This is a genomic window from Candidatus Tisiphia endosymbiont of Nemotelus nigrinus, from assembly GCF_964026475.1.
Lineage (GTDB): Bacteria > Pseudomonadota > Alphaproteobacteria > Rickettsiales > Rickettsiaceae > Tisiphia.
In genome coordinates, this window is the sequence record NZ_OZ032151.1 from 1,382,632 (window position 1) to 1,440,302 (window position 57,671).

Annotated in this window: 51 protein-coding genes and 1 pseudogene (2 of these 52 only partly in view); 33 read left to right on the plus strand and 19 right to left on the minus strand. The window is 32.8% G+C overall.

Going from position 1 to position 57,671, the window contains the following annotated elements:
* Positions 1–190, minus strand: the start of a protein-coding gene (locus tag AAGD39_RS06570; protein WP_341756550.1) for a tyrosine recombinase XerC. Its footprint begins 755 nt before the window's first position; 190 of the gene's 945 nt are visible here — the first part of the coding sequence; it begins with the start codon at positions 188–190; its stop codon lies off the left edge, out of view.
* A 3-nt stretch (positions 191–193) separates the two neighbouring features.
* The gene (gene mnmE / locus AAGD39_RS06575) at positions 194–1,582 is read right to left on the minus strand and encodes a tRNA uridine-5-carboxymethylaminomethyl(34) synthesis GTPase MnmE (protein ID WP_341756551.1); all 1,389 of its coding nucleotides are present in this window, start codon (positions 1,580–1,582) and stop codon (positions 194–196) included.
* Positions 1,583–1,832: 250 nt separating this feature from the next.
* Between mnmE and AAGD39_RS06580 the strand changes: the two genes are divergently transcribed.
* From AAGD39_RS06580 to AAGD39_RS06600, 5 genes are all read left to right on the plus strand, one after another.
* Positions 1,833–6,677, plus strand: coding sequence for an NAD-glutamate dehydrogenase (locus tag AAGD39_RS06580; RefSeq protein WP_341756552.1), 4,845 nt, complete (start codon positions 1,833–1,835; stop codon positions 6,675–6,677).
* 6 nt (positions 6,678–6,683) lie between these two features.
* Positions 6,684–7,037 (plus strand): helix-turn-helix domain-containing protein, encoded by a 354-nt coding sequence (locus tag AAGD39_RS06585; RefSeq protein ID WP_341756553.1) that lies wholly within the window; start codon positions 6,684–6,686, stop codon positions 7,035–7,037.
* Positions 7,034–7,243 (plus strand): hypothetical protein, encoded by a 210-nt coding sequence (locus tag AAGD39_RS06590; RefSeq protein ID WP_341756554.1) that lies wholly within the window; start codon positions 7,034–7,036, stop codon positions 7,241–7,243. Before AAGD39_RS06585 ends, AAGD39_RS06590 begins: the two co-directional genes overlap by 4 nt.
* A 5-nt stretch (positions 7,244–7,248) precedes the next feature.
* On the plus strand, positions 7,249–7,566 hold the full coding sequence (locus AAGD39_RS06595; protein WP_341756555.1) for a cell division protein ZapA: 318 nt from the start codon (positions 7,249–7,251) through the stop codon (positions 7,564–7,566).
* Between the two features lie 236 nt (positions 7,567–7,802).
* The gene (locus tag AAGD39_RS06600) at positions 7,803–10,028 is read left to right on the plus strand and encodes a DNA translocase FtsK (protein ID WP_341756556.1); all 2,226 of its coding nucleotides are present in this window, start codon (positions 7,803–7,805) and stop codon (positions 10,026–10,028) included.
* Here AAGD39_RS06600 and AAGD39_RS07065 read toward each other — a convergent pair.
* Entirely contained in the window at positions 10,011–10,178 is a 168-nt protein-coding gene (locus AAGD39_RS07065; protein ID WP_375359844.1) for a transposase domain-containing protein, read from the minus strand. The genes AAGD39_RS06600 and AAGD39_RS07065 overlap by 18 nt on opposite strands.
* Here AAGD39_RS07065 and AAGD39_RS06605 point away from each other — a divergent pair.
* Together AAGD39_RS06605 and AAGD39_RS06610 are read left to right on the plus strand one after the other, a co-directional pair.
* The gene (locus tag AAGD39_RS06605; protein WP_341756557.1) at positions 10,152–10,496 is read left to right on the plus strand and encodes a hypothetical protein; all 345 of its coding nucleotides are present in this window, start codon (positions 10,152–10,154) and stop codon (positions 10,494–10,496) included. The genes AAGD39_RS07065 and AAGD39_RS06605 overlap by 27 nt on opposite strands.
* Before the next feature lie 327 nt (positions 10,497–10,823).
* On the plus strand, positions 10,824–11,042 hold the full coding sequence (locus AAGD39_RS06610; protein ID WP_341756558.1) for a hypothetical protein: 219 nt from the start codon (positions 10,824–10,826) through the stop codon (positions 11,040–11,042).
* Between the two features lie 302 nt (positions 11,043–11,344).
* On the opposite strand, the gene pnp is transcribed toward AAGD39_RS06610, so the two are convergent.
* The 3 genes from pnp to truB form a co-directional block, all read right to left on the minus strand.
* Entirely contained in the window at positions 11,345–13,588 is a 2,244-nt protein-coding gene (gene pnp, locus AAGD39_RS06615; protein WP_341756559.1) for a polyribonucleotide nucleotidyltransferase, read from the minus strand.
* 65 nt (positions 13,589–13,653) lie between these two features.
* Positions 13,654–13,923 (minus strand): 30S ribosomal protein S15, encoded by a 270-nt coding sequence (gene rpsO, locus AAGD39_RS06620; RefSeq protein WP_250311643.1) that lies wholly within the window; start codon positions 13,921–13,923, stop codon positions 13,654–13,656.
* Positions 13,924–13,943: 20 nt separating this feature from the next.
* Complete coding sequence (truB, locus tag AAGD39_RS06625; RefSeq protein ID WP_341757259.1) at positions 13,944–14,858, minus strand: tRNA pseudouridine(55) synthase TruB; 915 nt, start codon at positions 14,856–14,858, stop codon at positions 13,944–13,946.
* Between the two features lie 383 nt (positions 14,859–15,241).
* Here truB and AAGD39_RS06630 point away from each other — a divergent pair, with 383 nt between their 5' ends.
* The 12 genes from AAGD39_RS06630 to tsf all read left to right on the plus strand — a co-directional run bounded on the left by AAGD39_RS06630 (position 15,242) and on the right by tsf (position 27,263).
* A complete protein-coding gene (locus AAGD39_RS06630) occupies positions 15,242–16,660 on the plus strand; it encodes a sigma-54-dependent transcriptional regulator (RefSeq protein WP_341756560.1) in 1,419 nt (472 codons plus the stop codon).
* Positions 16,644–17,222, plus strand: a complete 579-nt coding sequence (locus AAGD39_RS06635) for a biotin transporter BioY (protein WP_341756561.1) — start codon at positions 16,644–16,646, stop codon at positions 17,220–17,222. The genes AAGD39_RS06630 and AAGD39_RS06635 overlap by 17 nt, the downstream gene beginning before the upstream one ends.
* Positions 17,212–19,005, plus strand: coding sequence for a pentapeptide repeat-containing protein (locus tag AAGD39_RS06640; protein WP_341756562.1), 1,794 nt, complete (start codon positions 17,212–17,214; stop codon positions 19,003–19,005). Before AAGD39_RS06635 ends, AAGD39_RS06640 begins: the two co-directional genes overlap by 11 nt.
* A 124-nt stretch (positions 19,006–19,129) precedes the next feature.
* Positions 19,130–19,777: a heme exporter protein CcmB gene (locus tag AAGD39_RS06645; protein ID WP_341756563.1), complete on the plus strand. Its 648-nt coding sequence runs from the start codon at positions 19,130–19,132 to the stop codon at positions 19,775–19,777.
* A gap of 112 nt (positions 19,778–19,889) precedes the next feature.
* The gene (locus tag AAGD39_RS06650) at positions 19,890–20,336 is read left to right on the plus strand and encodes a DUF2670 domain-containing protein (protein WP_341756564.1); all 447 of its coding nucleotides are present in this window, start codon (positions 19,890–19,892) and stop codon (positions 20,334–20,336) included.
* A 103-nt stretch (positions 20,337–20,439) separates the two neighbouring features.
* Entirely contained in the window at positions 20,440–20,967 is a 528-nt protein-coding gene (gene petA / locus AAGD39_RS06655; RefSeq protein ID WP_341756565.1) for a ubiquinol-cytochrome c reductase iron-sulfur subunit, read from the plus strand.
* Between the two features lie 6 nt (positions 20,968–20,973).
* Positions 20,974–22,185 (plus strand): cytochrome b, encoded by a 1,212-nt coding sequence (locus AAGD39_RS06660; protein ID WP_341756566.1) that lies wholly within the window; start codon positions 20,974–20,976, stop codon positions 22,183–22,185.
* 116 nt (positions 22,186–22,301) lie between these two features.
* Entirely contained in the window at positions 22,302–23,096 is a 795-nt protein-coding gene (locus AAGD39_RS06665; protein WP_341757260.1) for a cytochrome c1, read from the plus strand.
* 179 nt (positions 23,097–23,275) lie between these two features.
* Positions 23,276–23,527 (plus strand): hypothetical protein, encoded by a 252-nt coding sequence (locus tag AAGD39_RS06670; RefSeq protein ID WP_341756567.1) that lies wholly within the window; start codon positions 23,276–23,278, stop codon positions 23,525–23,527.
* Between the two features lie 398 nt (positions 23,528–23,925).
* Positions 23,926–24,603 (plus strand): TIM44-like domain-containing protein, encoded by a 678-nt coding sequence (locus AAGD39_RS06675; RefSeq protein WP_341756568.1) that lies wholly within the window; start codon positions 23,926–23,928, stop codon positions 24,601–24,603.
* A gap of 639 nt (positions 24,604–25,242) precedes the next feature.
* Positions 25,243–26,130: a 30S ribosomal protein S2 gene (gene rpsB, locus AAGD39_RS06680; protein ID WP_341756569.1), complete on the plus strand. Its 888-nt coding sequence runs from the start codon at positions 25,243–25,245 to the stop codon at positions 26,128–26,130.
* Positions 26,131–26,345: 215 nt separating this feature from the next.
* A complete protein-coding gene (tsf, locus tag AAGD39_RS06685; RefSeq protein WP_341756570.1) occupies positions 26,346–27,263 on the plus strand; it encodes a translation elongation factor Ts in 918 nt (305 codons plus the stop codon).
* A 321-nt stretch (positions 27,264–27,584) separates the two neighbouring features.
* On the opposite strand, the gene AAGD39_RS06690 is transcribed toward tsf, so the two are convergent.
* Positions 27,585–28,868: a glycosyltransferase family 4 protein gene (locus AAGD39_RS06690; RefSeq protein WP_341756571.1), complete on the minus strand. Its 1,284-nt coding sequence runs from the start codon at positions 28,866–28,868 to the stop codon at positions 27,585–27,587.
* Between the two features lie 88 nt (positions 28,869–28,956).
* Here AAGD39_RS06690 and AAGD39_RS06695 point away from each other — a divergent pair, with 88 nt between their 5' ends.
* From AAGD39_RS06695 to fdxA, 13 genes are all read left to right on the plus strand, one after another.
* A complete protein-coding gene (locus AAGD39_RS06695) occupies positions 28,957–29,871 on the plus strand; it encodes an NAD-dependent epimerase/dehydratase family protein (RefSeq protein ID WP_341756572.1) in 915 nt (304 codons plus the stop codon).
* Positions 29,868–32,159 carry a glycosyltransferase gene (locus AAGD39_RS06700; RefSeq protein ID WP_341756573.1) on the plus strand — a complete coding sequence of 764 codons (2,292 nt, stop codon included), beginning with the start codon at positions 29,868–29,870 and terminating at the stop codon, positions 32,157–32,159. Before AAGD39_RS06695 ends, AAGD39_RS06700 begins: the two co-directional genes overlap by 4 nt.
* A gap of 592 nt (positions 32,160–32,751) precedes the next feature.
* Positions 32,752–33,633: a glycine--tRNA ligase subunit alpha gene (locus AAGD39_RS06705; RefSeq protein ID WP_341756574.1), complete on the plus strand. Its 882-nt coding sequence runs from the start codon at positions 32,752–32,754 to the stop codon at positions 33,631–33,633.
* A complete protein-coding gene (glyS, locus tag AAGD39_RS06710) occupies positions 33,630–35,669 on the plus strand; it encodes a glycine--tRNA ligase subunit beta (protein WP_341756575.1) in 2,040 nt (679 codons plus the stop codon). The genes AAGD39_RS06705 and glyS overlap by 4 nt, the downstream gene beginning before the upstream one ends.
* The gene (locus AAGD39_RS06715; RefSeq protein ID WP_341756576.1) at positions 35,666–36,616 is read left to right on the plus strand and encodes an L-threonylcarbamoyladenylate synthase; all 951 of its coding nucleotides are present in this window, start codon (positions 35,666–35,668) and stop codon (positions 36,614–36,616) included. Before glyS ends, AAGD39_RS06715 begins: the two co-directional genes overlap by 4 nt.
* Complete coding sequence (ftsY, locus tag AAGD39_RS06720; RefSeq protein ID WP_341756577.1) at positions 36,613–37,524, plus strand: signal recognition particle-docking protein FtsY; 912 nt, start codon at positions 36,613–36,615, stop codon at positions 37,522–37,524. Before AAGD39_RS06715 ends, ftsY begins: the two co-directional genes overlap by 4 nt.
* 64 nt (positions 37,525–37,588) lie before the next feature.
* Positions 37,589–38,581, plus strand: a complete 993-nt coding sequence (locus AAGD39_RS06725; RefSeq protein WP_341756578.1) for a Fic family protein — start codon at positions 37,589–37,591, stop codon at positions 38,579–38,581.
* 18 nt (positions 38,582–38,599) lie between these two features.
* A complete protein-coding gene (locus tag AAGD39_RS06730) occupies positions 38,600–39,811 on the plus strand; it encodes a CCA tRNA nucleotidyltransferase (protein WP_341756579.1) in 1,212 nt (403 codons plus the stop codon).
* 44 nt (positions 39,812–39,855) lie between these two features.
* On the plus strand, positions 39,856–40,119 hold the full coding sequence (locus AAGD39_RS06735) for a hypothetical protein (RefSeq protein WP_341756580.1): 264 nt from the start codon (positions 39,856–39,858) through the stop codon (positions 40,117–40,119).
* Positions 40,120–40,132: 13 nt separating this feature from the next.
* On the plus strand, positions 40,133–40,411 hold the full coding sequence (locus AAGD39_RS06740; protein WP_341756581.1) for a hypothetical protein: 279 nt from the start codon (positions 40,133–40,135) through the stop codon (positions 40,409–40,411).
* A gap of 72 nt (positions 40,412–40,483) precedes the next feature.
* Positions 40,484–41,332, plus strand: a complete 849-nt coding sequence (locus AAGD39_RS06745; protein ID WP_341756582.1) for a metal ABC transporter substrate-binding protein — start codon at positions 40,484–40,486, stop codon at positions 41,330–41,332.
* Positions 41,317–42,018 (plus strand): heme ABC transporter permease, encoded by a 702-nt coding sequence (locus AAGD39_RS06750; protein ID WP_341756583.1) that lies wholly within the window; start codon positions 41,317–41,319, stop codon positions 42,016–42,018. The genes AAGD39_RS06745 and AAGD39_RS06750 overlap by 16 nt, the downstream gene beginning before the upstream one ends.
* Positions 42,015–42,335: a ferredoxin FdxA gene (gene fdxA, locus AAGD39_RS06755; RefSeq protein ID WP_341756584.1), complete on the plus strand. Its 321-nt coding sequence runs from the start codon at positions 42,015–42,017 to the stop codon at positions 42,333–42,335. The genes AAGD39_RS06750 and fdxA overlap by 4 nt, the downstream gene beginning before the upstream one ends.
* A gap of 129 nt (positions 42,336–42,464) precedes the next feature.
* On the opposite strand, the gene nuoK is transcribed toward fdxA, so the two are convergent.
* Genes nuoK through nuoI form a run of 3 tightly spaced genes read right to left on the minus strand, consistent with a single transcriptional unit; the run spans position 42,465 to position 43,868 of the window.
* On the minus strand, positions 42,465–42,779 hold the full coding sequence (nuoK, locus tag AAGD39_RS06760) for an NADH-quinone oxidoreductase subunit NuoK (protein WP_341756585.1): 315 nt from the start codon (positions 42,777–42,779) through the stop codon (positions 42,465–42,467).
* Positions 42,772–43,386: an NADH-quinone oxidoreductase subunit J gene (locus AAGD39_RS06765; RefSeq protein ID WP_341756586.1), complete on the minus strand. Its 615-nt coding sequence runs from the start codon at positions 43,384–43,386 to the stop codon at positions 42,772–42,774. The genes nuoK and AAGD39_RS06765 overlap by 8 nt, the downstream gene beginning before the upstream one ends.
* A 2-nt stretch (positions 43,387–43,388) precedes the next feature.
* On the minus strand, positions 43,389–43,868 hold the full coding sequence (gene nuoI, locus AAGD39_RS06770; protein ID WP_341757261.1) for an NADH-quinone oxidoreductase subunit NuoI: 480 nt from the start codon (positions 43,866–43,868) through the stop codon (positions 43,389–43,391).
* A gap of 836 nt (positions 43,869–44,704) precedes the next feature.
* Between nuoI and parC the strand changes: the two genes are divergently transcribed.
* On the plus strand, positions 44,705–46,915 hold the full coding sequence (gene parC / locus AAGD39_RS06775) for a DNA topoisomerase IV subunit A (RefSeq protein WP_341757262.1): 2,211 nt from the start codon (positions 44,705–44,707) through the stop codon (positions 46,913–46,915).
* A gap of 106 nt (positions 46,916–47,021) precedes the next feature.
* Here the strand turns inward: parC and hemW are convergent, their stop codons facing one another.
* From hemW to AAGD39_RS06820, 9 genes and pseudogenes are all read right to left on the minus strand, one after another.
* Positions 47,022–48,203, minus strand: coding sequence for a radical SAM family heme chaperone HemW (gene hemW / locus AAGD39_RS06780; protein ID WP_341756587.1), 1,182 nt, complete (start codon positions 48,201–48,203; stop codon positions 47,022–47,024).
* Between the two features lie 227 nt (positions 48,204–48,430).
* On the minus strand, positions 48,431–49,414 hold the full coding sequence (locus AAGD39_RS06785; RefSeq protein ID WP_341756588.1) for a polyprenyl synthetase family protein: 984 nt from the start codon (positions 49,412–49,414) through the stop codon (positions 48,431–48,433).
* 344 nt (positions 49,415–49,758) lie between these two features.
* The gene (locus AAGD39_RS06790; RefSeq protein ID WP_341756589.1) at positions 49,759–51,426 is read right to left on the minus strand and encodes a hypothetical protein; all 1,668 of its coding nucleotides are present in this window, start codon (positions 51,424–51,426) and stop codon (positions 49,759–49,761) included.
* A 1-nt stretch (position 51,427) separates the two neighbouring features.
* On the minus strand, positions 51,428–52,930 hold the full coding sequence (locus AAGD39_RS06795; RefSeq protein ID WP_341756590.1) for an Npt1/Npt2 family nucleotide transporter: 1,503 nt from the start codon (positions 52,928–52,930) through the stop codon (positions 51,428–51,430).
* A 111-nt stretch (positions 52,931–53,041) separates the two neighbouring features.
* Positions 53,042–54,598: pseudogene (locus tag AAGD39_RS06800) on the minus strand (methyltransferase regulatory domain-containing protein); the annotation flags it as partial.
* 101 nt (positions 54,599–54,699) lie between these two features.
* Positions 54,700–55,428, minus strand: a complete 729-nt coding sequence (locus tag AAGD39_RS06805; protein WP_341756591.1) for an outer membrane protein — start codon at positions 55,426–55,428, stop codon at positions 54,700–54,702.
* Between the two features lie 237 nt (positions 55,429–55,665).
* Entirely contained in the window at positions 55,666–56,925 is a 1,260-nt protein-coding gene (fabF, locus tag AAGD39_RS06810; protein WP_341756592.1) for a beta-ketoacyl-ACP synthase II, read from the minus strand.
* A gap of 15 nt (positions 56,926–56,940) precedes the next feature.
* Positions 56,941–57,186, minus strand: a complete 246-nt coding sequence (gene acpP, locus AAGD39_RS06815) for an acyl carrier protein (RefSeq protein ID WP_341757263.1) — start codon at positions 57,184–57,186, stop codon at positions 56,941–56,943.
* A 347-nt stretch (positions 57,187–57,533) separates the two neighbouring features.
* Positions 57,534–57,671: the end of a TerC/Alx family metal homeostasis membrane protein gene (locus AAGD39_RS06820; RefSeq protein WP_341756593.1), read on the minus strand. Its footprint extends 765 nt past the window's final position; 138 of the gene's 903 nt are visible here — the last part of the coding sequence; its start codon lies beyond the right edge, outside the window; it ends in the stop codon at positions 57,534–57,536.

Sequence of the window (57,671 nt, forward strand, 5' to 3'; positions counted from 1 at the left end):
TTATATCGACTTGCTTTAGAGAATTAATGGTTATTACTTCTGAATTATAGTGATTTAGAAAATTCAGAAAATTTTCTAAATCATTCTTATAAGAAATTATCGTATGTTCCGAATAATTTCTTTGTAATTTCAGATATTTCTGCCATTTATCTAGTAGCTCTAATACTTCTTGTTGTTTTTTTTGAATCATCGATTATTTACCTATACAAAAATTACTAAATATTTCCCCTAACACTTCTTCAACGCTAATTTTACCAGTAACATTACTCAAACTTCTAATAGCCATTCTAACATCTTCTGTGGCTAGCACTAAGTCATTTTCACTATTAAAATTATCATTAGTGAATTTTTCTAAATATTCCAATGCTTTTTCGATAAATGCTCGTTGACGTTGCCTAGTAATATGCGGTGTTTCGGTTAAACCAGCTATATTATGGGCAATATTTTCGATTTCCTTTAACAGACTATCCATTCCAATATTATCTTTTATAGAAATCTTTAAATAAATTTTATTTAAAGGAAGCAATTTATTGATACATACATCTATTTGGTACATTTCATTTAAAAGATCAATTTTATTGATCAATATTATAGTATTGTCATCTATCAAATCGATAATACTAGTCATTTCCTCAAAATATGAGGGTGAGTTATTTAACTTTACAGCATCAAGCATAATTATTTTGATGTCAGCCATTTTTGCTGATTCAATTGCTCGTTTGATGCCTTCTAATTCTATTAAATCATCACTTGCCCTTATACCAGCTGTGTCTTGTAATATAATTGGATAGCCTCCAATATCTAGATGCCCCTCAATTATATCACGAGTTGTACCCTCAATATTTGATACAATGGCGACGTCTCTTTGCATCAAGAAATTAAGTAAGCTAGATTTACCAACATTAGGAGTTCCTAAAATAGTCAATTTAATGCCACTTCGAAGCAGTTCCCCCCGTCTATTATCGTTAAGGTGTTTTATTATAGCATATTTAAGTTCACCACTAAGAGTCATAACCCTATTTAATATTTCTTGTGGAATATCTTCATCGGGAAAATCAATATAAGCTTCCAGCAAACCGATAATGGTCAGTAAAGTTTGTCTCCACCCATTATAAAGCTCTTCGAGTCCTCCACCAACTTGTTTAACCGCCTGCCTATGTTGCCAAACAGTTTCTGCTTCAATTAAATCAGCAATACCTTCTGCTGCAGTTAAATCAAATTTGCCATTTAAAAACGCCCTACGAGTAAACTCCCCAGGTTCTGCCATTCTTAAACTATCGATGGTTAACAATATTTCAGTTAGCATGGCAGCAATTGCTATACTGCCATGGGTATATATTTCTACTACCTCTTCTCCAGTAAAGCTAGCTGGAGCTTGGAAGTATACTACCACTGCTTCATCAATTAATTCTTGATTTTTAGGATTTATAAGTTTTTTACAGTACATGACTCTAGGAATAAACGGGGCATTATCATTTTTAAGCAGGTGTTTTAATGCAATCAAGCTTTTAGGTCCAGAAATACGGAAGACTGCAACGCCTGCTTTTCCTGGTTTGGAGCTTTGAGCAAAAATAGTTTCCATGATGATAGAGCCTCTTGCTTAAGTAATTTATTTAATATAATATATAATAGCTTAACCTGAATAAGTTCTTGAAACTCTAGGCGTCATTGCGAGAAGCCACTTTGTGGCGACGAAGCAATCCAAGAAAATGATTAGATTTGGATTGCTTCGTCGTATTTACACACTCCTCGCTAATAGACGGAGTATACTAAAATCGGGTTAGCTATATAATTCTTAATCTTTGAAATAATTATAAAGTTTGGTAACAAATATGACAATAGAAAAGGTTACAATAAACAGTGTTACAGAGAGGGCATCTTTATCTTTAAGTAGGCTTACTTGTCAAGTACCTAATTATAAATCAGAAATTTTATCATTGAGTAAGGTAAAAAGTGGAGACCCGCTTTTTAGTAAATTTGTACAAAAATTTCTAGTTTATATTCCTGTAGATTATAGGTTTAAAGATAGACAAGAATTATTTGGTGAGTTTGCTCACAGTGCTTTTCAGTTCTTTAAAGAAAAACAGCATAAACGAAAATTGCAGATCGTTAGCACGATAATTGAAAATAATCCCGCAATTAATATTTTGCTATTAAATGATAATAAATCATTCATCGTTGATTCGATTATTTGTTTATTAACATCTCTCAACTTGAAAGCTAAATTTTTACTCCATCCTGTTATAGCTTGCGTAAGAAATAATGATGGTCACTTACAAGAAATACTGGATATAAAGAAAGATAATGACGAATCTTTGGTACATATAACCATTCTAGGAAATTTTGATCAGAAAGATATTAACTCTTTAGAAAATTCCTTAAATGAAATTTTAGATCAAGTAGACACTACCCATAATGTATGGTCTAAACTATTAAACAGAGTGACGATGATTTCAGACGAGATCAAAAATAATCATCAATTATATAATGACAACCATTTGGATTATAATGAGTCTACACATTTCTTAAACTGGCTAAAAAATGATAATTTTACTTTTCTAGGTATGATTAACTTTGATCTAATTTCCAAAGATTTTTTATCAGAAGAGGGTGTCAAAAAAATATGGCAAGGGCAAGATACTAGAAACGAAATTATTGATATTATCGAACGTTCAGCAAGTCCATTACATAACAATAAATTAGTCATTTTAGGTAAGATTAATACCATATCAAGTGTACATAGAAATAACTTAGTAGATTACATTTTAGTTAAGAGAATTGATCAGGATAAAAAATATCTTTCAGGTAGCATAATTTTTGGTTTATATAGTTCTGCAATATATTACCAACCAGTTACTGATATTCCTATATTGAAACAAAAACTACAATTCGTTTTAGATAAAGCCGCCTTTTCAACTGATGGATATAATACCAAAAAGCTTAAAAGTATAGTCCAAACCTTACCTAGAGAAGCCTTGATACAGATTGATGAAGGTGAGCTATATTGTATGTGCTTACATGTACTTTCAGGTATGATGAGTAGAAAACTCAAATTATTTATTCAACAAGATTGGTCTGGTTGTTTTATTAATATTATAATATTCTTATCAAGAGATCGTTTAACACCAGAAGTACATAGTGCAATAAATTGTTATTTATCGGAGACACTTAATGGTATAATATTATCAGATTATATGGCAGAAGTAGCGGAAAATTTTTCATATTTATTTGTCACGTTAGAAGTACAGAATAAAAATAGTTTTGATTTTGAAGTTGAAACAATAGAGCAAGAGTTAGATAAAATTTCCACTCGTTGGAGTGAGGATTTCTATCATAATTTATGTAAAAATTTTGGTGAATATCAGGGAGGAGTAAATTTTAAACTTTTTGACCCAATTTTTCCTATTAATTATAGAGAGAAATTTAATGGACAAACAACTTTAACAGATATTAAGTATCTAAAAGAAGCTAGTATCTATCACAAGCCTATATTTAATTTAATTGCCATAAACAATATGGCATTTCAGCTAAAAATTTACAGCCCTGCACCCAAATTAGCTCTTTCAGACCTACTACCATCTATAGAAAATTTGGGATTCAAAGCCATAGATGAACAAAGCTTTGCTATAAAAGAAGCAGGAGATATAAAAGAAAGTTGGATATATGAATTCACTCTCGAACCATTGATCACTATTGAAGGCAATATTGATCTACTCAAAGCAAATGTAGAAGAGGCTTTAGATAAAATATCTCTAGGACTTCTAGCTAATGATTCTTTAAGCAAATTGATAGTGTTATCAGGATTTAATTGGTGGCAAGTTAAATTAGTTAAAGCATTAACTAGATATTTACATCAAACGGGCTTTATCTATGGTAAGGGCTATGTTCAATTGATTTTAATAAAACATTTTTTATATACTAAAATGTTAGTTGATTTGTTTGATGCTAAATTTAATCCGGCAAATTCTTCAGATGAGTACACAAGAACTATAAAAAATAGTATACTTAGCTATCTTAATAAAATCACCAGTAGTAGTGAGGATAAAGTTCTAAGGTATATGTTTGGTATTATTGAAGCTATTGTTAGAACTAATTGTTATCAGCCTATCTCTAATGACTTAGAAAATGCAGCTAACAAACATAATATAGCCTGTAAAAATTATTTTTCTTTTAAATTTGATTCAAAAAAAGTTCCTAATTTACCTTTGCCAGTACCATTTGCCGAAATATTTGTTTATGCTAATGATTTTGAAGCTATTCATTTACGAGGTGGTAAAGTATCTCGTGGTGGTATTAGATGGTCTGATAGAGGAGAAGATTATAGAACAGAAGTATTAGGGCTAATGAAAGCACAAAGCACCAAAAATTCGGTCATTGTTCCTTTCGACGGCTCAAAAGGTGGTTTTTTCCTTAATTTCACTGATGATAATATGACTCGTCAAGAATATATGGCAAAAGCTATAGAATGTTATAAGAATTTTCTCCGTGGTTTACTTGACATCACTGATAATATAGTTAATGGCAAAATTATCCAACCGCAAAATACTATTATCTACGACCAAGAAGACCCATATCTAGTAGTTGCGGCAGATAAAGGCACGTCAACTTTTTCGGATTATGCAAATAGTGTATCTGCAGAATATAATTTTTGGTTAGGTGATGCTTTTGCTTCAGGCGGCTCTGCCGGTTATGACCATAAAAAAATGGCTATTACTTCAAAAGGAGCGTGGATTTCTGTAGCAAGTCATTTCTACGCTATGGGTATTGATGTACAAAAATATCCTATTACTGTTGTTGGCATTGGAGATATGTCTGGAGATGTTTTTGGTAACGGCATGCTTAGGTCTAATGCAATAAAACTTGTTGCCGCATTTAATCATAAACATATATTTATTGACCCACAACCTGATCCAATTATTAGTTTTAATGAACGTATGAGATTGTTCGGGTTACCTACATCAAATTGGTCTGACTATAATCAGCAGTTAATTTCAAAAGGTGGGGGGGTTTTTGAGCGAAGTAGTAAGTCTATCTTGTTATCTACAGAAGCCAAATTATTGCTAAAGATAGATGTTGACCAATTAACGCCAGAACAGCTGATTAGGGCTATTTTACAAGCAGAAGTTGATTTGCTGTGGAACGGTGGTATAGGAACCTATATAAAGGCTTCGACAGAAAGTCACCTAGAGATAGGCGATAAGGCAAATGATAATCTGAGAGTCAATGGTAGGGATATTAGAGCTAAAGTAATAGGGGAAGGGGGAAATATTGGTGTATCGCAACAAGGTAGAATAGAATATAGCAAGCTCGGTGGACAGATAAATACTGATTTCATTGATAATTCAGCTGGTGTTGATTGCTCCGATCATGAGGTAAATATAAAAATTGCTCTTAATCAAGCTATGTCTTCTAAGAAAATCAGTTTAGAAGAACGTAATAAGCTATTGTCAACTATGACCAAACAAGTTGAAGAATTGGTGTTAGTTGATAATTATAAGCAGAATCAAGCAATTAATATCATGCAATTATCTCGTATTTCGACTATCGAGATATTTAGCCAGTTTATTGATACTTTAGAAGAAGAAAAATTAATTGATCGAACTGTTGAGTTTCTACCAACTCGGGAGGAGTTAATTCGAAGGACACTTAATAAGGAAAATATAACCCGTCCTGAGCTTTGTGTATTACTTTCTTATAGTAAACGCTCAGTCTATCATGATTTAATAACAGCAACATTCTCAAAAGATAAATATTTTGAGTCTTATCTGATTAATTATTTCCCAGCACTAATGCAAGAAAAATTTCGTGATGAGATTTTATCTCATCCACTTAAGCATGAAATTATTCGAACCGTTGTAACAAATAAAATTATTAATCAGTTAGGCGGTCCATCACTTAATCTTATAAAACGTGACACTGGTGCTGCTCTTTGTGATATGGTTCGTTCATATACCATTATCTGTGAAATTTTTGATTTGGATAATTTATGGACTATAGTGGAATCTCTACCAAGTACTATAGAATATAAAGTTAAAATTGACATGTTCACTGAACTTGCTAAAATTATGCGTAGAGGTATCTCTTGGTTTTTAAAGCATATAAAACATCCTATCAATATCAGCGATACTATCGATGAATTTTATGAACCATCTAGGATGCTTAGCAAAGTGGTGAGTAAGTTTCTTTTAGGGGAAGCAAAGAATAAATTTGATGATAAAGTTAAGCAATATACTTTATTGGGAGTAACAAATGAGATAGCTCAGAGGGTTGCAACCCTTGATAGCTTAGTATCGGTTTTTGACATAATATATATTGCAAAAAAGACCAAAGCTACAAATAATGATGTTGCTAGTTTATATTTTGCTACTGGTAATAAATTTAGTATTGATTGGCTTCGTAAATCTTGTGATAAACAGCTAAATGATTCTTATTGGAATAGATTATCAACGCAATCCTTAAAAGATGATTTGTATGATAAACAAAGACAATTATTAATTAAAATAATTAACAAATCTAAAGTAAGTATTGATTTAGATTTATGGATTGATAATAATATAGACTCTGCATCTATTTTCCTAGATTTTGTCAAGGGAATTAGATTGCAGGAAAATATTGACTTAAATATTTTAATTTTAGCAAATAAGAAGTTTGAAAGCTTTTTGCGTAAACTTGAGTAGAATGTTATGTCGTCATCCCTAAAACAAGCGAGAATAGAGTCTGGTAAAACTCTTGAAGAGATATCTGCTTATTTGAAAATTAGAAAGCAATATTTAGCAGCTCTTGAAGAAGGAGACATAGATTCAATGCCAGCGGAAGTTTATGTAAAGGGTTATCTTAAGTTATATTCAAATTATTTAGGGATAGTTTTAAATTCTAGTGAGGAAGATGAACAAGGAGTCCCTAAAGATATTGACCTCAAAAATAGGCCTGATCCAATGGCATCTGATTATAAATGGAAAAAACAGCTAATTATAATCTCTATTTTAATGTTAATAATAATTCCAATAATTTTCCACTTAATATTACCATATGAATGACAATAACTAACGATTTGTTACTTAAATTAATGCAAGAAGTGGATCAAGGGGTTGAAGGTCTTTTGTCGGATATTGCGGAGCAACATGAAGAAATTAATAAACTGAAAGACGAAAATAAACATCTCAAGGATAATTATGCAAAAATACTTGAGCAAATAGCTGTATATATTGCTGAACTGGAAGAAATGAAACATAAAAACACATAATATAGATGTCTATAGTAAAAATAATACTGGGTAGCAAAACTTTTCAATTGGCATGTAGCGACGGATCGGAAGAAGAATTGTGTAATATTGCAACCAAGTTAAATGAAAATATTACACAAATAAAAAAGGTTAGTCCATCAGCATCATTTGAACTATTATTAGTTATGTCTGCCTTAAGTTTACAGGAACAAGTACAAAGTTTGACTAATAAAATCGCTAAAATCGATGGTGATAAAATACCTTGCGAAGAAGAGAAATTTGCAGAAACGTTAAGTACTATAGCAGGATATTTAGAAGACCTTGCAAGAAAGATTGGAAAGTGATATTATAAAATACTCGGTATATCGATTTAAAATAAATCTCTTGAAGAAAGAGTGAGAAGATATGAGCTGCTTGGTTCGTGAGCTTAATGTATATTGCCCCGGGACTATAATTTTTATTGTTAGGAAGCATCCCTGTCTGAGTCTACTATGCAGATATATGGATTCCATTTATACATACTAGGTTCTTTGAGGATCTTAGGCAACGACCAAAGTGGTTCATTTTTTAGGCAAATTTTGTGCTATATTACATAAACAGGATTCTTACTAATAATAGAGTGCAGTCTGCTTTGTTAATGTTGGTGGGCTGCATTACTATTTTATTACTAGTAACTTATAATCCAAACGATCCTTCTTTTAATTCTGTAACAGGCAAATATCCAAGCAATTTATTAGGTTATTTTGGTTGTTATTTGGCGGATATTTTTTACCAGTTTTTTGGTATAGCATCGTTTATTTTACCAATTTGTTGTTTTTTTTGGTCTTTGAGCGTGTGGCGTTTAGAGAAAAAATGGGTTAGCATCAGGATAATGGTGCTGCTGCTTTCAATTATATCATTATCGGTAGTCTGCACTAATATAAAAATTGATTATTTACCATCAGGTGCCGGCGGAACAGTTGGTACTATTATTTATCCATTAGTCAAACAATTAGATGCTAGAGCCGATTACGCTTTAATTATTATTACATTTATTTTATTATTTTTATTAGCAGAAATAAAATTTTCAGCTTTTTGGAATGCTATAATCAAATTATTTCAACTAATACCTTATAGAAAATTTATCCCCTTACCTAAAATATCAACAAATAGCAACTCAACTAAACCAGTTCTGACAAAAAAAACTCCTTTTATTAATCAAGAAGAAGCTTCATATGCTGATAGACTAGATGGATTCCCAGGAAAAAATAATGACACGCAATCTCATTTTTTAAGGAAACAATCTTCATTGAAAAAAGAAAATGACCAATTACTAGACCTGCCTCCTATCGAATTATTAAAACAAGCTGACAGTCAAAATATAAAAGTAGAAACTTCATCCGAACTACAAAATAATGCCCAAACACTGTTAACTGTTCTGAATGATTTTGGTGTTAAAGGTCAGGTCATTAATATTAGCCAAGGTCCAGTTGTCACCTTATATGAATTTGAGCCAGCTGCCGGTACTAAATCTTCTAGGATTATAGGTCTATCAGACGATATTGCCAGATCATTATCTGCAATATCAACTAGAATAGCTGTAATAGCAGGTAGAAACGTTTTAGGTATTGAATTACCCAATAAGCAACGAGCTTTCTTTTGTCTAAGAGAACTAATTGAAACACCGGAATATCAAGATAGTAGTATTATGCTACCATTGATTTTAGGTAAGGATCTAGCTGGCAAGCCTTGTGTTGCAGATTTAGCAAAAATGCCCCATTTGTTAGTTGCAGGTACGACTGGTTCCGGTAAATCAGTAGCAATTAACGCTATGATAATTTCCATACTTTACCGCTATACCCCAGAAGAATGCCGGTTAATAATGATCGATCCCAAAATGCTTGAACTGTCAACCTATGATGGCATACCACATCTTCTAACCCCAGTGGTTACCGAACCAAGTAAAGCCGTGGTAGCTCTGAAATGGGCAGTAAAAGAGATGGAAAATCGTTATAGAGCAATGTCAAATATTGGGGTTAGAAATATAGCAGGTTATAATGCTAAAATTATGGAAGCTGCGTCAAACGGTAAAATATTGGAACGTTCTGTCCAAACAGGATTTGATCCGGAAACCGGTAAACCTATTTATGAAACAATTGAAATGAATATGGAGAAATTACCATTCATTGTAGTAATTGTTGATGAAATGGCTGACTTAATGCTGGTAGCTGGCAAGGATATCGAATTATCGATACAACGTCTGGCTCAAATGGCAAGAGCGGCAGGTATTCATATTATCATGGCAACTCAGAGACCTTCCGTTGATGTTATTACTGGGGTGATTAAAGCTAATTTTCCGAGCCGTATCAGTTTTAAAGTGACTTCTAAGATTGACAGTAGAACTATTCTTGGTGAACAAGGTTCTGAGCAGTTACTTGGTATGGGAGATATGCTTTATATGGGTAATTCGTCAAAAATTACTAGAGTTCATGGTCCATTTGTTGATGATAAAGAGGTGGAAAAAATAACTCAATATTTAAGATCAACAGGAGTGCCTGAATATATTTCAGCAGTGACTCAGCAATTAGATGATGATGAATTAAATGCCGAAGGTCTAGGAGATGACTCAACAAATGATGAGGCTTTATATAAAAGAGCTGTGCAAATAGTACAGTTAGAACGAAAAGTATCAATTAGCTATATACAAAGATGTTTACGAATTGGTTATAATCGAGCTGCTACTCTTGTTGAAAAAATGGAACAAAATGGGGTAATATCTCCTCCTAACCATACTGGTAAAAGAGAAATATTATTGCCAGAAAATTAGCCATAGAATTTTGCTTGTGTAGAATGTGAAGGAAAATTGTATGGTATCAAGCACTTTTTGTAAATATTTCCAAGGATTGATGTTATTCCATTTTGCAGTTTCAATTAGTACTACAGTTGTAGATTGAGTAAATTCTCTGTAACCAGTAATGGTAAAAGATACATTTTAAGAAAAAATGGTTCTATAGCCCGAAAACTTGAGTTTGACAGGAATAACCGAGTTAAAAAACTGGTGGCAAAGGTGGAAGAACGTAATATATATGTATCAACCCATAAGAAAGCAAAGCCAAAAACTGGTTTAAATAATATCCAAAAGATTGCTGAAGAATGGCGGATAGATAAATTTATCAACCTAAAATTAGATGGCAACCAAATAGTGGTTGAAATTGATCAAGATAAGAAAAAAGAATTGTTTGCTCTCGATGGTTGTTATGCGATTGAAACACAGATTGAGATTAGACACTGTTAACAAAGCTTATTTGATTGATGAATTAATGGATTTTTTAACAAAAATTAATAAGATTTTTGCCGGAATAGTATACCTATTTCAAAAAAATCTTATAATTTGCAGCAAAAAAGACTTTATTCACCAATTAAATAAGCTTTGTTAACAGTGTCTAAACTGATGAGTAAAGAATTGGTTGATAAAGCCTACCATAATCTACATGAAGTAGAATCGAATTTTAGCAGTATGAAGACGGGATTGCTGGAAGTAAGGCCGATTTTTTTAAGGAAAAGCAATAGAACAAAGGGACATGTATTTGTCTGTATGTTGGCATTAAAAATATGACACTATATGAAAAATAAGTTGAAATATGGTTGTGGAGTAACTAAGGATGGTAAATATAATGTGACCATTGAGGAAGCATTAAGAGAGTTGGATAAAATATGTTTTTTGTATTATACTATCAAAGGTTGTAAAGTAGCAAGATTATCAAAATTAAGCGAGTTTCAACAAAATTTGTTGAATTTATTTGATTTAACTATGCCCCAAATGATAAAATCTGTAAAATGATAATGTATAGCCAGTAACTAAAATGTAAACTTTTGTCCTACACACCGCATAGCAACCCTACTTTAAAGCATAATTCTTGCTCATATTTATCTCGAAGACAAGTCGCGATGACGGTTGTTTGTTCTTATAACCTAGCACTACAGTTGTAGACTGAATAAATTATAGAAAATTTGAGGGTTTTCTTTACAATATGGTTTCTAGTTTTTGAAATCTACAGCTGTAGTGTTAGGTTTCTTCGCAATGACATCTTGTACTTTTCTGCATGGCAATTTAAAATTGCCATGGGTTATGCATAAGATGAATTAATTAAAGTACTTACGTTCTTTAGTTACTGTTTCATCTTCACTAGATGGTTTATTATTTTGCCATTTTTTAGCAGATTCACGTTTATTACCATTATTATCAGTGTTATCTTTATAAGGTTCAGATTTATGATTATTTGTAACGTTTGGAATAGTGGTAGCGTCAATGTTTTTTATGGTTAATTTAGCTTTGCCTTTATTGTCAAAACCAATAAGTTTAACTTTTACTATATCCCCATGTTTTAAAACACTAGATACAGATTCAATACGTTCTTTTGATATCTCACTAATATGGATGAATCCATCACGATTACCTAAATAATTTATAAATGCTCCAGAGTCTAATATTTTTACAACTGTTCCATTGAATATGCCACCAATTTCAGGCTCAATGGCAATTAACTTAATCTTGGCAATTGCCATATCTAGCTTCTCTTTACCTACTGCCGAAACAGTTACATTACCATCATCACTTATGTCAATTTTAGCTGATGTTGTATCACAAATTTCACGTATTACTTTACCGCCAGGTCCTATAACATCTCTAATTTTGTCTTTATCAATTTTAAAGCTATGAATACAAGGGGCGTGTTGGCTGATATTGTTATTGGTTTTATTAATAGCCTTATCCATTTCTTGTAAAATATGAACACGACCAAGCTTTGCTTGAACTAAAGCATGTTTCATTATTTCAAATGTTACGCCAGATATTTTAATATCCATTTGTAGGGCGGTTATACCTTCTGTGCTACCAGCTACTTTAAAGTCCATATCTCCAAGATGATCTTCATCCCCAATAATATCAGATAAAACTATAAATTTATCATCTTCTTTTATCAAACCCATAGCAATACCTGCTATAGAAGTTTTGATCGGTACTCCAGCATCCATAAGAGCCATTGAACTACCACAAACAGTGGCCATGGATGATGAGCCATTACAGGAGGTAATTTCTGATACCACCCTAATGGAATAAGGAAACTGTTCTTTAGTTGGCAACATGCGGTTAATGGCTCTCCATGCTAGTTTGCCATGCCCTATCTCTCTGCGACCAGGAGCTCTTACCGGGGTTGCCTCTCCTACTGAGTAAGGGGGGAAGATATAGTTGAGCATAAAACGCTCTTTATATTCTCCGTCTAAACTATCAACAATTTGTTCATCTTGACCAGTTCCTAGGGTGGTGACTACTAAACTTTGTGTTTCTCCTCTAGTAAATAAGCTTGAACCATGTGTTTTTGGCAGTATTGCAACTTCACAAGCTATGTTTCTTATATCTGTTGGTTTTCTACCATCTATACGAATATTTTTCTTTAATATGTCATGACGTAGTACATCTGATTCTACTTCTTTGAGAGCGAATTCAATCTGAGCATTAGTGAGATTATTATTAGCAATATCTTCTGCAAAGTGCCGCTTAATTGTATCATGTATTTGCTTTACCGCTAATAGTCTTTCTTGTTTTAATTTAATAGCGAAAGCATTTTTAATATCTTCTTGCACTATGCTACTAATTTGTTCTTTTAAGCTGGTAGGGAATAACTCGGTAGGCTGTATCTTAGCTTTCCCAGCAATTTTTGCTAAGTCATTAATCAATCCAATTACAGGCTGCAATGCCTTGTGACCAAATTCAATAGCTTCTAACATTTGCTCTTCGGATAATAGATCAGCTTCAGACTCAACCATCATAACTGATGTGTCGGTTCCCGCCACTACTAAGTCCAATTTACTGGTTTTCAACTGGTTAAAAGAAGGGTTTAGGATGAATTTACCATCTATCAAACCGACTCTGCTGGCTGCTACTATATGTTGGTATGGTGCTGCAGATAAAGCTAATGCAGCGGATGCACCGATAATTGCTAATATATCACTATTACACTCAGGATCGTATGAAAGAACAGTACAAATTACTTGGGTTTCGTTAAGAAAAGCTGGGTGGAATAATGGTCTAATTGGTCGGTCGATCAAGCGTGAGACTAATACTTCTTTCTCTGACCCTTTACCTTCTCTTTTAAAAAAACCGCCCGGTATTTTACCAGCAGCAAATGCCATTTCTTTATAATGGACAGTAAGTGGAAAGAATCCTATCCCTTCTTTTGCTTCTTTGGCACTTACAGCAGTACACAACAAGACAGTTTCTCCCATTTTTATCATAACTGCTCCATCAGCTTGGCGAGCAATTTTACCAGTTGTTAATTCAAGTGTTTTTCCACCGAATTCTATCGTTTTAGTTATTTCTTCAAACATTCTTTTTCCTATTTAATTAACAAAAAAACCCGGCTAATTTTTTGATTTTTTATCCGGGTTTTATTTTATTTTCTTATTCCTAGTTTATTAATCAACGACAAATATCTGCTTAAACTTTGTTTCTTGATGTAATCTAATAATCGACGCCTACGACCAACTAACATTAATAATCCTCTCCTTGAGGAAAAATCTTTGTGATTAGTTTTAAAATGCTCTGTTAAGTTGCTAATTCTTTCAGTTAGAATTGCACATTGCACTTCACTAGAACCAGTATCATTTTCTTTAGTAGCATATTCTGTAATTAATTGTTGCTTACGCTGTGCTGTAACCGACATCAGTAATCTCCATGTTTATTTTATAGGTTAAATACTCGTAAAGAATTAAAGCAATTTTCACTCAAGCTACCAATTGCTAAAAGGGAGTTTTGGTATCGAATCCAAACTAATTCAATCTTTTCAAGGCAATCAAAATAGCATTTCTGACCATAAATAATTTTTTTAGCTTGGTCAGTAGTAGCATCAAGTACCAGGATGTCGTCCAGTACTGCTTCAATCTTTATGCTTTTTTCTTCAAGGAATTTCTTTGTTCCTTGGTTTTGTACATCAAGTTCTGATAATTTAATAGCATTGCTTGCTGTAAATATTCCAACCTTAGTACGCTGTAATTCTAACACAAATGCTAAACTTTGCAAGGATAAAGCAATATCTTCTGCTAGGGTTCTTACATACGTACCTTTAGAGCATTCTACCTTATAGGTAGCTTGGTTATTTTGATGGTTAAAATTGACACATTCTAGATTATATATTTCAATATTCCTAGGGGTTAATTCGACAGTCAAATTTTCTCGTGCTAATTTATAGGATCTAATACCGTTAACTTTTATAGCAGAAAAGGCAGGAGGACGTTGTGTAATTGTACCTATGAATTTTTTACAGATATTATGGCAATCGTTTTCGTTAGGAATATAATCAGTAACGCCTATCACTTTACCCGAGGCATCTGCTGTATCAGTTTGTTTGCCAAACTGTAAGGTAAAAATATAGGTTTTCTTTGCATCTACCAGAATTCGTACTAACTTTGTTGCCTCACCAATTGCTAAAGGTAGTACACCTTCCGCTTCAACATCTAAGGTTCCACAATGACCAACTTTAGCTCCTGCAAGGTTTCTCTTAACTATAGAAACAAGCTTTGCTGAGCTGATGCCTTTAGGTTTATAGATATTAAGCCAATAAGCGATTTTTACAGGAAGTCTATTATTATGATAAAACATCATTAGCATTCCTTTAGGTACAGTTTGTATTGATCTGAAATAGAAAGTTTATAATATATACTCGATGAAAATCAAGAATTGCGTTGTCGTTATTCAAGTTCTGCGGTACTCACGTACTAAATGTACTTTCCGCTCCTCGACTTGAATACTCCTAGCACTTCTTGATTTTGTTCTTTGTCTACCAACTTTTCAATTCATTTGAGTATACTTAACTTTCCGATTCCTTCAACAACATAGTAATTGTAACATTGTATTAGTTAGGAGTATGATATAACTCAGCTTAGCTATATAGTTGATTATGTGGCAAAAATGTTATAAAAATTAGTTGATTTCTTTTATATTAGCTATTAACCTATAATTTCAATAATTAGTTTTAGGAAAATTTGATGTCCATAGATGTTCTTGTCGTTGATGATGAAGCAGATATTAGAGATTTAGTCTCAGATATTTTAAAGGAAGAGGGTTTTACTACCAAGGCTGCTGCTAATAGTGTTCAAGCTTTTAAAATACTCCAAGAGAGAACTCCAGCAGCGATTATTTTAGATATTTGGCTGCAGGGTAGTGAACTTGATGGACTTGGGATTTTGGAAATAGTAAAAAAACGTTACCCTCTAATGCCTGTGATAATTATTAGTGGACATGGTACTATTGAAACGGCAGTAAATGCTATCAAAATGGGTGCCTATGACTATCTAGAAAAACCGTTTAGTCATGATAAGTTAGTGATTTTGTTAAAAAGAGCCTGTGAGGCAACTAAATTAAAACGTGAAAATCTTGATCTAAAATCAAAGGTTATTGATAAAACTGAGCTTATAGGCAACTCCCACATTACCACCAAACTTAAATCTGACATTGAAAAAGCTGCTTTATCTACTAGTAGAATACTTATTCAAGGCAAAATTGGTAGTGGTAAAGAACTAGCTGCTCGGTTAATTCATAAAAAATCAAAAAGGGCTAATGCACCTTTTGTAATTTTTAGTCCAGTATGTATGGATCCTGAGCGTATTCATCAAGAGTTATTTGAAGGAATAAATAACCATGGTGTTAAACGTCCTTCGATATTAGAAGTAGCAAATAACGCCACTTTGTACATAGATGAGATTAGTGGTTTACCAGTTTCAGTACAAGTAAAATTACTTAAATTTTTGCAAGAACAAATGTTTCATAAGCCAGGAAGTAAACCAATAAGACTAGATATAAGGATTATTGCTGCAACTTCTAATATTATACAAGAAGAGATAAGTAAAGGTGAACTGCTGGAGGATTTATATCATCGATTAAATGTTATTTCTCTAAAAGTTCCGTCTTTATATGATAGAAAAGATGATATGTCTGCATTAGTAAAGTATTTTGTTAGACAACTTTCTAAGTTTTCTGGTTTAAAAGCCCGTGAATTTTCTGATGAGACCATTGCAGCTTTTCAAGTTTATAGTTGGCCAGGTAATATAAGGCAATTACGTAATGTAATAGAGTGGACTTTAATTATGAATCCATTATCTTCAAATAGTAATCAAATGATCAAGCCAACTATGATACCGCCAGAAATTCTAGTTAATGGTTCTGGGCCTACAAAGCAGGAAGATAATGTTGATATAATGATCATGCCGTTAAGAGAAGCAAGGGAGATTTTTGAAAGACAATATTTATCTACTCAAATGCATCGATTTAATAATAATATTTCTAAAACTTCTGCCTTTGTAGGTATGGAACGTTCAGCTTTACATCGTAAATTGAAATTACTCAATTTACATATTCCTACTAATAAATTTAATGATGAGGATTTTCATGACCATTACGAATAAGAAAATTTTACCAAGTTTGATAGTAAATAACTATGTTGTAATTGCTAAGGTAATGATGGGGGTAGCCGCTCTGTTTGCTGGAGCACAAATTGTTATTCCTCTCAAGCCAGTACTGATATCCATGCAAACGGTGGTGATTAGTATTATTGCTTTTACTTATAGCCCAAGACTTAGTTTTGCTACGGTTTTAGTTTATATTACAGCTGGCATAGTAGGGTTGCCAATGTTTCTCAAAATGTCAGGTGGCTTACATTATTTTCTTGGGGCAACAGGTGGTTACCTGACAGGATATTTAATCGCAGCTCCTATAATGAGTATACTTAAAAGTAAGTTTTCTAAAGAGTTTACCGGAACATACTCACGTCATTTGAGTATGTTTTGTGCTTGTCTTATAGGACACATTATAATTTACTTTTTGGGAGTTAGTTGGTTAGCAACAATTATAGGAGTTAAACAGGCTATTTATAGCGGGTTTATAATATTTATACCGACCGGCTTAGTAAAAATCCTAGTATTTTCTTCTATATATTCTTATATAAAAGGCAGCAAGAATGTTTTATGAAATACTCAAATTCTTTAAATCATTTAAGTATCTCAAAATAAGATTAATTATTATAACTTTGCTTTTATTCCTTACCGGTTGTTTGGATTCTTCAAGAGATGCAAATGGTTTGTTATCTAATAGTCAGAGTCTTATTATTAGGAATTATATAGCAGAGCAGAATAAAAATAAGCTACCAGTAAATATTAAGAATAAATTTGGTTCAAACTTGAGAGGCTTGAAGATAGTAGGTGTTAAACTGATAAATGAGGATCTTTCTGGCGTTGATTTAAGTCTCTGTGAAATATCACGGGTAGATTTTTCAGGAGCAAATTTTGAGAATGCATTCTTAGCAAAGTCTATAATTCAGGAAAGTGATCTCTCTAGTGCTATATTAAAAAACATATCAGCTTATGAGTCAGATTTTCAAGCATCGATATTTGAAAATGCCCATTTGGAAAATAGTAATTTTGTTCAATCAAATTTTGAGGATACAGATTTTATTAAGGCTAATTTAGAAAATGTTAATTTTGAAAATGCCAAGCTTACTAAAGCTGTATTTGACGATGCTATTATCAGTAAATCTAATTTTCAGAAAAGCAATTTAGTAGAAAGTAGTTTTAAAAAAGCAGCTATATCACATTCTATTTTTTATGGTACAGATTTGCGGCAAATATTAGCTAATTATGTCAATATAACTGATTGTTATTGTGAGTCTGTAGATCTAACGGGAGCAGATTTTACTGGAGCTATTATTAACAATTCAGATTTTACTCATGCTATTACTAATCAGGCTCAATTAAAAAATATAAAGCTTACTAACTCGTTATTTTCTTTTTCTTCTTTTCAGTCTACAAATTTTTCCAACGCAATTATTGAAAGTTGTAATTTTGAAAATAGCAATTTTAATAATGTACAATTAAAGCAAGTACAAATTCAAAATAGTATGATGGATAATGCTCACTTTAATGATACTAGTATACAGTATCTATCAATAAAGAATTGCCATAGCATTTTGCTTAAGTTAAATAAAATTAATATTGCTAATGCTGATATTGAGAATAGTAATCTTGCCAGTACATTATTGAATAATAGTTCTGTCAAACAATCAACTATTATTAATTCTGATTTAACCAGTAGTGAGTTAATAAACTCTAATTTCTCTAACACTCAATTTAATAAGGTAAATTTTACCAAAACACTTATACAAAATACTGTTTTAAATGGGGTAAAGTTTGTTAATAACTATTTCTATCAGATAGCTATCATAAATTCAGATTTATCAGAAGTAATTTTTGATAGTTCGCCAATCGTAAATTCTCAATTAAATAATGTGAGATATAAAGATACTAATTTTATTAATTCAGATTTCAATAGAAATATTGTATTAAATAATCAGGACTTTTATAAATTTAAGTCGGTAAATACTATATATTCTGTAAAAGATTTAGAGCAGGTGAAAGACTTATCAAATATCAATTTACAAGGTTTAAATTTGTTAGGTATGGTATTTAACCAAACTATTTTCTCAGATTCCGTTCTTAAAGGGGTTGATTTATCTAATGCTGTAATTCATAGTTGTGTATTACAGAATACTGATCTAACTATGACAAATTTAAGTGGTGCAGATTTCAGTAAATCGTCGCTTATTGGTAGCAATTTAGAATCTGCTAAACTTTATAATACAAATTTTAATGATACTGATTTAACAAATGTTAATTTTATCAGAGCTTTTGTTAGTAAAATATCTTTAGTTAATGCAAAGCTAGATGGCACCAGAGGGCTTGATGGTTCAGAGCAGTAGTAAAAATATAAAGTTAAGAGTTAACTACATCATAAGTTGTGGTCATTATTATGCTTGTTATAATTAACTCATGTATGGAACTACCCAAAATAGCTCAATTAGAAACCTTCACAGCCTAAATTATATGCGTAAACTAATACAGTTAATAAAATGGGAATATTTAATTCAAAATCGTATTAATAATCTTAGTAAATATCTATTTATATTTTTTTTATTTTGTATTTTCAGTGCTGCTTTAATTAATGACCAAGCGGATATTAAAAAATTTGGAGTTATTTTTTCAGTAATTGTTTTACCGATAGCTCTAACTGGCTTTTCTAGTCTAATATTTCAGCAAGATGTCGAGGATGGAAGTTTGGAGTTACTATTATCTAACTTCAATGAGAGCGAAATTATTGCCGCTAAATTAATTGCCATAATTTTTAGTTCCCTCACTAGTGTTCTATTAAATATGCCAATAATTTATATTATATTCGATCTCGACATGCTAACAGTAAGATATCTTTTTATCAATCTGACTCTACTATTAATTTTGTCTAGTAGCCTATTAGTTTTAATTGGAGCTGTTCAAAGCTATTTTAGGTCAAATACTAATCTACTAGCAATATTAATCATGCCGCTACTAATACCCAACATAATATTTAGCGGTCTTGTTTTACAAAATTTTGATAATATAAATCTAATTTTTGTTATGATTGGTGTCGATATGCTCCTTGTACCAATCATATTTTATCTCTCATCCTATCTAATTAAGAATATTTACAACATTTAATTTTTATTATACACCATACTGCCCCTTGCACTAATAAAAAAATTGTTATTTTGTTACAATTCATGTAATTTCTAATCGTAGATTTTTTAACCATTTTTCGGTAGTTATATATATGTGGCAAGCTTTAAGAAGACTAATAGCAGCTAATCCTATGGGGGTGTTTTTATGGAGTATCATAGCCAAATGGTATGTTATGATAGCTGTTGCGTCTCTGGTAGTACTATTTTGGGTAGCTAAGGGACTTGAGAAAGTTGGGCTTATAAACTATGTAACCACTGCTACAACTGAAATTCTTGATACGTCCAAATCAATTGCCCAGCACTGCACTCCCAAATTAGGTCCCAATTTTGAAAGTTTAACCAATTTCTGGAAATGTTTAGGAGATCCTCCAAAATACGAGGTTCATGACGAAATAACCGGCGAGAAAACTTTAGAGGATGGATTAAAGAAGTTATTGCCTAACGATGGAACTGTACCGGAAATGTTACCTTATCGTAATCCTTATGATTCTCCTGAGAATTCTAATGATAGTAATGACAAATCAACTGATGGTAAGTAAGAATAATAGAGCATATACTGCTTTAATCTTAAGCTGTCCTTGATATTTTGTTACTTTTATAGTAGAATATCACGTATATATCTATAATTATACTGATTGTTTTATGTCAAATACTAATTGTTATGATAAGCCAACTCGTAGAGATTTTATAACCTTAACTGCCAGCAGTATGGTGGCAGTTGGAGCTGCGTGTGCTACCTATCCTCTTGTTGATTCATTTAACCCTTCAGCGGATGTTCTAGCTCTATCTTCAATAGAAGTGGATTTATCTAACATTCCACCAGGTCAAACTCTTACTGTTAAATGGCAAGGTAAGCCGGTTTTTATTACTAATAGAACTCCAGAGAAAATTGCTGAGGCAAGAAATGTAAATCTTTCCGAGCTAATAGACCCTGAACTTGACCAAGATAGAGTAAAATCTGGGCATGATAAGTGGTTGGTAACTATAGGCATCTGCACACATTTAGGTTGCGTACCACTTGCCAATCAGGGTGATTATGATGGCTGGTTTTGCCCATGCCATGGTTCTCAGTATGATTCATCTGGTCGGGTTCGTAAAGGACCAGCCCCTTTAAACTTGGCGGTCCCACCATATGAATTTATCTCTGATACAAAAATTAAAATCGGATAATTATTTATGAATGAAAGTAATTATTCTAAACAATCCAATACGAGCAAATCCAATTCAGTAATAGAGTGGATAGACTACCGGTTACCTGTTTTCTCGTTCTTTAAACATTTAGGCGAATATCGAACACCCAAAAATTTGAGTTATCTATGGAACTTAGGGTCAATAGCTGGTATTGCCTTAGTAATTCAGATAATCACTGGTATTATTTTGGCTATGCATTATACTCCCCATGTCGATTACGCCTTCGAAAGCGTTGAGAAGATTATGCGTAATGTCAATTATGGTTGGCTAATACGTTATATACATTCGGTTGGAGCATCGATGTTTTTTGCTACAGTTTATCTACATATCTGTAGAGGGTTATATTATGGCTCATACAAAAAACCTAGAGAATTATTATGGCATATAGGTATAATAATTTTTCTTACCATGATGGCTACTGCCTTTATGGGATATGTGTTACCTTGGGGACAAATGAGCTACTGGGGAGCAACGGTAATCACCAATTTATTTTCAGCTATACCTATCGTTGGTAAGTCGATAGTTACTTGGCTTTGGGGAGGGTTTTCAGTTGATAACCCTACACTTAATAGGTTTTTTGCTTTGCATTATTTATTGCCTTTTATTATAGTAGCTTTAGTACTACTCCATTTAGTAGCATTACATATTCATGGTTCAAATAATCCCAAGGGTATCGATGTTAAATCACCTAAAGATACTATCCCTTTTCATCCGTATTACACGGTAAAAGACTTTGTTGGATTCGGTGTTTACTTTTTAATATTTGCCTTTTTTGTCTTTTACCAACCAAATTATCTAGGGCATCCTGACAATTACGTACCAGCTAACCCTTTAGTTACTCCGGCTCATATAGTTCCAGAATGGTATTTTCTGCCATTTTATGCCATTTTACGGGCAGTACCATCAAAGCTAGGTGGGGTAATATTAATGTTTTCTAGTATTTTGCTATTATTTGTCTTACCTTGGCTTGATAGCTCAAAAGTTAGGAGTAGCAATTATAGACCAATGTTCCGTACCGCTTTTTGGCTGTTCATATTTGACTGCTTGATACTTGGATATCTTGGAGGACAACCAGCGGAAGAACCTTATATTACCTTAAGTCGATTTGCTGCTACTTATTATTTCTTTCATTTTCTTATTGCAGTGCCACTAATTAGCAAATATGAAAAAACTCTGCCATTACCGGATTCTATATGAAAGACCATAAAATTATAGCTAACCCGATTAGCATTACCTCGTCATTGCAAGGAGCTATTTTAGGGGCAACGAAGCAATCCAAGGGAATGATTAGGAATGGATTGCTTCGTTGTCTTATGCCCCCTCGCAATGACGTCAGTATTAAGTTTTTCCTGTGTTTGGTAGTTTTGTTAATATCAAATATTGTCACTGCCAATAACGATGCATTACCTACAAAAAAGATTGCTTGGTCATTTGATGGAATTTTTGCTAGCGTTGATAGAAAAGCTGCTCAACGTGGCTTCCAAGTCTATAAGGAAGTATGTAGCGTGTGTCATGGTCTTTATAATTTATATTATCGTAATCTTAAAGATATAGGATTTTCAGATGAAGAAATTAAAGAAATAGCAAAAAATTACACTGTGCAAGATGGTCCAAATGATGCGGGAGAAATGTTTGAAAGACCCGCCCTACCATCTGATTCATTTGTTCGCCCTTATCCTAACGAGCAAGCAGCAAGAGCGGCCAATAATGGCGCGGATCCGCCTGACTTATCATTGATCATTAAAGCAAGACCTGATGGAGCAAACTATCTATATTCTATACTTACTGGTTATAGTAATCCTCCTGAGAATTTAAAATTAATGCCAGGATTAAGTTACAATCCGTATTTCCCTCATGGTCAAATTGCCATGCCCGCCCCGCTGACAGATGGACAAGTACAGTATATAGACGGAACCAATTCATCGGTTGAACAAATGGCTATGGATGTTACAGTATTTTTACAATGGGCAGCTGAACCTGAAATGGAAAACCGTAAATCTATGGGTTTGAAGGTGATGATATTTTTAGTAATTTTTACAATTTTCTTTTATATTTCTAAAAATAGAATATGGCAAGACGTTGGGAATCTTAACAAAAAAAGTGGATAGAAATATATAGCTAACCCGAATAAGCTCTTAATATTGTTATAAGTTCCTAAGTATCATTGTGAGGAGTCACGTTAGGTGAACGAAGCAATCCAAAAGACCAGAAGTGTATTGCTTCGTTGGCTTACGCACTTCTTGCAATGACAGAGTAATCATTGTCGGGTAGCTGCTATTAAAGATAAATGTTTACAATCAACTTAGTAAAAATTGCTTGTCATTTTGCTTTCATTACATTAGAGTATAGCATTACTGAGTCTGGACAAGATGTAGAACGAGTTTTTTATGTATTTCCTAAAAAACTAGCTGGTAGTGGTTCTAACGATATTGGGGTAATTGGTGGTACATTTATTGAAGGTGCAACATCAGGTACGCCGAATAATAAAGAATTTGATATTATGATAAAAAATGCTAAAGACTTTTACGGTATAAAATAAGACGTTATTGCGAGGAGCTGCTTTAGTGGTAACGTGGCAATTCAGATTACTTAATTATATTTTTCGTGAATTGCTTCGTCGGTCTTATGCCATCCAATAACGTATAAGTAATGGGTAATAGTAAGGCAAATAAAAAAACCAAGCTCGCATAAAATGGTTTATGCAATATGCAATAACGTAACTTACCTTGCATGGATTTTGAAAGTCATAGGGAAAACAGCACAGCGTCATTGCTAGGAGTCACTTTAGTGGCGACGTGGCAATCTAATGAATGTGGATTGCCACAACCACTATGTGGTTTCGCAATGACGCTCTGTACTTTCCTACGATTTTTAAATTGCCACGTGAATTATGTGTAAGGTAAGAACGTAAAAAATTTAAATAATGAGTTATATTAAATGTCTGCTCAAATAATAGAGTTGTTAATTTTTGCTGGGATCGCTTTTTTTATTATAAATAGGTTAATTGCTACGCTTGGTACTACATCAGAGGAAGACCCAGCTAAACGTAAATCTTCCTTTTTCGGTGAAACAGCAATCAGAGACGTTACTTATACAGCAGAAAATACTACTAGTAGTATTTTTAAGAAAAAATTGCCTCAGAGCATGGTAAAAGCATCTCCTATCAATCATATGGAACTTGATGGGTTAATAGTTGATGAAAATTCTGTGGCTATAATAGCTGGGATTAAAGCTATATCTGCTAAACTTCCATCATTTCAAGCAAGGAAATTTTTACGTAGCGCAAAAGCAGCCTTTGAGCTAATCATTGAAGCTTCTAATGATGACGATATTGAAGATTTACTAACATTGGTGGATAAAAGATACATACAGGAATTTCATATTTTTTCTGAAACCTATGGAGAATTTGTCCATGGTGGTGTATTAGATGCCAAAATTTCTGAAGCTTATACATTTGCTAATAATATTTTTATAAAAGTATTATTCACGGGTGAAAATATAACCAGTAAGATAAAAAACATGCAAGAAGAATGGACGTTCTCTAGAAGTCTTATCTCTAAAAATACAGATTGGTTTTTAATTAATGTTGATAGGTTAGAAGCGGGAAATAGCTAGCTTCTTTAGGTTGTTGCGTATAGCTAACCGAATATCCGTTATTGCGGACTACGAGGTGGTCGTGGCAATTCATATTCACTCAATTTACGTATGGCATTTAAAAGTTATAGAGAAAACAGCTCGGCATCATTGCGAGGAGCTAATTTAGTAGCGCCGAAGCAATGAATGTGGATTGCCACAACCACTACGTGGTTTTGCTAATAGCGTCTTATACTTTTCTGCAATTTTTAAATTGTCATGGGGGTTATGCGTAAGGTGAGATATTCATTATATTACTTCGTCGGCTTATGCCTCATTGTAGTGATGCTGGTTATTTTCCCGCAACTTTTAAACTACCATGATGACCTATAAAACGCCTTCCTCTTATAATTTTCGACAGCTGTGACCAAAGTAACTTTTTGCAATGACTATGTGTTGTTTTTCCTATGACTTTTAAACTGCCCTAAAAATAAAGGGTTAATATATCTCTTGCAAATATCTTCATAAAATATATAATTACTTTGCTTAAAATATAATAAGTAAAATTCACACGTAAGAGCTTAGTTGTTAGTCCAGTTTCTTTGGTATCAACTCTTGCGGAGGAAGTGCCTACTACTAATATTTAGAGGTACATAACTAACATTTCAAGGAGATTTAATAATGTCTAAACTAAAAGCTGTTAATGTCAAAGAGTTACTTGATGCTGGGGTGCATTTTGGTCATAAAACCTCACGTTGGAATCCCAAAATGGCATCTTATATTTATGGTGTTAGAGATGATATTCACGTAATTGACCTACAACAAACTGCTGCATTAATGCAAATGGCTCTCAATGTAATCTATGAAACCGTTAAAAAAAATGGTAAAATATTATTTGTCAGTACTAAAGTTCAAGCTAGTGATATAATAGCTGAGTATACAGAGAAGTGTGGGCAGTATTACGTTAATCACAGATGGCTTGGTGGTATGTTAACCAATTGGGGAACAATTTCTGCTTCAATAAAAACGCTAGATAATCTTGAGAAAATTCTGGAAAATGAAGAGGAATATTCCGTTTATACCAAAAAAGAAATACTGGAAATGACTCGTAAAAAGGATAAATTACTTAAATCCTTAGGGGGTATTAGACATATCGGAACAAAACCAAACTTGCTGGTGGTAATTGATACTAATAAGGAGCATTTGGCAATTCAAGAAGCAGTAAAGTTGGGAATACCGATAATTGCCGTTGTTGATACTAATTCTAACCCGGATAATATAGATCATCCTATTCCTGGTAATGATGATGCAATACGATCTATTAGACTTTATTGTAGCTTGTTTGCTGATGCCGTATTGGCTGGTATAGAAGAAGCTTTATCAGCCTCTGGTGTTGATTTAGGAAGCATAGCTACTCACGAAGAAAAAAATATCAATATAAAAACTATTACTAAATTAAAACCAACTAAGAAATTTTCTAAAACTTCTGACCTAAATAACCAAGAAGCAGCAGAGTCAGAGTTTGAAACAGCTCTGGAAATTGCAGAAGTAGTCACGACAAAAAAGTAAACTAAGTGTAACAAAGAGTACTTATAATTAACCTGATTAGTATTTATCCATAATTGATCTAGACAATGTTTGTCATCTTTGCTTAATTTAGTGTCATCTCTATGAAGCCAGGGGGCTAGGTTCTTGCTTTAGCAGGGATGACATACACTTTTTGTTGAGGCAAATGGCTAAATGCTAGTAGGGTTAGCTATATAACCTATAATAAGGAGAATAACATGATAAATGCTGGGCTTGTAAAACAATTAAGAGAGAAAACTGGGGCAGGAATGATGGACTGCAAGAAGGCTCTGCTTGAAGCAAAAGGAGACTTTGAAACAGCTATTGATTGGTTAAGAAAAAAAGGATTATCAGCTGCCGCAAAAAAATCAGATAGAGTGGCGGCTGAAGGGTTAACAGCAGTGCATATTAAAGATAATGTGGGAACTATTATAGAAATAAATTCTGAAACAGATTTTGTGGCAAGAAACGATAAGTTTCAACAACTGGTTAGAAATATTGCTATACTAGCTTTGCAACATAATGATTTACCATCATTAAAATTAGCAAAAATGTCAACAGGTAGAGCAGTTGATGAAGAAATATTAGATAATATTGCAACAATTGGTGAAAATTTAAATCTACGTCGCATGGATGTTTTGCAGGTCTCAGAAGGTGTGGTGGCATCTTATGTGCATAATACCGTTGTTGAAGGGTTAGGTAAGATTTCTGTCCTTGTTGGCTTACAGTCAACTAGTAAAGATAAAGCTAAGCTTCTAGAATTGGGACAAAAAATCGCCACTCATATAGCAGCAAATAATCCTTATAGTCTTGATGTATCGAGTCTGGATCAAAGCTTAGTGGAACGTGAGAAAAGTATATTCTTTGAACAGTCAAAAGCTTCTGGTAAAGCTGATAATATCGTTGAAAAAATGGTGGAAGGTAGAATACGTAAGTTTCTAGCAGAAGTTGTGCTGCTTGAACAAAGCTTTTTATTTGACGATAAATTGACAATTTCTCAAGTTATTGATAATACAGCAAAAGAATTAGGAGCTTCGATTAAAATTACTCAGTTTATAAGATATGAGCTAGGTGAAGGCATAAAGCAAGAAAATAAGAATTTTGCAGATGAAGTAGCAGCTGTTATACAAAATTAGGCAGGAGAAGAGTAGTACCCTACATTTTTTATTCTATCGTAAAATAGCGAAAAATTATCAGGGTATTATGCTGCACAAGTGTCATTACGAGGAGTGTGTAAGAATGACGAAGCAATCCATTTCTAATCACTTTTTGGATTGCTTCGTTGCTACTGCCAGTAGCTTCTCGCAGTGACGATATGTTGCAAAGTTGTTCGTACTAGTTCATACGTCTATTAGTGAGACCACTTAGTGGTTGTGGCAATCCGTACTCATTAGGTTGTTTCCGTTGCTTTCGGTTTCTTACTAAAGACGTATGTTTGGTATAAATATTATATCAGGTTAGCCATAAAAATTAACCATCTTCTCGGAGACTAATTGGCAATCATATTTTTCTAAAATATCTTGTCTAATTTTTTTACCAAGATGTTTTCGTAATGAAGGCATAGTAATTACCAGCTCCATAGCTATTGCTAAATCTTCTGTATTTTGAGGTTTAACTAATAACCCGTTTATTTTGTTTTGTATTAATTCTCTGCCACCTGGAGCATCAGTAGTAATAATAGCTCTACCATATGCCCCAGCCTCTAAGAGGGAACGGCTTAGTCCTTCACGGTAAGAAGGTAATACGGCAATATGGACTTTTTTCCATATTTCGTCGATATTTTTCTGATAACCAAGATATTTGATGTATCCTAGATTTTGGTAGTCTTCTAATATGGATTGGGCTATTGATTGTTTGTTATCTTTGTCGGGTTCACCAACTAACCAAAATTCGGCATCTAGACCTTTCTGCTTTAATATCTTTGCAGCATATATAAATTCATATATACCTTTGTCAATAAGCATTCTAGCTACTAAGGCAACTACTATTTTATTACCTAATGGTTCTGGCAGGAGCGGAAATCTCTTGGTTTCTATACCAACACTGCATTGTTTAATGACTAAATTTTTGGGGGCTATATAGCTAACCTGATTAACATTTAGCCATAGTAAACTGGCGTCATTGCGAGGAGACATGAGTCGACGAAGCAATCCATTACTAATTACTTTTCTGGATTGCTTTGTTGCTACTAAGCTAGCTTTTCGCAATGATGTTTGTGAATTTGGCGTAATGTTAGTCTGGTTAGCTATACCTAATTTCATAAGTAAAGCTAAGTCATCATCATTTTGTACGACAAATAACATGTTTTTATAATATCCTATTAGGGATAATATTCTAACTATAATGTTCCTAATCAATCTTAGTAAGAAATTATTACTGATAAACAGTAACCCCATACCAACAAAAGTATTAATAATTTGTGGTATATTGCACAAAAAAGCACTTATACTTCCATAAAAAATTGGTTTTATAGTAAAATTATGTAATATATCAGGTTTTTCCTTATTTAATATTCTGATTAACTTGATTAATAATAGTAAATCACTAAAAGGATTAATACTTCCACGCTTTATTGAGATTGGAATTACTGGTAAATCATGCAGTTCTATCTTATCTTTAAATTCACTAATATTTGTTAGTACCTTTACCTCATATCCTTTAATTTTAGCAGTCAAAGCAATTGGTAGAAGATGAGCATAAAAGTGCCAATCTGTATTTGTAAAAATAATAATTTTTTTCATTTATTTTTCTTTATAATAACTCTATAACATAACATAAAGTATACTCAAAGCAGAAGAGTATTACATGAATTAAACTCATTACTAATATATGTCAAGATATTTAGTCACTGGTGGGGCTGGTTTCATTGGCTCACACCTGGTTAACCTATTATTAAAAGAAGGACATCAAGTTGTCATATTAGATGATCTATCAACTGGTAACTTAGATAATTCAGTTTATAAAAATGTTGAATTTATTCAAGGAAGTATTTTAGACCAAGATATTGTAAAAAAACTATTTAAAAATATTGATGGTTGCTTTCATCTTGCAGCAGTGGCAAATGTGCAGGAATCAATTAATAATTGGTATTACAGCCATCAAGTGAATTTAACGGGAACCATTAATATATTCCTTCAAGCAAGCAAACAAAATATCCCTGTGGTATATGCATCATCTGCTGCTGTTTATGGTTCGGTAAGTGATTTGCCTCTACAAGAAAATGGGAAAGTGAGTCCACTTTCTCCTTATGCAGTGGATAAATATGCCTGTGAGTTACACGCTAAGGCTTTTGGCGAGCTTAAATCTCTTAAAAGTTGTGGTTTACGCTTTTTTAATGTTTATGGTAAAGGACAATCTAAAAATTCTGATTATTCTGGTGTCATATCAATATTTAGAGAACAAGTGAAAGATGGTAAAGAGTTGATGATTTTTGGTGATGGAAATCAGAGTCGGGACTTTATACATATTTCAGATGTGACAAATATGTGCATTAGAGCTTTGTCTATTGCGGTATCATCGGCTCCAGTAATAAATGTTTGTACGGGACGTGCCTATTCTATAAATGAACTTATTCAATTAATTAATAAAATTGCCATTGTTAAAGGAATAAAATATCTACCAAGTCAAGTTGGCAGTGTAAATAGTTCTTTTGGCAGCCCAGAGTTGGCTCAGAAGGTTTTAAATTATAAAGCAACATATGAGTTAGAAACTGGGTTATTAGAGTTATTTAGCGTAAATTTATGAATTCAAAAGAAACCCTGATTTTAGTAGCTGATGTTAGGGGATGGGCTTTTGATAGTGTTGCCCAATATGTTCAATCTTTGCTAAATGATCAATATGATTGTCATATAATTTATAGTTGTGATTATAAAACATGTGAGGATTTTTTAGGTGACTTAAACCAGTATGATTTTGTTAAATTAATACATTTTTTTCATCGTGGGTATTTAACGCACTTACTGCAAATTATAGCAGATAATAGTATTAACACTAATAGCAATATTGAAAAATTATTAAATATCGCTATTACCATTAGCATACCTGATCATTTATTTATTGAAAACGCAGGGGACATATTAAAAAATCTCCTAACTTTCCGATTTATTGATAATTACTACACTAGCTCTAAAAGATTGTATGATATTTATGCAAATATCCAAGAATACCCAAAACCTTGGCAAGTAATTTATGATAATGTATTAATTCTAGATTCTAAAAATGAGCCTGACCCTGAACTTGATTTAACCTCTAGTCAGCTAGTTGTTACATGGATTGGTAATAGTGCTTGGGAAAGTTGGTGTAGCACTATTGACGATTACAAAGGTCTAAAAACAGTAATTATACCAGCCCTAGAGCAGCTTGATCACGAGAAAATTCACATAAAAAGATGTATAATAGATAAAAATAAGCGAATACATTCGAAACAAGAAGTTTGGGATACTCTAAAAGAAACAGACATTCTGCTAATAGCATCCGTGCAAGAAGGCACACCACTAACGCTCATTGAAGCTATGGCATTTGGGTGTGCAATTATCACTACTGATGTAGGGATTGCTCAGGAGGTACTACCTGATATACAACATCAATTTATAATTAATAGAGATTATCCGTATTTTACGGATTCTATAAAAAAATTAAATGCTAACAGAAATTTACTAACCAAGATTAAACAACAAAATTTTCTTGCTTATAAAAAAATCTTTGCTAATAAAACTCATCTGCAAAATTTGTGGTATTCGTTTATAGAAGTTTCAGTAAAAAATCATAGCAAAAAACAAAAGCTACAAATTCTAAGAGATATCAACCTTGTTAATAAGGGTGAAGCACCCTCTATAATTGATAAAATACGTTCTATTCGTTTTTTAAAAAAGATCGCACAACCTCTTCTAAGATATTATTGGGTTAGGATATGTGCTAGACGAATAATTGCAATGCTTTATTGGTGCTCTTCAGAAAATGACTATGATAATTTTAAAAATTTTATAATCAAATATCAAGGACAGCAAAAAGATATTGACGATATTTACGTAATTTATTCTGATGCTTTTCCTGGTGTTGCTAACTCTACTAAAGAATTATTTAACCAAATAATTCCTTTTCCTATGAGGAAAGGAAATGTTTTGCTAAGCTATGTTAATGCATATTTACCTAACAAGATTATTACTAAAATAGCACAGTTAATTATAAAAACAGGTATTAAAAAATTAGTTATATCGGGTGGGCTTGATGTTCATGTTCAATTAGTAGAAAAGCTACATGAGCTTAAGGCTGATAATTGTTTAAATATTTACTTTCTATGGCATGGCTCTCCTGCCCAATGGGTAGATTCCCATCATTGCCAAGATTTCTATAAATGGTTGAATTTATATAAACAAAATAAAATTAAAGCTATTATCACCTTGAAGAAAGGTCTAGAACAATTTATGATAGCTAATGGTATCCAATCTTATCTATTACAAAACTTCATACCATCGTCGCCTGAAAGAAAGACGATAGTCCTAGAAAATGGTAAATTTACCATTGGTGTATGGAGTGCTTCTAGCATATGGATAAAGAATCTCTATCCCCAATTTGCAGCAATAAGTATGTTTAAAGACAATATCTCTTGTCATACTAATTGCCATTTTAATGACAATAAACACACTTCTTGGATGATGGAAGATGTAGAACTTAAAGTTTTTCCTGAACAATTACCACATCAAGAATTAATAAAACTTATTGCCAACACTAATTTGACTTTATACATTACTAATTCAGAATGTTCACCTATGATAGTTTTAGAGAGTCTGAGTTTAGGAGTACCTTGCTTAGTTGGGCCTACATCAGATATTTATGATGATCAATTTTTGCGTGACATGTTGACTGTCAATCGCGTCGATTGTCCGTTAACCATATTTAAAGCAATAGAAAAAGTTCAACAAAATATTGATATAATATGTTCCAAACTACCGGAGTTCATTAAAAAATATAATAAAAATGCTCTTGCTTTAAAAAACTCTTTGCTAACAACCATGAATAATGATCCTAATTAGATAGGGGGAATGACTAATATTACGCCTTTATTGTGAGGAAGTAGCTTTGCCACAGCTGTTGAAAGTTTAAAGAGGAAGGGATTTTAGAGGTCATAGTGGCAGTTTAAAAGTTGGGGGCAAATAACTGGTGTCATTGCAAAAAGGCGTAAGTAGCTCCTCGCAATGATGGCATGGACTCCGTCCTACAACTGTCGAAAGTTAGAAGAGGAAGCTGTTTTTAGGCAAGGAAATGTCATTGCGAGGAGTGCGTAAGCACGACGAAGCAATCCAAATTTAATCATTTTATGGATTGCTTCGTCGACCTTCGGTCTTCTCGCAATGACGTCACCCTATTTAAAACCCCCTCTTCTAACTTTCGACAGTTGTGAACTCCATCCAAACCCATATATGGACTTCGTCCATATATGACGCTAATTTGATATGGCTAAATATTAAATCGGGATAAAGTCATACTGAATTCTGGGGTCATCCTGAATTTATTTCAGGATCTTTTTTGTGTATAGTATATATCCTGAAACAAGTTCAGGATGACTTGAATATGAAACTAACTTCAGGATGACTATTTTTTTAAAGAGCAAACAAATTTACCAATATGAAAAAATTATCATTTCAACAAATTATCTTGACCTTGCAAAATTACTGGCAAGATTATGGCTGTGCAATTTTACAGCCATATGACGCGCATGTTGGAGCTGGTACTTTTCATCCTGCTACTGTACTACGAACTCTTGGTAAGAAACCTTGGTTTGTAGCTTACGTTCAACCTTCTCGGCGTCCTCATGATAGTAGATACGCTTTGCATCCTAATAGAATGCAGCATTATTATCAATTTCAGGTTATACTAAAACCCTCTCCTGATGATATACAAGAGCTATATTTAAAGAGTCTTGAATGTCTTGGTATAGATTTGCAAAAACATGATATTAGGTTTGTTAAAGATGATTGGGAGTCTCCTAGTCTCGGTGCTGCTGGGCTTGGCTGGGAAATATGGTGTAACGGTATGGAAGTATCACAATTTACTTATATGCAACAAATAGGTGGTATTGATTGTCGTCCAGTGGCTGGTGAGATTACCTATGGTTTAGAACGTCTGGCACTTTATATACAAGGAATCAATGAGGTAAGAAATCTTGACTGGAATGGTCAGGTTGGAGAAAAGGCTTTAACCTATGGTGAAGTAGATTTTGCCGCTGAAAAACAATTTTCAAAATTTAATTTAGAATTAGCTGACGTAGCCATATTATCTCAGCATTTTATTGATAGTGAGAAACAATGTAATGAATTAATCGCTGCAGATTTACCTTTGCCAGCTTATGATTATTGTATTCAAGCTAGTCATCTTTTTAATCTGTTAAATGCCCGGGGGGTAATTAGTGTAACAGAGAGAGCATCTTACATACTCAGGATACGTAATTTGGCAAAAATGTGCTGTAATAAATGGTTAGAACTAGAAGATAAAGAAGAGTTAATATGAGTGAGTTATTATTAGAACTTTTTAGCGAAGAGATACCAGCTTTGATGCAGAAAAATGCAGCGGAAAGCTATAAAACCATATTTACGACAATCTTGCAGGAAAGCGAGCTAGTTGCTGATGTTCAGCTATATGTTGGATCTAGGAGAATTGCTGTACATATTACAAATTTACCAAAATCTATACCACCAAAAGAAATTACCATAAGAGGACCGAAAGTTTCGGCAACGCAGCAGGCTGTAGAAGGGTTTTGTCGATCAAATAATATTGAGCAAAATAAATTATCTACGCTATTAGTGCAAGGGCAATTATATTATATAATAGCAAAGAGTAGCATAGAAACCGATATACGAGTATTATTGCAAGAGATAATTCCTAAAGCAATTAGTAAGTATATTTGGTCAAAATCTATGTATTGGGGGAATTATGATATAAGTTGGATTAGACCGCTTAGGAATATTTTATGTATATTTGATGGAGAAATACTAGCCATTAAATATGGACATTTGACGGCAAATAATATTACCTTTGGGCACAGATTTCTTAGTCCTGAACCGATTACTATAGACAGTTTTTCTGAATACCAGAATAAGCTGCGGGAGAGTAATGTCATTATTGACCAAGAAGAACGTAAGGAGATAATAAAAAGTCAGCTATCAAAAATAGCCAATTCACTTAATTTAGTTATCAAAGATGATGAGAAATTATTAGAAGAAGTAACAGGATTAGTAGAATTGCCAGTTGTTATGGCGGGTAAAATACCTGAGATATTTTTGCAGTTACCTAGTGAAGTACTAGTTAGCTCAATGCGTAGCCACCAGAAATATTTTAGCACTTTTGACCAAGCTGGTAATTTTGCTCCTTATTTTCTTTTTGTTAGTAATATGCGACATGATCAAAATGTTATAATAAGTGGTAACGAAAAAGTACTAGCTGCTAGACTATCTGATGCGTTATATTTTTATCAGCAGGATTTATCTAATAGTTTAGAATCAAAATTGCCAAAGCTTGAGCAGATAACTTTCCATGCAAAGCTTGGCAGTATCAAACAAAAAACAGAGAGAATTGATGATATTTGTAATTATCTAATGCTAGGAAATCAGGATTTGCAAGTAGCAGCTAAACTTTGTAAAAGTGACCTAACAACTGAAATGGTGGGAGAATTCCCTGAACTGCAAGGTATTATGGGATATTATTACGCCAAAGCCGAAGGGTTAAATGATCAGATTGCCTTGGCAATAAGAGATCATTATAAACCACAAGGACCATCAGATAATTTGCCAATGGGAAATAGTGCAATATTGGCGATTGCTGATAAACTGGATAGTTTAGTAGGTTTGATATTAATAGGAGAAGAGCCAAATGGTTCAAGAGACCCTTACTCGCTTAGACGGCAAGCATTAGGTATTATTAGGATAATTTTAACTAATAAATTAAATATTGATATTAAGGAACTAGTTGCGTATGTAGTTCACTTATATCAAACTATGTTTGAAGACGTAAAGGGAGGAGGGGATGATAGTGGGCTAAATAAAACTAGTCAGATAATTCTAGAGTTCTTAGAAGAACGAGCCAAATATTATTTTAAAAATCACTATGACATATCGTTAATTAATGCGGTGCTTGATTTTGATATTGAAAGAGATTTAGTGATTAGCGAAATAAAGCTCGGTGCTTTACAAAAGTTTCTCGCTGGAGTGGATGGTGAGAATTTATTAACTATTTACAAAAGAGCAAATAATATACTAGAAGGTAGTAATATAGAAGGAGAAGTTGATCAAAAGGCTTTTATTTCACAATATGAGCAACAATTATTTTTATCATTAGAAAACGTTTCTAAACAAATAGATCACTATATTGCAGAAAAAGATTTTACTAAAACTCTTAGCCTGTTACTAGAAATATTAAAACCTGTCAATGAGTTTTTTGATAATGTTATGGTCAAAGATCAAGATCGTAACATTGCCAATAATCGTTTATTGTTGCTCAGAATGGTTACCCAATTATTTGATAAATTAGCAAAATTTAGTGCTTTATGACTGATACATTAAAGCAGGCTGCCAAATTTATAAAATCTGGCAATGTAGTAGCATTCCCCACAGAAACAGTATATGGACTTGGGGCAGATGCTAGTAATGAGCAAGCTTGTCAGAAGATTTTTAAGATAAAAAAGCGTCCAAGCATAAATCCTCTAATTGTTCATGTAGCAACTATGAGCCAAGCTAAAACTATAGGGGAATTTAATGCAGATGCCATTAAGTTAAGTGAGGTGTTTTGGCCAGGGCCTTTATCGATTGTTGTACCATTAAAAAGTGGGGCAAATATAGCGGAATCAGTATTAGCTGGGATGACAACGGTTGCCCTTCGTATACCATCACATAATATTGCTTTGGAGCTAATAAGAAAGTCAGCTACTCCGATAGCAGCCCCTAGTGCTAACCCATCAGGTTATATTAGTAGCACGACTTTACAGCATGTACAGGAACATTTTGCAAATGACCAAGATATTTTTATTTTAGAGGATAATTTAAATGATTGTAAGTGTCAATATGGTATAGAATCAACCATAGTAGATAGTACTACTAATAACTTAACTATTTTGCGAGATGGTTTTATTACGCTGGAAGCGTTAGAGAAGGCCATTGGTAAGAAACTAGATAAAACATCCAGCTTGATGCAAATTAAAGCTCCGGGGATGATGAATAAACATTACTCGCCAAGAGTTAAAGTAAGATTGAATGCAGAGAGTTTAGAAGCTAATGAGGTAGGGCTTAATTTTGCCGATAGTAAGCTAGAGGGTAATTTTTCGCTTAATTTAAGTTTAACTGGTGATTTAATTGAAACAGCTAGTAACTTATTTGCCAGTCTTAGAATATTGGATAATTACGCAGAATTAAATGGATTAGCAATTGCCGTTGCCTCTATCCCAGAGGTTGGTATTGGCGTTGCAATCAATGATCGACTTAAAAGAGCGGCGGTAAAATGACATCTATATTTACTAAATTAAAGCAGGTATTAGTTAATAGTTCAAATAAAATATCTTCGGGCATTGACCAGATATTTTATAAAAGAAAACTAGATGAGCAAACTTTAAATGAATTAGAGGAGTTGTTAATATCTGCAGATATCACAGCCTCTGTGGCAATAGAGCTGGTTGATAAACTAAGAGCTATCAAATTTGATAAAGAAGTAAGTGGTTTGGCAATCAAAGAACAGCTAGCTGACATTATCGGGCAATTATTGGTAAAAACTAGCAAGCCTTTTGAATTGTATGATAAAAAGCTTAATGTTATCCTAGTTTGCGGTGTTAATGGGTCAGGGAAAACTACGACAATAGGCAAGCTAGCCAGCATTTATCGTAGACAGGGGAAAAAAGTAGCAATTGCTGCTTGTGATACATTTAGGGCTGCTGCTGTTAGTCAATTATCTAGTTGGGCTGATAAAAGTGGTTCAATGTTTATTGCTGGTGAAGAATCAGCTGAGCCTGCTAGTGTTGCTTATCTTGCTATGCAGTCTTCAATAAAAAATGATGTTGATATATTATTTATTGATACAGCTGGAAGGTTGCATAACAAGAAGAATTTGATGGAAGAACTTGCCAAAATTGTTAGGGTTATTAAGAAGATTGATGATACAGCTCCTCACCATAGTATATTAGTAATTGATGCGACCACAGGACAGAATGTATATAACCAAGTTGAACAATTTGCCGCTATTGCTAACATAACAAGTCTGATAGTCACTAAATTAGACGGTACGGCAAAAGCTGGTGTAGTGGTAGGAGTCGTACAAAAATTCGCCTTACCAGTATGTTTTTTAGGGGTAGGGGAAAAGGTAGACGATCTAAAACCGTTTGATCCAGCTGCGTTTGCCAGTAGTTTAGTAGGGAATTAATTATTAAATATAGATGATAAAATAATTGTTGAAAAGCATTAAGTGATACTTTATATTTTACTATATGAAATATGACCTACTAGACAACAAAAAAAAGCAACTGGATAGAATCAGACCATTAACTCTAGAGTTGGTTAGAAACTTAGAGCAGTGGTTTAAGGTAGAGTTGACTTATACCAGTAATGCTATTGAGGGTAATACTCTCTCGCGTTTGGAAACTGCTGTGGTAATTGAAAAAGGATTAACAGTTGGTGGAAAATCGTTAGTAGAACATCTTGAGGCAAGAAATCATGCACAAGCTTTGGACTTAATCCATGAAATACAGCAAAAGAAAATTTGTGAAATTACTGAAAACGATATTTTATCAATTCATGCTCTCATCCTAAAGGGTATCGATGATTATAATGCTGGATATTATAGGCAAGTAGCAGTACGTATTTCAGGTTCAAGGGTAATAATGCCAAATCCAGTAAAAGTACCAAACTTGATGGTAGATTTCATTGCATGGCTAAACTCATCTAAAGATATGCATCCTGTAGCACTTGCAGGAGAAGCACATTATCGACTAGTAACTATCCATCCTTTCTCAGACGGGAATGGTCGAACTGCACGATTATTGATGAATTTAATTCTAATAATGGCAGGCTATCCACCGGCTATTATTAGACTACAAGAGAGGTTACCTTATGTAACATCTCTAGAAACTGCACAACTTGGTGGTTCAAAAGAAGCCTATGAAAAGATTATATTTAATGCAGTCAATCGTTCTCTTGATATTTATCTTAAAGCAGCAAACTCTGTAAACTCTTCAGATGTAGTATTATCAGAGAAATTATTAAGAATTGGTAAGCTTGCAAAAGCTGTCAGTGAAACTGTGTCAACAATTCGTTTTTGGACTAAGGAAGGCTTGCTTGAAATTGCTGATGTTACTAAATCACGCTATCAGCTTTACTCGCCTGAAATGATTGAACAATGTATAGAAATTCAACGATTAAAGAAACAAAAGCTAACACTGAATGAAATCAAGAATATGCTTGTGAATAATGACATAAAATAAAAATAAGGTATTTTTATAATGTACATTGTAAAAAAAAAATTATCTATCCAATCACGCTATTACAAAGAAATTTTGTCAATAATTAAATTAGGTGGCGGAGTAGCAAGGATTGTCGGCGGAGCTGTTCGGGATGCTATTCTTGGTGTTGTTAACTACGACATTGATATAGCAACCAATTTATTACCAGAGCAAGTAACAGATATTTTATCAACAGCCAATATTAATGTTATCCCAACTGGTATAAAATATGGCACAGTTACGGCTTTATTAAATAATGAGAAATTTGAGATTACTACACTTAGAAAAGATATAAAATGTGATGGTCGGCACACAGAAGTTATTTTTACTGATGATTTTATGGAGGATGCTACTAGAAGAGATTTTACTATTAATGCACTAAGCTATTGTCCATTTGAGCATAAAATTTATGATTATTTTGGTGGAATAGATGATTTACGAGAATTTAAGGTAATATTTATCGAACAGCCATTTGAACGAATTGAAGAAGATTTTTTACGTATTTTACGATTCTTCCGTTTTTCCTGTTATTATGCAAGACAGTTAGATCGTAAAGGGCTAGATGCCTGTATTAAATTGCGAGAAAATCTTAAATTATTATCAAAAGAACGGATAAAATGGGAGATGGACAAGTTGATTATCTCAGATAATAGTCCTAATATTTTGCAGCAAATGTTTGATAATGGCATATTGCAAATAATATTACCAGTTAGTAAATTTGATAAAAAATCTTTGATGGAAGCAATTAATTTCGGTTCTTTAGAGCCTTACACTAGGTATTCACTTTTATTTTACCACATAAAGAACTTACCACTAAGTGATTTATTAAATTTAAAATTTTCTCGGCACATCGCCCTCAAAATCATTACTATACTTAGATTTGTTAATAAAGAAATCAACGAATTTACATTACGAGAAATTTGGTGGGAAAATGATGATTATTTGCAGTATATAAGTGTTCTAGTATCACTAGGCAAAGTAGATAGAACGGTGGCCAAGAAATTTCTAGATGCATACCAATCCAAACCCCGACCAATATTCCCGATAAATGGACATGACTTACAGAAAATAAATATTCATGGTAAAGCTATTGGCACAGTGATAGATAAATTAAAGAAATCTTGGATTGCCAGTGATTTTACACTTAATAAACATCAATTACTTGAATTAGTTATTTCCGACAGTCTAGGCTCTATTGATAAAATAATATAATTATTGTATAGTAAATTCCTAAGGTACTAAATTAGGAAAATATTATGAATCAAAATCAACAAGTGAAAGTAATAGGTAGTAACGGTCAACTATCGCTTGGCAAAGTATTTGCAGGACAAATGGTATTAATCGAACAATTAGATAATGACACATGGATCATTAAAACAGGAGAATTTGTTCCAACCTCAGAAAAATGGTTATCTCAAGGAGATACTTTAACTAAACTAGATAAAGCATTATCGTGGGCAGAAAGCAATAAACCAAAAGATAACTTACAAGAAATTGTTGAGAAAATTGAACATGTCTAAAATAAAAATAGATATGAATAATCTAGAGTTTCAAAAAGATTTGTTTGCTCTTGAAAAAAATAATCAATTAGCATTAATTAAAGTGTTAAAAAAAATAAGTCATTTAACTTGGGATGAGTTATATAGGAATCAAGGTTTAAAATGGGAAGTAATCGTGTCCAAAATAACTAAAAATAAGCATCAGATTTACTCTTTTAGGTTTTCACAAAAATGTCGAGCATTGGCTCTAAGAGAAGGATCTTACTTACGTTTACTAACTTTACATACAGATCATGATAGTGCTTATGAATAATTCCCAAAGTATACTTGGAAAAAAATAAAACATCCAAGGCATTGAAAAATAACGGTGAAAATTAAGAAAAAAATGAAAATTAATATTAGTGCTAGCATTTTTATTGCTATAATTATGATATTACTTAGTCAGGTATCTTTTGCTAACGTAGGTAGGATAAAAATTGTTACTAGCATAACCCCACTAGCAAGCATTATAGCGATGTTAGTGAAAGAGCAAGCAGAAATTGTTGCTATTGCCAATAACAATGATTGCCCACATCACTATAATTTGAGACCTAGTGATCTCAAAAAAGTCAAAGATGCAGATATTGTATTTTATATAGATGAGCAATTTGATGGCTTTGCTGGCAAATTAATGAATGGTCATAGTAAAAATGTCATTAAAATTAGTAATTTTAATAGGCTAAGAATTATTAGTAATGACTCCTATGATAATTGGCATATTTGGCTTGATTTAGATAATGTAAAAATACTATTAGAACAATTATCTCAGATATTATCTCAACGATTTCCTGAGATTAGTTCAGCTATTTACCAGAATCTTGAAGAGGCAAAAAAACAAATAGACGATCTTGCGAAAATCAAACATCAAAGATTAGTGTCTTTAACAGATGTGATCTTGCTTAGTGATAGTTTAGAATATTTTTTTGATAATGGCCAAAAAAGCGTTGCAAAATTATATAGCTCTGATCAAAAGAGTCTGAAATATATTAGTAATCTTGAGCATTTATTAAGCATGTCTAGTAGCAAATGTTTATTGCTAAGTCTCGATCAAGATGTTGCTCTGTATAAGAATTTTAAGGTAGAAGTAGTGGTAATTGAAAGTGAGAATTGGCAAGTGACTAACATCAATAGTGATTTATTTTATGATCAATATTTAAAAATAATTAATCAAGTGTCTAAATGTTTAAATTACTAAACCCTTATTTTTTTAGTAAGTTAGTACGAACCATGCTACCATTATTGCTAGTTGCAATGTTGGTAACAATGGGGTTGGGGTTATACCAAGCTTTGATAGTCTCGCCACCAGATTATCAACAAGGTGATATGGTCAGGATTATGTATGTTCATGTACCAGCTTCTTGGATGGCACTAGGGGTTTATACATTTATAGCTATTTGTAGTTTGTCTAACCTAGTGTGGAAGACTAAAATGTCATTCTTAGTGGCAGTGGCAAGCGCTCCTATAGGAGCAGTTTTTTGCATGATTAGTATGGTGACAGGAGCGTTATGGGGAAAGCCTATTTGGGGAACATGGTGGGTTTGGGATGCTAGACTTACCTCAATGTTCGTACTATTCTTGCTCTATTTAAGTTATATTGTGGTGGTGAATAGTGGTGATAGGATAAGCCGTACTGAAAAACCAGCTTCGGTGATTGCTCTGATTGGTTTTATCAATGTTCCTATAGTAAAATTTTCGGTAAATATTTGGTATAGTTTACATCAGCCAGCAAGTGTTTTAAGACTAGGTAGTCCGACAATTGATAATTCTATGTTATTGCCCTTAGTGCTAATGTTGATAAGTGCTATACTGTATTTTTTATTAGTATTGGGTTTGAGAACTTGCGTTTTAATCACCAAGTTCAAGGAGTATAACAATCTATGACTTATGTTGTTACCGATGAGTGCATAAAATGTAAATATACTGATTGTGTAGAAGTATGTCCTGTCGATTGCTTCTATGAAGGGGAGTTAATGTTGGTAATTAATCCTGATGAATGTATTGATTGTGGAGTGTGTGAGATTGAGTGTCCGGTTAAAGCTATTAAGCCAGAGTCAGAACAGCTTATTGATTGGATAGAAAGAGCTAAGTTTTTTTCCAGCAAATGGTCAAATATTACTGTTAAAAAACCAGCGCTACCTGATGCAGATAAATATAAGGATGAGAAGAATAAGTTTGAAAAATATATGGGGGAAGTTTGATTTATGCAAGCTTCTTCTCGACTTCCGCATTTTCTATTAAGAGATAGTTCGTTGCTACTAGACATTCGCAATGACGTTGTCTAGACGCCCGATTTCGTAATAATTAATTTCCAGAGTTAACGTCATCAATTAACCCTTCATTTGGTTCATATCACCCAGTTCTATCGAACCTTTATTTCTAAAATAAACTAATAATATGGCAAGACCTATTGCGGTTTCGGCAGCTGCTATTGTTAATATTATTATACTAAAAATTTGACCAGATATCTCATGTGCATAAGTAGAGAATGCTACAAAATTTATGTTTACAGCGAGCAGCATCAATTCAATTGACATCAGGATTGTTATGACATTTTTACGATGCATAAACAAACCGACCATTCCTATACTAAAAATCAGTGCTGACAAAATTAAATAATGCTCCAAAGTAATAGTACTAATCATATTGTATTTCTCCTACCCCTGCATTTAAACGTGGTTTGACCATTAATATGCTATTATCTTTGTTTGTAGCATGTTGCTTGGCAATATCCTGCCTCTTAACTCCACTACGATGTCTAATAGTTAGGGTAATACAAGAGATCATTGCCATAAATAAAATAATACCCGAGATTTGAAAAGGTAGAATATAGTCAGTATATAGTACCTGTCCAATAGCATGAGTATTAGTGACACCTGATGTTATCTCAAATTGGCTATTATTTAAAACTATACCTTTAGCCCCTAAGCAAATTATCAGGACAAGATCAGCAAACATAATGAGTGCTACAGCAATACTAATAAACAAGTTTTTTTTGAATTGTACAATAATATCCGTAAAACGAATATTCAACATCATGATAACAAACAAAAATAATACTGCTACTGCTCCAACATATATCACAACTAACATCATCGCTAAAAATTCTGCTCCTAACAAAATCATTAGCCCTGAACCGTTACAGAAAGTAAAGATCAGCCATAACACAGAATAAACAGGGTTTTTACTAATGACTACCAAACAACTACTTACAACCATTAGCCCGGCAAATAAATAAAAAAACATCTCCATAATTATCTATATTTATAATCATTATGTAGCTTAATTGCTAATTCTTGCTCCCACATATCACCATTCTTCAATAATTTTTCTTTGTCATACAGCAATTCTTCATGACTAACAGTAGCAAACTCAAAATTAGGACCTTCCACTATCGCATCAACTGGACATGCTTCTTGGCATAGACCACAATAAATGCATTTGGTCATATCAATATCATATCTAGTGGTACGCCTACTACCATCTACTCTTTCTTCTGCTTCAATAATAATAGCCTGAGCTGGACAAATTGCTTCGCACAGCTTACAAGCAATACAACGCTCCTCACCATTGGCGTAACGCCTTAATGCATGCTCACCCTTAAATCTCGGGCTTATCCGTCCCTTCTCATAGGGATAATTTATAGTTACTTTAGGCTTAAAGAAATATCTCAAAGTTAAACTAAGCCCTGATACTATTTCAAATAACAAAAAAGACTTCAGGTAATTAATTATTCTCATTTCATTATACACCAAAAATTTCTAGCACTAAGCATGTTTTACAATTTAATTTCCAATAATTCATTAATTCTAGCAATAGATAAGCTAGTAATTTTAGCTACTTCCTCAATAGAATTCCCCTTTTTTATCATCATTTTTATTAATTTAACTTCATCTCTAGTCTTAGCAATTTTGATAGCTTCTTCTCTAGATTTTTCTCATACCCCACATATTTTACAGGAGGGTTGAAATAATAAGTTGAAATAAGTGACTGAAAGTCTTTAATCTCCGCTGGGAAAAAGCAACCGGAGGTATTAGACACTGTTAACAAAGCTTATTCAATTGGTGAATAAAGTCTTTTTTGCTGCAAATTATAAGATTTTTTTGAAATAGCTATATTATTCCGGCAAAAATCTTATTAATTTTCACTAAAAAATCCATTAATTCATCAATCAAATAAGCTTTGTTAACAGTGTCTAATGGACTCTCAATCACTATACCAAGTATTATACATATTTTTAGACTGGCATCCAGCACGAATTAAAACATTTGCAGAATTAATCTGTGCAGTAGTAAAAGCTAACTGTGAGAATCAAAGAATTAGTGCTGTATGTCACTTCTAAAGGTAATTTACGTGCCAAGTATAGGAAATGTTAATATAAGACACTGAATAATGGTAGTATAAAATTATGGATTTGCAAAGAGAATTAATGTCACTTCTTAATATAAAAATTAGCAAAATATAGAATTGTTGAAAAAAAGTATAATTCTTACCATTTTTGTATTAGTGCGAGTATATATTTAGGGTATTATACTAAATAGGAAATAAATATAAGAAAAAGTTTTGTATGATAGATGATGCTAAAATAGAAAATATAGACTTTGGGAATGCATTATCAGAGCGTTACCTCTCTTATGCTCTATCAACAATTATGTCACGATCTTTGCCTGACGTTCGTGATGGATTAAAACCAGTCCATCGTAGATTATTATATGCCATGCTGCAATTAAGGTTAGACCCAACCTCTGGTTATAAGAAATGTGCAAGAGTTGTCGGTGATGTGATTGGTAAATATCACCCGCATGGTGATGGTGCAGTTTATGATACATTGGTACGTCTTGCTCAAAGCTTTTCTCTCAGATATCCACTAATTGATGGACAGGGAAATTTTGGTTCTATTGATGGTGATAACGCTGCAGCTATGCGTTATACGGAATCACGAATGACTGAAATTTGTACCTTATTAATGTCAGATATAGATCAAGATACTGTCGATTTTCGTGCTACCTATGATGATTCGGATACTGAACCAGTCATTATGCCTGCTATGTTTCCTAATTTACTGGCTAATGGTTCAGAAGGTATAGCAGTTGGAATGGCAACCAGTATACCACCACATAATTTACATGAATTATGTGATGCACTAATATATTTAATTGACCATCCTGAATCAAAGGTCAATGATATTTTACAATTTGTCAAAGGTCCTGATTTTCCAACAGGCGGCATAATCGTTGATAGAATCGACTCAATCCACCAAGCTTATAGTGTGGGACGTGGTAGTTTTCGAGTAAGAGCAAGATGGGCAAAGGAAGATTTAAGTTATGGTCTATATCAGATAGTAATTACTGAAATACCTTATCAAGTACAAAAATCTAAACTTATTGAGCAAGTAGCTGGTTTGTTAAAAGATAAAAAAATTCCTTTAATAGGTAATATCAGGGATGAATCAACGGAAGATATAAGGTTAATTATTGAACCCAGAGATCGTAATTGTGATCCTAATGTTATTATGGAGTCATTGTTCAAATTAACAGTTCTAGAAAATAGAATCCAACTTAATATGAATGTTATAGGCTCAAATAATATTCCTAAAGTAGCTAATATATTGGAAATATTGCAGGAATTTTTATTACATCGGCAAAATATTATTACTCGCAGATCTAAATTTCTTATTGGCAAAATTGAACATAGATTAGAAATTCTTAAAGGTTTAAGAATAGCTTACCTCAACTTGGATGAAATAATTAAAATTATTCGTGAAGAAGATGAGCCCAAGCAAGTAATGATCGCTAAGTTTGGTTTAACTGATCTGCAAGTTGAAGCAATTCTCAATACAAGATTACGATCTTTAAGAAAATTGGAAGAACAAGAAATTATTAACGAACATAATTTGCTAGAAAAAGAGCATGCAAATCTGCAGAAAATTTTACAAGATCCGAGTGAATTAAAGAAAATAGTTAAGAAAGAAGTTAAAATGGTGCAAACAAAGTTTGGTTTTAGCACTAAATTGGGATTACGCCGAACTAGTTTTGAAGAAGCCAATATTGTCGCTCAGATTGTTGATATTTCAGCTTTTATAACCAAAGAACCTATTACCATAATTTGTTCCAAAATGGGTTGGATTCGCTCTTTGAAAGGTCATAATAATGATTTATCAACTGTAAAATACAAGGAAGGAGATGCAGAAAATTTTATTCTAGAAGGCTATACTACTGATAAAATCCTTATATTCAGTGCATCGGGGCGGTTTTTCACTATTCTAGGCGATAATATATCTAGAGGGAAAGGCAATGGCGAGTCGATAAAGCTGATCATAGATATCGGCAATGAAGAAATAGTAAGCATGTTTGTTTATCAACCTGCCCAAAAACTTTTGCTGGCCAGCAGTATTGGCAAAGGATTTATTATTGATTCAGATGAAGTAGTCGCACAAACTAAGCTTGGTAAGCAAATTATGCAGGTTTCTGAAAATCATTATTGTATTGCTTGCGTGCCGGTAGATGGTGATTGTCTAGCTTGTATAGGTGAAAACCGAAAATTATTAGTATTTAATTTAAGTGAAGTACCAATTATGAAACGAGGGCAAGGCGTAATTTTGCAAAAGTTCAAAGATGTCAAACTGATGGATGTTAAGATATTCGATAGCAGCTTAGGATTAAGTTGGAAAATAGGAGAAAAGACTAGGATAGAGAAAGATCTTTTACCATTTCGTGGGCGACGAGGTGCCGTTGGCAAGATGCCTCCTAGTGGATTTCCTAAAAATAATAAATTTTCCTAGTGTTACAGTTGTAGATTGAATAGATTCTCTAACCCGGATATTGCATGAAGGTATCAATATATCTTCTCTTTTTTGACTGTGTTTTCTTCTAATTTCTGTAAAAATTCTATTTAAATAACCTTGGTACTATATAACTGTGTAACATTAGACCTTTATTTGTAAGATTAATGTAACCTTTATCGCCTAATTCCTCATCCCACCGAAGTAAGGCTAGCTTTTTATAGTATGCTACCTTTTGTCTATCCAGAATCTCAAATAATTGCTTACCAGTTCTTTTTTGTATAATGTCAATATTTAGACCTTTTTCAAGACGTAGTCCCATCATCAACATTTCCTCAACTATTTCTTGCGTAGAAAGTTTATTAATATACTGAATACCACACCCCAAACTATTAACAATTTGTAACCATTTCTCGGGTTTATGCCACATCATGATACTATAGAGATTAGATGTAGCACTACTATCATACATATTAACTCTACTATGGCTACCCGGACCTATGCCTAAATAATTATTATATTGCCAATATGTCAAATTATGCTTACATTCATGACCTAATATGGCATAATTTGATATTTCATATCTAAGATATCCTTGGGACTTTAAATATAAATTAGTCCATTCATACTGATCAGCTGCTTGATCTGAGCTTGGTATAGTTAGATCTCCATCATTAAATAATTTATAAAATAACGTACCTTTTTCGATGGCTAGTTGATACAATGAGATATGACCTGAGGCAAGTCTCATAGCTCTAGCAAGTTCATCTTGCCAACTTTCTAGAGTTTGGTTACTTCTTGCATAAATTAGGTCAAAAGATATTCTAGGGAAAATACAGCGAGCTGTCTCAATAGTTTTGATTGCTTGCCCCACATCATGTTGTCGCCCTAAACTCTTTAAGTCATTTTCTACTAGAGACTGGACACCAATTGACATACGATTTACTCCAGCTAGTCTAAAATCCCTAAATTTCTTAGTTTCAAATGAAGTAGGATTTGTTTCTAAAGTAATTTCTGTTTGCTCATCTATTGTTGCTAGATTTGCTATTTTTCTAATTATTCCTTCAATAACAAATGGCTTCATCAAAGATGGAGTACCACCGCCAAAGAAAATAGATTTTATATATTTATAACCTATAACATCCTTGAAATGATTTAGTTCTAGTTCATAACATTTCAGCCAATCATCATGGTCTACTTTATCCGAGACATGAGAATTAAAATCACAATACGGACATTTTGACAAACAGAATGGCCAATGTATATATATCGATAATGGTTGTTTCATGTTTGATTTTACAATAAATACTTGGCAATTCGATGGCTTAACAACTACAAGTTGTCATTCTCGCGTAGTAGAAGAGAATATCTATATCCTTGCTTTCTCAGGGACAAAATAGGATTGCTTAGTTGCCTTATACTATCCTCACGATGATAGGAGTAATGTTAATCAGGTTAGCTGTGTATGCCCACAATCTTAAATAATAGCAGCATAAACTCCCACCCCATTTCTTTTTAATAAGACCTATTTAAAGTAAATTCTAGTAAAGAAACTAAGTGATCTTTATAAATATTTTGTATGGGGATTTGCTTTAACAAATTATTAGCTTCATTGTTAATAGATGCTAAATAGTCGATAATCTGCTGATTAATACAATGTTCTACCATCAATTCTCGTATTATTTTAAACTCATTTTCAGATCTATTATCTGCCTTAATCATTTCTTGAATTTTTAACTGCCACTGTGCATCAAGCTTCTTATATAAGAAAATTAGCGGTAGAGTTATTTTTCCTTCTAGGAAATCATCCCCTATATTCTTACCAATATCACAACTATCTCCCAAATAATCAAATAGATCATCAATGATTTGAAAAATATTACCTAAATATCTACCAAATTTTTGTAAGATATTACAAATTTCGTTAGATTGACCAGAAATAATTGCTCCTACTTCACAAGATACACCAAATAATTCTGCAGTTTTTGCCATAATTATTTCATTATATTCTGTTTCATCAATAATTCTTCGCTGATTCAATTTCACCAATTGTGATACCTCTCCTTCCGATATGACTGCTGAAGCTCTTGACAAAGATTTCATTGCTTTAATAGATTTTGTATCGACCATTAGCTGAAATGATTGGCTAAATAAGAAATCCCCCACTAGAATACTAGTCTTGCTATCCCAGATAACATTAGCAGTAGGTTTGGATCTTCTCATGGTACTTTCATCTACTACATCGTCATGCAGTAAAGTTGCTGCATGAATAAACTCTACAGCTCCAGCAAGTTTTATATTATCTTCCCCTATATAACCAAACATTTTACTAGTTAAAATTGTTAGTAATGGTCTGATTCTCTTCCCACCAAATTCTAGCAAATATTTACCTATTACGTTAACTAGCTCCTCTTTGGTAGCTAAGTGTCTTATAATAAGCTTATTCAATGCAGAAAGCTCTTGGCTTAATTCTTTATGTATTATTTTTATAGTATCCAATTTACGTCTCTATTTTAACCTGATTGTTTCTATAGCTTAAAAGCCCAAGACGTCATTGCGAGGAGCAACAATGTAGCAACGTGGCAACCCAATCTAATGAAGTGGATTGCCATGACCACTATATGGTTTCGCAATGACGTACATGCGCCTCAAACGTTATTGCGAGAAGCCACTTTAGTGGCGACGAAGCAATTCACTTATGGTTACTTATGTGGATTGCTTCGTCAACCTATAGCCCTTTTTGCAATGACGTTATCCTACTTAAGACTGCTTCCTTTTCTAACTTTCGACAGATATGATCTATACATCTTCGCAAGATTTTTCTACCATTTTAAACTGCCCTGTTATTTTATACTCTCCTGCCAAACATCACTGTCAATCTCCAAGAAAGGTTGAACCATTAAGTGTTTTAATAACTTTTGATGCTCATTGAAATCAGGTATTAGCTCTTGTATTCTTTTTGTTATATTATCACCAACCCGTATTTTCCCCGAGGCTTTTTTATATAATGCTAGATAATATAGTGGTAAGAACTTATTGAGATCGACTGTGCCTATTTTTCCTTTTTCTATATTATTGGAATCTAATTTATATTCAAAACTTATATCATCTGAGTTAGAACCAGGATGATCTGATACAGTTTTTAAAAAATACTTGATACCCTCTTTGTATACCATACGACTATCTTCTGAAAATGTTTTAAATCTACCTAAATTTAATAAATAATTGGTTATAATATCAGTTACCTTTAAATAATTATTGACGACCACAAGACCATTAACATCAAATTTGCCAAATGAATTTAGCTTGCATTCACTTGACAACCGGAATCCAGTATTATTAGAAAATAAACTAAGATTATTTATTTGAGCTCTCATTACATCTTTTGTTCTAGCAAAAAAATTTATATCTAAATCAAAAATATATTGATGATTTTCTAATTCAGTTAAATTGAATTTATCTTTATTACTGTTAATATACTGTAATTCTTCCATTAATGATGAATTATTAGGGAATGCTGATATATATGGCAGTAAATACTGGATAGAGTTTAATATATTATCGGAAACCCCTGATTTCAAATCAATTTTTGATTCAACCTTAAGGTGGCTAGCACGATTACTTTCTTCTTCTCTATTTTGATATAAGAAACTAGTGCTAGAGTTTTGGATATTGCTTGCGAATTTGCTTGATATCATTTTTATTTCTAAATCATTAGCAAATTCACTATATATAGATTTATTTGTTTTTATATAAAACTTACCTTCAAAACTAAAAGGCATTGGCCAAGCAAATCTATATAATAAAAGACCAGCTGGTATCCTTCTGTTGATAACATTACTTTCTAAGATGTTTGTTGAATAAGTAATATTTAATTTTTGTGGCACATTATTTTTAAAATCTTCTAGATCAGTATAATATTTTTTCTTTTCTAGTGAGAATGAAATGATTGTATGATCTTCATCATATAGTTTCTGCCCGTCAACTAAATCAAAAATTTTGCTTTTATCAGATCTTAATTCCAACTTCTTGACAAAATTGATAATTTCAAATGGATCTTTTTTTTGTGTGAAAATCTTAAATAACTTCAAGCTTAAAGGAATCTTGGCTATAAAAGAATAATTATCACTTTCAAATTTTGCTCCAAACCCCAATTGAATAGGTTTATAACGACCTGTTGCATTACCAGAATAGGTGATAAAGCAGGCTTGTTTTAGTAAATCATAGCCTATATAAATCGGAGTATGAAATTCAATTATACTAGTCTCCCCCTCTTCATGCCACCCAATTATTTGAAAGGCAATTTTAAATGGAAAGCCATAGCTGGTAATTTTATTAAATTTAACAAAATATTTTCGTTCACTATCTATAGTATCAGCAGCGATATAACGGTTAGCATATTGTTGATTAATATTACTAGCTATAGAGCTAATAATTAAGAACCATGCAATGGTATAAATCAAAAGAGTTACAGCAATTACCACTGATATATATGTTAACGTTTTTCGCATGCTAATTACATAATTTTACATATTCACGGTTTAATTGTACTATATTCCAAAACCATAAAATAATTATAATAATAAAAATTGTTAGTAAATAAATTACTATTGAGTCACATGTGGCAGTAGGCAGCATAATAAATATAAAAGATTGAATAAAAGCTCCCAAAGATTTACCAAATTTAGTACTAGTAAGCTCAACAGCAGCTTTGCCTTTTGTTCGAAGTTCTAATGATAAAGGAATATATGCCATTTCCTTTGTTGAATCAAATAACGAATATTTAGTGGATTTACTTAAAATATTTTGTATTCCGCCAATAATTACAGCAGCATAAATTGGATTAAAGTCTTTGATACCACAACCTATATCTTCTGAGAAAATAACAAAGATAAAAAACATCATACCAGTTATCAAAAACATTAAGGGGGTTAATAATGCTGAAATTAACCAAGTAAATTTCCTAATCACATTACTGCCAACTATCATAAAAGTAACACAGGAAATTCCCATCCAAATATTAAATCTACCCATAAAATTTATATAATCTAACGTATTGGGATTAAGCTCTCTTACTTTAGCTTTCCATGGGCCTTCCACTATATTAGTAAGGGCTCCATAACAAATTATCAATAAAGCAATGCGTCCAACATATTTTGAGTTAATAATCAGCCTTATACTATCCAAAAGTGGTAAAGAGGTTTTCGCCTGTATTTGAGTTACGTTAAAATCAGCCATTAACCCTTTATTATTCAAAATAAGATAATTAATTAGCCTAAATAACAGCATTGCAATTATACCGACAGACACTATTATAGAAATAATCGGCTGTAACATTAATTCTGAATTATATTGCAAATCTTCATTTATTATAACTTGAGCATCTGACACCTCTCGTACATTTGAGAAAGCTACTAATACATTACCAGCTAAAATTAAACCAACATTACCTACCATTCCTAAAATTGGATAGAAACGTTTCGCTTTACTTGTATCAAAAATATTGTTAGCAAATTGCCAAAACATTAGATTAATAATTACTGCACTCCATAATTCTGCACAAATATACATGATAGCATAACTCCACTTACCCATTATCTTGATAAACCACCGAAAATTAGGGTACAAAGATACTAAATGTTCTATCTGCTCAACATTTGGATGATAAAGCTGTTGATTAGGATAAATGACATAGGCAAATATCAGAAAGAACAACAAGAAACTTGAAATTATTATATAAAAAATATATTCAAAACGTATGTGATTACTGAGTTTTACATATAATACAGCGAATAATATAGAAGATGGCAAAACAAACCAAAGTTTTAGAAAACTGATGACCTCTGCTCCCATTGAGGGTACGACCAATCCGTCTTTAACGGATCTCAATGCACCAAAATTAAAAAGAACACACAGCATCATTAATGCCATAGGTAGAAAAAGCTTCAGTTCTTCTTTTTCTATTGGCCAAATGATTTCCTGAATTTTAGAAAAAATATTTTTGAATGGTAACATTATATTACACAAAGAATTACCTAAAGATAGATGCTATATTTGACATATAATATAGCTAACCAGAATAGTATTTACCTACAATCTTAAGAGCAGTAAAAACTAATTAGCTCTTTACACTAAAAAAGCACTTGTCACAAACTTAGTTAATGTCGGTTGTAAGAATGTTTCTAATTCTTTACTGATTTCATCAATATTTTCTATTTTATTACCATCACGACTTAATGTCATTTCGCCAGAAGTAACATGTTGCATAACAGATTTAATTATTTGCTTATGGTCATGCTTACCATCCATATATCGCAGAGCAAATTTCTCAAAAAGATTAATAGCTATAACTTCATGTCTTTGATTAGTCACTAACATACTGGAGGTATAAGTTACCTGATATGAAATAAGCTTGGATGCTTTAGGTTTATCAAGATTTACTTCTTTCCTAGTATTTTGCAACGTGATATTAATATATCCTTGCAATACTAATTTCATGGCATTAGCTAAAAATTCGGTCTTTATTTCATTCAATTTTGTTCCCTGTAATTTTTTATTACTACTCACAGCAATTTTATCAAAACTCATAGGGTTATTGATATTCTCAGAGAAAGTATATAGTATCGCTTTAATATAAGGAGAAGATGTTGATAAACTATTATCTTTATTACCATTATAAAAAAACTTCTCTACTTCGAATGAATTAAGATCTACATCAGTAAGAGGTTTTTCTGGCACTATATTAAATGTCATATTAAATTTAGTAATATCCTCATTACTGATGGCTCTATTTAATTTAATACTATTATGGCAAAGCAAAGTCGATCTAAATCGACGATTGGTGATGAAATCCATATATTGTTCAGTCCTAACAATATCATTTATCGCTTGTAATTTTTCTACCACTTTTGCCGGCATATTTCCTAAATACATGGTGGATATAGTACAATCAGACAGATATTGTAGATTATTTTTTCTAGCTTCATCCATAAATTCATGAAAATAATATTGCATATTATCTTCTTCTAAATGGTCATGACGCAAGTAATGGTCATTTTGCCTAGCAAGTAAATTGGCTTCATTTTTTAACACTTGAGCATAAGGGGAGTTGGAATCTTCCAAACTATCATTAACGAATTCAAGTAACAATCTAGATTGAGCAATTTTATCTTGAATAGTATTAAAGGTATTTGAGTGATAAAGCATCATATCTCTTATAGTACGCACCATATTCCAGCCAGGTAGCGTATTATAACTAATATACACGATGCCATTTTCTGATAAATTTTTAGTACTTACCTCAAAAATCTTATCCTGGACAAATTTTGGTACCCAAGAGATTACTCCATGACAAATTATATAATCAAATTTACCAAATGATTCATCAATATCTGTAATAGAGCAATGTAGAAATTCTATATTTTTAAGATTTAATCCTTCTTTATGTTTATTAGCTTCATCTATTTGCACTTTAGATAGATCGACCCCAACAAAATGTGCTTTAGGATAATTAACAGCATGAGGTATTAAATTACCGCCTGCAGCACACCCTAACTCTAACACTCGTGCAGTTTCAACAGCTGGTGGTTTCATACCAAATAACACAGCAAGTGTCTGCAGATGATATGGATTGGTAAGGGAATACGGATAACTCTCGTAAGGTACTTCATCGTATGTATTATGAGGAGCTGAGGTAAGCTCTAAATTAGTAGTCATATGTTCTCCATACTAAATTTAAATGTATTATACACTAAAAAACTCAATGCACTAATAGTCTTTTTACATTAAATCGGTAATTTATAGATAAATCCTAAACCAAACTCTCCAACCCCTATGGTCTTTTTGATAGGAGTTGCTGGTATAAATTTCTGGGTTTTCACATCCAAAGTATCATAGTTAATCTTTATGGAATGAGCAGCTTGTAATTTTGCTGCTATATTAATGCTAAAATTACTAGATAAATCTTTAGAAAGTCCAAGGCCTACCTGCCAAGCAAAACAATTACTACGAGTGGCTCTAATTTTAAAATATTCTACATCCATTAAATCCCAACGAGAAGAAGTAGACCTAATTTTTACTTGGGCAATCCCAGCGCCTAATGTGACAAAAGGAGTTATTTCTTTAATTTGGTCAAAATCATATACAAGATTAAGCATATATACATTGGAAATTATCTTAGTGATACCTGGAGTTTGTGGTATAATTAAACCGGCAACCTCTTGTTGGGGTAAAACATAATGTAGCCGATATTTGGGTTGATGCATTATTGAAAACTCAATAGCCATTTGCGGATAGAAGCTGTAACCAATCTTACCACTATACATCTTAGACCTTTTTAAGGTAAAACCAGTACCTGAACTATGACGAAATTTTTTTACTACCGGTTCTACTATACCAGCTTCCGTCCCAATATAAAAAAATCTCTGCTCAGCTTTAATCTCATCTGCATGAGCCTTAGTAACAACCAATAAGCATATATAAATTGTAAATAATATTTTTTGTAATTTATTCATTATAATTTTATATTTTTATATTTATTAAAAGCGAGGATTATATAATTATCCACTGATAGGTCAATATAAAATTTTATGGCTGCATTTCCAGCAGGGCAGTTTATAAGTCGCAACTAATGATATAAAATACTAGCTGTTTAGCCCCAAGGTGTGATGGTGTATATTATAAACTCATATATGGTATAATACCTTATAGTTTTTATTCTATCATAAAAATTATAAGGACTAACCCGAACATTATATTTTCTTAACAATTAAACTTGCATTAGTTCCACCAAAGCCAAATGAGTTAGAAAGTACGTAATTAATTTTTGCCTTTCTAGCTTCTAAAGGAACTAAGTCTATTTTTGCTTCCGGTATCGATTTATGTAAATTTAGAGTTGGTGGAGCAATTTGATCTCGTATTGCAAGGATTGAATATATTAACTCCACGCTACCAGTTGCTCCAAGCAAATGTCCAATAGACGATTTCGTTGATGACATAAGAACATTTGGCTTGGCATCCAAAAATAATTTTTGAACAGCTAGTAACTCAATAGCATCACCAACTTGGGTAGAAGTACCGTGAGCATTGATATAATCAATAAGACTTGCATCAATTTTTGCATCTTTAAGAGCATAAAACATAGCTTTATAAGCGCCTCTTCCGTCAGGATGAGGTGAAGTCATATGATAAGCATCTCCAGTGGAACCATACCCAATAATTTCAGCATAAATCTTAGCGTTTCTGCTAAGAGCATGTTCATATTCTTCAAGTACTACAACACCAGCTCCTTCTCCCATTATAAATCCATCACGATCTTGATCCCACGGTCTTGATGAGGTTTCAGGTGTAGAATTATATTTAGTAGACAGCGCCCTTGCAGCAACGAATCCTGCCACTCCAACTGGAGTAACCGGAGCTTCAGCTCCGCCAGCAATCATAACATCCACATTACCATATTGAATCATACGCATAGCATCTCCTATGGCATGAGCTCCAGTAGAACAGGCTGTTGCTACTGCTTGATTTGGTCCAGTAAATCCGTATTTAGTGGAAACGTGACCCGAAAGGAGATTAATTAATGAGGCGGGGATAAAAAATGGGCTAACTTTGCCATTATTCTCTTTATGAAACCTTACTGATGTCTCTTCGATCATCTTAAGTCCACCGATTCCTGAACCGAGTATTAAACCTGTCCTATCTCCGGATAATTCATCTTTTACTTGCCATCCACTATCCTCGATTGCCTCGGTAGCTGCTGCAATACCATATTGGATAAATAAGTCCATCTTATGTACATTACGAGGGTCAATAAATCCTTCCGGATTAAAGCCCCTATCAGTTGAATGATCCACAATACCAGCTATTTTACAAGCAAGATTGGAAGTATCAAACCTAGTAATTGTCTTGATACCACTACGTCCCTCTATAATACCATCCCAAGAAGGTTTCACACCGACTCCTAGCGGTGTAATTAGTCCAATGCCGGTTATAACTACTCTTCTAGTTGACATAACTATAACTTACGATTAATTTTTTTTATGATGTATTACGTATTGTATAAGATCGCCAACAGTTAGAATTTTACTAGCATCATCATCTGGTATATCGCATTTATACTTCGCTTCTATTGCCATCATTAATTCAACTATATCTAAACTATCTGCTTTAAGATCTTCAACAAATCTAGATTCAGGAGTAATTAAATCTTTTTTTACTTTTAATGTGTTAGAAACGATTTCAATAACATCCTGTTCGATAGCATTTCCATCCATAATTAGAACCTCATAACATAAATTAAATTTAGTAAAATATTCAAACTCTAGCCACTTATAATGATTTGTATAGAATAAACATAATATCATATATAAGTAAATTTCGAGTAAATCGATACAACAATTTTAAACTTCTAGCATAAAAATATATTTTATGCCAGTGGAAAATAACAAGACAACTTAAGAATGACAATTAATAGTAATAAACGCTTGATTTATTTGAGCAAATAGTTGCGCATTGGCTACGATGGCAAAACAAAACAACAAGCTGTTTTTGGCTCACCACACACTTCATGGCTCGCGATCACTGCTATAAATCAATAATTATTGTGGTTGCCAACCTTACCTTAGCATACATGCCTTTTCTTAATAATGGAGATAATAATGCCAAGCGACAGAAGAATAGTTGTCATAGCCAGTGTAGTATAAGATGGAATATGAATAACATGTTCAGCGAATATTTTTATACCAATAAATATTAATAT

What these genes read in the sequence shown, in the direction of transcription:
- AAGD39_RS06725 (WP_341756578.1), top strand. Translation starts at nt 37,589, where the DNA reads ATGAAATATGACCTACTAGACAACAAAAAAAAGCAACTGGATAGAATC.
- AAGD39_RS06730 (WP_341756579.1), top strand. Translation starts at nt 38,600, where the DNA reads ATGTACATTGTAAAAAAAAAATTATCTATCCAATCACGCTATTACAAA.
- AAGD39_RS06640 (WP_341756562.1), top strand. Translation starts at nt 17,212, where the DNA reads ATGTTTTATGAAATACTCAAATTCTTTAAATCATTTAAGTATCTCAAA.
- AAGD39_RS06700 (WP_341756573.1), top strand. Translation starts at nt 29,868, where the DNA reads ATGAATTCAAAAGAAACCCTGATTTTAGTAGCTGATGTTAGGGGATGG.
- AAGD39_RS06750 (WP_341756583.1), top strand. Translation starts at nt 41,317, where the DNA reads ATGTTTAAATTACTAAACCCTTATTTTTTTAGTAAGTTAGTACGAACC.
- AAGD39_RS06690 (WP_341756571.1), bottom strand. Translation starts at nt 28,868, where the DNA reads ATGAAAAAAATTATTATTTTTACAAATACAGATTGGCACTTTTATGCT.
- fdxA (WP_341756584.1), top strand. Translation starts at nt 42,015, where the DNA reads ATGACTTATGTTGTTACCGATGAGTGCATAAAATGTAAATATACTGAT.
- AAGD39_RS06645 (WP_341756563.1), top strand. Translation starts at nt 19,130, where the DNA reads ATGCGTAAACTAATACAGTTAATAAAATGGGAATATTTAATTCAAAAT.
- AAGD39_RS06670 (WP_341756567.1), top strand. Translation starts at nt 23,276, where the DNA reads ATGTTTACAATCAACTTAGTAAAAATTGCTTGTCATTTTGCTTTCATT.
- AAGD39_RS06695 (WP_341756572.1), top strand. Translation starts at nt 28,957, where the DNA reads ATGTCAAGATATTTAGTCACTGGTGGGGCTGGTTTCATTGGCTCACAC.
- AAGD39_RS06660 (WP_341756566.1), top strand. Translation starts at nt 20,974, where the DNA reads ATGAATGAAAGTAATTATTCTAAACAATCCAATACGAGCAAATCCAAT.
- AAGD39_RS06765 (WP_341756586.1), bottom strand. Translation starts at nt 43,386, where the DNA reads ATGGAGATGTTTTTTTATTTATTTGCCGGGCTAATGGTTGTAAGTAGT.
- rpsB (WP_341756569.1), top strand. Translation starts at nt 25,243, where the DNA reads ATGTCTAAACTAAAAGCTGTTAATGTCAAAGAGTTACTTGATGCTGGG.
- AAGD39_RS06740 (WP_341756581.1), top strand. Translation starts at nt 40,133, where the DNA reads ATGAATAATCTAGAGTTTCAAAAAGATTTGTTTGCTCTTGAAAAAAAT.
- AAGD39_RS06665 (WP_341757260.1), top strand. Translation starts at nt 22,302, where the DNA reads ATGCCCCCTCGCAATGACGTCAGTATTAAGTTTTTCCTGTGTTTGGTA.
- hemW (WP_341756587.1), bottom strand. Translation starts at nt 48,203, where the DNA reads ATGAAACAACCATTATCGATATATATACATTGGCCATTCTGTTTGTCA.
- AAGD39_RS06635 (WP_341756561.1), top strand. Translation starts at nt 16,644, where the DNA reads ATGACCATTACGAATAAGAAAATTTTACCAAGTTTGATAGTAAATAAC.
- mnmE (WP_341756551.1), bottom strand. Translation starts at nt 1,582, where the DNA reads ATGGAAACTATTTTTGCTCAAAGCTCCAAACCAGGAAAAGCAGGCGTT.
- fabF (WP_341756592.1), bottom strand. Translation starts at nt 56,925, where the DNA reads ATGTCAACTAGAAGAGTAGTTATAACCGGCATTGGACTAATTACACCG.
- AAGD39_RS06790 (WP_341756589.1), bottom strand. Translation starts at nt 51,426, where the DNA reads ATGCGAAAAACGTTAACATATATATCAGTGGTAATTGCTGTAACTCTT.
- AAGD39_RS06585 (WP_341756553.1), top strand. Translation starts at nt 6,684, where the DNA reads ATGTCGTCATCCCTAAAACAAGCGAGAATAGAGTCTGGTAAAACTCTT.
- truB (WP_341757259.1), bottom strand. Translation starts at nt 14,858, where the DNA reads ATGTTTTATCATAATAATAGACTTCCTGTAAAAATCGCTTATTGGCTT.
- AAGD39_RS06580 (WP_341756552.1), top strand. Translation starts at nt 1,833, where the DNA reads ATGACAATAGAAAAGGTTACAATAAACAGTGTTACAGAGAGGGCATCT.
- pnp (WP_341756559.1), bottom strand. Translation starts at nt 13,588, where the DNA reads ATGTTTGAAGAAATAACTAAAACGATAGAATTCGGTGGAAAAACACTT.
- AAGD39_RS06595 (WP_341756555.1), top strand. Translation starts at nt 7,249, where the DNA reads ATGTCTATAGTAAAAATAATACTGGGTAGCAAAACTTTTCAATTGGCA.
- tsf (WP_341756570.1), top strand. Translation starts at nt 26,346, where the DNA reads ATGATAAATGCTGGGCTTGTAAAACAATTAAGAGAGAAAACTGGGGCA.
- petA (WP_341756565.1), top strand. Translation starts at nt 20,440, where the DNA reads ATGTCAAATACTAATTGTTATGATAAGCCAACTCGTAGAGATTTTATA.
- AAGD39_RS06745 (WP_341756582.1), top strand. Translation starts at nt 40,484, where the DNA reads ATGAAAATTAATATTAGTGCTAGCATTTTTATTGCTATAATTATGATA.
- AAGD39_RS06795 (WP_341756590.1), bottom strand. Translation starts at nt 52,930, where the DNA reads ATGTTACCATTCAAAAATATTTTTTCTAAAATTCAGGAAATCATTTGG.
- AAGD39_RS06805 (WP_341756591.1), bottom strand. Translation starts at nt 55,428, where the DNA reads ATGAATAAATTACAAAAAATATTATTTACAATTTATATATGCTTATTG.
- ftsY (WP_341756577.1), top strand. Translation starts at nt 36,613, where the DNA reads ATGACATCTATATTTACTAAATTAAAGCAGGTATTAGTTAATAGTTCA.
- AAGD39_RS06735 (WP_341756580.1), top strand. Translation starts at nt 39,856, where the DNA reads ATGAATCAAAATCAACAAGTGAAAGTAATAGGTAGTAACGGTCAACTA.
- AAGD39_RS06705 (WP_341756574.1), top strand. Translation starts at nt 32,752, where the DNA reads ATGAAAAAATTATCATTTCAACAAATTATCTTGACCTTGCAAAATTAC.
- AAGD39_RS06590 (WP_341756554.1), top strand. Translation starts at nt 7,034, where the DNA reads ATGACAATAACTAACGATTTGTTACTTAAATTAATGCAAGAAGTGGAT.
- acpP (WP_341757263.1), bottom strand. Translation starts at nt 57,186, where the DNA reads ATGGATGGAAATGCTATCGAACAGGATGTTATTGAAATCGTTTCTAAC.
- AAGD39_RS06650 (WP_341756564.1), top strand. Translation starts at nt 19,890, where the DNA reads ATGTGGCAAGCTTTAAGAAGACTAATAGCAGCTAATCCTATGGGGGTG.
- glyS (WP_341756575.1), top strand. Translation starts at nt 33,630, where the DNA reads ATGAGTGAGTTATTATTAGAACTTTTTAGCGAAGAGATACCAGCTTTG.
- rpsO (WP_250311643.1), bottom strand. Translation starts at nt 13,923, where the DNA reads ATGTCGGTTACAGCACAGCGTAAGCAACAATTAATTACAGAATATGCT.
- nuoK (WP_341756585.1), bottom strand. Translation starts at nt 42,779, where the DNA reads ATGATTAGTACTATTACTTTGGAGCATTATTTAATTTTGTCAGCACTG.
- AAGD39_RS06715 (WP_341756576.1), top strand. Translation starts at nt 35,666, where the DNA reads ATGACTGATACATTAAAGCAGGCTGCCAAATTTATAAAATCTGGCAAT.
- AAGD39_RS06675 (WP_341756568.1), top strand. Translation starts at nt 23,926, where the DNA reads ATGTCTGCTCAAATAATAGAGTTGTTAATTTTTGCTGGGATCGCTTTT.
- AAGD39_RS06610 (WP_341756558.1), top strand. Translation starts at nt 10,824, where the DNA reads ATGAAAAATAAGTTGAAATATGGTTGTGGAGTAACTAAGGATGGTAAA.